The 57,671-nt window shown below is 37.4% G+C and carries 58 protein-coding genes, 1 pseudogene and 1 riboswitch (1 of these 60 running past the window's edge); of the genes and pseudogenes, 34 read left to right on the top strand and 25 right to left on the bottom strand.

Going from position 1 to position 57,671, the window contains the following annotated elements:
• Positions 1-249: the 3' portion of a peptide chain release factor H gene (gene prfH / locus AC3WV0_RS11215; RefSeq protein WP_488846164.1), read on the top strand. It extends 456 nt beyond the left edge of the window; 249 of the gene's 705 nt are visible here — the last part of the coding sequence; its start codon lies beyond the left edge, outside the window; it ends in the stop codon at positions 247-249.
• Positions 230-745 (top strand): tetratricopeptide repeat protein, encoded by a 516-nt coding sequence (locus AC3WV0_RS11210; RefSeq protein ID WP_488846163.1) that lies wholly within the window; start codon positions 230-232, stop codon positions 743-745. The genes prfH and AC3WV0_RS11210 overlap by 20 nt, the downstream gene beginning before the upstream one ends.
• 35 nt (positions 746-780) lie before the next feature.
• Here the strand turns inward: AC3WV0_RS11210 and AC3WV0_RS11205 are convergent, their stop codons facing one another.
• A complete protein-coding gene (locus tag AC3WV0_RS11205) occupies positions 781-1,071 on the bottom strand; it encodes a cytochrome C (protein ID WP_488846162.1) in 291 nt (96 codons plus the stop codon).
• A 21-nt stretch (positions 1,072-1,092) separates the two neighbouring features.
• Complete coding sequence (locus tag AC3WV0_RS11200; RefSeq protein WP_488846161.1) at positions 1,093-1,383, bottom strand: c-type cytochrome; 291 nt, start codon at positions 1,381-1,383, stop codon at positions 1,093-1,095.
• 407 nt (positions 1,384-1,790) lie between these two features.
• Here AC3WV0_RS11200 and meaB point away from each other — a divergent pair, with 407 nt between their 5' ends.
• Entirely contained in the window at positions 1,791-2,774 is a 984-nt protein-coding gene (meaB, locus tag AC3WV0_RS11195) for a methylmalonyl Co-A mutase-associated GTPase MeaB (protein ID WP_488846160.1), read from the top strand.
• A 4-nt stretch (positions 2,775-2,778) separates the two neighbouring features.
• On the opposite strand, the gene AC3WV0_RS11190 is transcribed toward meaB, so the two are convergent.
• Positions 2,779-3,324, bottom strand: a complete 546-nt coding sequence (locus AC3WV0_RS11190; protein WP_488846159.1) for a DUF4251 domain-containing protein — start codon at positions 3,322-3,324, stop codon at positions 2,779-2,781.
• Between the two features lie 106 nt (positions 3,325-3,430).
• Between AC3WV0_RS11190 and AC3WV0_RS11185 the strand changes: the two genes are divergently transcribed.
• Positions 3,431-4,237, top strand: coding sequence for a M48 family metallopeptidase (locus AC3WV0_RS11185; RefSeq protein WP_488846158.1), 807 nt, complete (start codon positions 3,431-3,433; stop codon positions 4,235-4,237).
• Positions 4,238-4,328: 91 nt separating this feature from the next.
• Entirely contained in the window at positions 4,329-4,643 is a 315-nt protein-coding gene (locus tag AC3WV0_RS11180) for a hypothetical protein (RefSeq protein WP_090000590.1), read from the top strand.
• A gap of 35 nt (positions 4,644-4,678) precedes the next feature.
• Here AC3WV0_RS11180 and AC3WV0_RS11175 read toward each other — a convergent pair whose 3' ends face one another.
• From AC3WV0_RS11175 to pgi, 9 genes are all read right to left on the bottom strand, one after another.
• Positions 4,679-5,293: an outer membrane beta-barrel protein gene (locus AC3WV0_RS11175; protein ID WP_488846157.1), complete on the bottom strand. Its 615-nt coding sequence runs from the start codon at positions 5,291-5,293 to the stop codon at positions 4,679-4,681.
• Complete coding sequence (locus tag AC3WV0_RS11170; protein ID WP_090000591.1) at positions 5,277-6,092, bottom strand: ABC transporter ATP-binding protein; 816 nt, start codon at positions 6,090-6,092, stop codon at positions 5,277-5,279. Before AC3WV0_RS11170 ends, AC3WV0_RS11175 begins: the two co-directional genes overlap by 17 nt.
• Positions 6,092-6,844, bottom strand: a complete 753-nt coding sequence (locus AC3WV0_RS11165; protein WP_488846156.1) for an MlaE family ABC transporter permease — start codon at positions 6,842-6,844, stop codon at positions 6,092-6,094. The genes AC3WV0_RS11170 and AC3WV0_RS11165 overlap by 1 nt, the downstream gene beginning before the upstream one ends.
• A 104-nt stretch (positions 6,845-6,948) precedes the next feature.
• Entirely contained in the window at positions 6,949-8,319 is a 1,371-nt protein-coding gene (locus tag AC3WV0_RS11160; protein ID WP_488846155.1) for an exopolysaccharide biosynthesis polyprenyl glycosylphosphotransferase, read from the bottom strand.
• Positions 8,320-8,360: 41 nt separating this feature from the next.
• Positions 8,361-8,990, bottom strand: coding sequence for a 7-carboxy-7-deazaguanine synthase QueE (locus AC3WV0_RS11155; protein WP_488846154.1), 630 nt, complete (start codon positions 8,988-8,990; stop codon positions 8,361-8,363).
• Between the two features lie 7 nt (positions 8,991-8,997).
• Positions 8,998-9,882 carry a bifunctional 5,10-methylenetetrahydrofolate dehydrogenase/5,10-methenyltetrahydrofolate cyclohydrolase gene (locus AC3WV0_RS11150; RefSeq protein WP_488846153.1) on the bottom strand — a complete coding sequence of 295 codons (885 nt, stop codon included), beginning with the start codon at positions 9,880-9,882 and terminating at the stop codon, positions 8,998-9,000.
• Between the two features lie 31 nt (positions 9,883-9,913).
• Complete coding sequence (locus AC3WV0_RS11145; RefSeq protein ID WP_090000595.1) at positions 9,914-10,204, bottom strand: type II toxin-antitoxin system RelE/ParE family toxin; 291 nt, start codon at positions 10,202-10,204, stop codon at positions 9,914-9,916.
• The gene (locus AC3WV0_RS11140) at positions 10,194-10,412 is read right to left on the bottom strand and encodes a hypothetical protein (protein ID WP_488846152.1); all 219 of its coding nucleotides are present in this window, start codon (positions 10,410-10,412) and stop codon (positions 10,194-10,196) included. Before AC3WV0_RS11140 ends, AC3WV0_RS11145 begins: the two co-directional genes overlap by 11 nt.
• 43 nt (positions 10,413-10,455) lie before the next feature.
• Positions 10,456-12,096, bottom strand: coding sequence for a glucose-6-phosphate isomerase (gene pgi / locus AC3WV0_RS11135; RefSeq protein ID WP_488846151.1), 1,641 nt, complete (start codon positions 12,094-12,096; stop codon positions 10,456-10,458).
• A 184-nt stretch (positions 12,097-12,280) separates the two neighbouring features.
• Here pgi and AC3WV0_RS11130 point away from each other — a divergent pair, with 184 nt between their 5' ends.
• Entirely contained in the window at positions 12,281-13,711 is a 1,431-nt protein-coding gene (locus AC3WV0_RS11130; RefSeq protein ID WP_488846150.1) for a glycoside hydrolase family 125 protein, read from the top strand.
• Positions 13,712-13,782: 71 nt separating this feature from the next.
• Here the strand turns inward: AC3WV0_RS11130 and AC3WV0_RS11125 are convergent, their stop codons facing one another.
• The gene (locus tag AC3WV0_RS11125) at positions 13,783-14,691 is read right to left on the bottom strand and encodes a DUF4349 domain-containing protein (RefSeq protein ID WP_488846149.1); all 909 of its coding nucleotides are present in this window, start codon (positions 14,689-14,691) and stop codon (positions 13,783-13,785) included.
• A 203-nt stretch (positions 14,692-14,894) separates the two neighbouring features.
• Here AC3WV0_RS11125 and AC3WV0_RS11120 point away from each other — a divergent pair, with 203 nt between their 5' ends.
• Positions 14,895-16,253, top strand: a complete 1,359-nt coding sequence (locus AC3WV0_RS11120; RefSeq protein ID WP_488846148.1) for an acyl-CoA dehydrogenase family protein — start codon at positions 14,895-14,897, stop codon at positions 16,251-16,253.
• 98 nt (positions 16,254-16,351) lie between these two features.
• Here AC3WV0_RS11120 and AC3WV0_RS11115 read toward each other — a convergent pair whose 3' ends face one another.
• The 3 genes from AC3WV0_RS11115 to lon form a co-directional block, all read right to left on the bottom strand.
• A complete protein-coding gene (locus AC3WV0_RS11115) occupies positions 16,352-16,729 on the bottom strand; it encodes a DoxX family protein (RefSeq protein WP_312900960.1) in 378 nt (125 codons plus the stop codon).
• Positions 16,730-16,846: 117 nt separating this feature from the next.
• A complete protein-coding gene (locus tag AC3WV0_RS11110; protein WP_488846147.1) occupies positions 16,847-17,959 on the bottom strand; it encodes an AI-2E family transporter in 1,113 nt (370 codons plus the stop codon).
• 180 nt (positions 17,960-18,139) lie between these two features.
• Positions 18,140-20,545, bottom strand: coding sequence for an endopeptidase La (gene lon, locus AC3WV0_RS11105; protein WP_488846146.1), 2,406 nt, complete (start codon positions 20,543-20,545; stop codon positions 18,140-18,142).
• 259 nt (positions 20,546-20,804) lie between these two features.
• On the opposite strand from lon, the gene AC3WV0_RS11100 reads away from it, so the two are divergent.
• From AC3WV0_RS11100 to AC3WV0_RS11050, 11 genes are all read left to right on the top strand, one after another.
• Positions 20,805-22,952 (top strand): peptidylprolyl isomerase, encoded by a 2,148-nt coding sequence (locus AC3WV0_RS11100; RefSeq protein ID WP_488846145.1) that lies wholly within the window; start codon positions 20,805-20,807, stop codon positions 22,950-22,952.
• Positions 22,953-23,076: 124 nt separating this feature from the next.
• A complete protein-coding gene (locus AC3WV0_RS11095; RefSeq protein ID WP_488846144.1) occupies positions 23,077-24,027 on the top strand; it encodes an MlaD family protein in 951 nt (316 codons plus the stop codon).
• Between the two features lie 10 nt (positions 24,028-24,037).
• Positions 24,038-25,375, top strand: a complete 1,338-nt coding sequence (locus AC3WV0_RS11090) for a 4Fe-4S dicluster domain-containing protein (RefSeq protein WP_488846143.1) — start codon at positions 24,038-24,040, stop codon at positions 25,373-25,375.
• Positions 25,376-25,460: 85 nt separating this feature from the next.
• Positions 25,461-26,246: a (Fe-S)-binding protein gene (locus tag AC3WV0_RS11085; protein WP_488846142.1), complete on the top strand. Its 786-nt coding sequence runs from the start codon at positions 25,461-25,463 to the stop codon at positions 26,244-26,246.
• Positions 26,247-26,270: 24 nt separating this feature from the next.
• Positions 26,271-27,410, top strand: coding sequence for a hypothetical protein (locus AC3WV0_RS11080; RefSeq protein ID WP_488846141.1), 1,140 nt, complete (start codon positions 26,271-26,273; stop codon positions 27,408-27,410).
• A gap of 24 nt (positions 27,411-27,434) precedes the next feature.
• A complete protein-coding gene (locus AC3WV0_RS11075; RefSeq protein WP_090000607.1) occupies positions 27,435-27,923 on the top strand; it encodes a hypothetical protein in 489 nt (162 codons plus the stop codon).
• 100 nt (positions 27,924-28,023) lie between these two features.
• Entirely contained in the window at positions 28,024-29,160 is a 1,137-nt protein-coding gene (locus AC3WV0_RS11070; protein ID WP_488846140.1) for a glycosyltransferase, read from the top strand.
• A gap of 1 nt (position 29,161) precedes the next feature.
• The gene (locus tag AC3WV0_RS11065; protein WP_488846139.1) at positions 29,162-30,415 is read left to right on the top strand and encodes an MATE family efflux transporter; all 1,254 of its coding nucleotides are present in this window, start codon (positions 29,162-29,164) and stop codon (positions 30,413-30,415) included.
• A gap of 120 nt (positions 30,416-30,535) precedes the next feature.
• On the top strand, positions 30,536-31,042 hold the full coding sequence (locus AC3WV0_RS11060) for a hypothetical protein (RefSeq protein ID WP_488846138.1): 507 nt from the start codon (positions 30,536-30,538) through the stop codon (positions 31,040-31,042).
• A 67-nt stretch (positions 31,043-31,109) separates the two neighbouring features.
• Positions 31,110-32,378 (top strand): serine--tRNA ligase, encoded by a 1,269-nt coding sequence (serS, locus tag AC3WV0_RS11055; protein WP_488846137.1) that lies wholly within the window; start codon positions 31,110-31,112, stop codon positions 32,376-32,378.
• A gap of 71 nt (positions 32,379-32,449) precedes the next feature.
• The gene (locus AC3WV0_RS11050; protein ID WP_488846136.1) at positions 32,450-32,638 is read left to right on the top strand and encodes a hypothetical protein; all 189 of its coding nucleotides are present in this window, start codon (positions 32,450-32,452) and stop codon (positions 32,636-32,638) included.
• 67 nt (positions 32,639-32,705) lie between these two features.
• Here AC3WV0_RS11050 and AC3WV0_RS11045 read toward each other — a convergent pair whose 3' ends face one another.
• The 8 genes from AC3WV0_RS11045 to AC3WV0_RS11010 all read right to left on the bottom strand — a co-directional run bounded on the left by AC3WV0_RS11045 (position 32,706) and on the right by AC3WV0_RS11010 (position 41,627).
• The gene (locus tag AC3WV0_RS11045) at positions 32,706-33,473 is read right to left on the bottom strand and encodes a sulfite exporter TauE/SafE family protein (protein ID WP_488846135.1); all 768 of its coding nucleotides are present in this window, start codon (positions 33,471-33,473) and stop codon (positions 32,706-32,708) included.
• Positions 33,464-33,916 carry a FixH family protein gene (locus AC3WV0_RS11040; protein ID WP_488846134.1) on the bottom strand — a complete coding sequence of 151 codons (453 nt, stop codon included), beginning with the start codon at positions 33,914-33,916 and terminating at the stop codon, positions 33,464-33,466. The genes AC3WV0_RS11045 and AC3WV0_RS11040 overlap by 10 nt, the downstream gene beginning before the upstream one ends.
• Positions 33,917-33,989: 73 nt before the next feature.
• A complete protein-coding gene (gene ccoG, locus AC3WV0_RS11035; RefSeq protein WP_488846133.1) occupies positions 33,990-35,444 on the bottom strand; it encodes a cytochrome c oxidase accessory protein CcoG in 1,455 nt (484 codons plus the stop codon).
• Positions 35,445-35,542: 98 nt separating this feature from the next.
• The gene (locus AC3WV0_RS11030; RefSeq protein ID WP_488846132.1) at positions 35,543-36,424 is read right to left on the bottom strand and encodes a cbb3-type cytochrome c oxidase N-terminal domain-containing protein; all 882 of its coding nucleotides are present in this window, start codon (positions 36,422-36,424) and stop codon (positions 35,543-35,545) included.
• A 19-nt stretch (positions 36,425-36,443) separates the two neighbouring features.
• On the bottom strand, positions 36,444-36,635 hold the full coding sequence (locus AC3WV0_RS11025; protein ID WP_488846131.1) for a cbb3-type cytochrome oxidase subunit 3: 192 nt from the start codon (positions 36,633-36,635) through the stop codon (positions 36,444-36,446).
• Between the two features lie 18 nt (positions 36,636-36,653).
• Positions 36,654-38,912 (bottom strand): cytochrome-c oxidase, cbb3-type subunit I, encoded by a 2,259-nt coding sequence (ccoN, locus tag AC3WV0_RS11020; protein ID WP_488846130.1) that lies wholly within the window; start codon positions 38,910-38,912, stop codon positions 36,654-36,656.
• 5 nt (positions 38,913-38,917) lie between these two features.
• Positions 38,918-39,142: a cbb3-type cytochrome oxidase assembly protein CcoS gene (ccoS, locus tag AC3WV0_RS11015; protein WP_488846129.1), complete on the bottom strand. Its 225-nt coding sequence runs from the start codon at positions 39,140-39,142 to the stop codon at positions 38,918-38,920.
• 109 nt (positions 39,143-39,251) lie between these two features.
• Positions 39,252-41,627, bottom strand: a complete 2,376-nt coding sequence (locus AC3WV0_RS11010) for a heavy metal translocating P-type ATPase (RefSeq protein WP_488846128.1) — start codon at positions 41,625-41,627, stop codon at positions 39,252-39,254.
• Between the two features lie 89 nt (positions 41,628-41,716).
• On the opposite strand from AC3WV0_RS11010, the gene AC3WV0_RS11005 reads away from it, so the two are divergent.
• From AC3WV0_RS11005 to AC3WV0_RS10930, 16 genes are all read left to right on the top strand, one after another.
• Entirely contained in the window at positions 41,717-42,430 is a 714-nt protein-coding gene (locus AC3WV0_RS11005; protein ID WP_089856448.1) for a Crp/Fnr family transcriptional regulator, read from the top strand.
• Positions 42,431-42,493: 63 nt separating this feature from the next.
• A complete protein-coding gene (gene panB / locus AC3WV0_RS11000) occupies positions 42,494-43,309 on the top strand; it encodes a 3-methyl-2-oxobutanoate hydroxymethyltransferase (protein ID WP_488846127.1) in 816 nt (271 codons plus the stop codon).
• Positions 43,310-43,324: 15 nt separating this feature from the next.
• The gene (locus AC3WV0_RS10995; RefSeq protein ID WP_488846126.1) at positions 43,325-43,648 is read left to right on the top strand and encodes a hypothetical protein; all 324 of its coding nucleotides are present in this window, start codon (positions 43,325-43,327) and stop codon (positions 43,646-43,648) included.
• A complete protein-coding gene (locus AC3WV0_RS10990) occupies positions 43,649-44,326 on the top strand; it encodes an RluA family pseudouridine synthase (protein WP_488846231.1) in 678 nt (225 codons plus the stop codon).
• A gap of 123 nt (positions 44,327-44,449) precedes the next feature.
• A complete protein-coding gene (locus tag AC3WV0_RS10985) occupies positions 44,450-45,037 on the top strand; it encodes a glycoside hydrolase family 19 protein (RefSeq protein WP_488846125.1) in 588 nt (195 codons plus the stop codon).
• A gap of 113 nt (positions 45,038-45,150) precedes the next feature.
• Positions 45,151-45,252, top strand: a riboswitch (TPP riboswitch).
• 58 nt (positions 45,253-45,310) lie between these two features.
• Positions 45,311-45,517: a sulfur carrier protein ThiS gene (gene thiS, locus AC3WV0_RS10980; RefSeq protein ID WP_488846124.1), complete on the top strand. Its 207-nt coding sequence runs from the start codon at positions 45,311-45,313 to the stop codon at positions 45,515-45,517.
• 22 nt (positions 45,518-45,539) lie between these two features.
• Positions 45,540-47,351, top strand: coding sequence for a phosphomethylpyrimidine synthase ThiC (gene thiC / locus AC3WV0_RS10975; protein ID WP_488846123.1), 1,812 nt, complete (start codon positions 45,540-45,542; stop codon positions 47,349-47,351).
• A complete protein-coding gene (locus tag AC3WV0_RS10970) occupies positions 47,348-47,932 on the top strand; it encodes a thiamine phosphate synthase (protein WP_488846122.1) in 585 nt (194 codons plus the stop codon). Before thiC ends, AC3WV0_RS10970 begins: the two co-directional genes overlap by 4 nt.
• Positions 47,908-48,651 (top strand): hydroxymethylpyrimidine/phosphomethylpyrimidine kinase, encoded by a 744-nt coding sequence (locus AC3WV0_RS10965; RefSeq protein WP_488846121.1) that lies wholly within the window; start codon positions 47,908-47,910, stop codon positions 48,649-48,651. Before AC3WV0_RS10970 ends, AC3WV0_RS10965 begins: the two co-directional genes overlap by 25 nt.
• A gap of 108 nt (positions 48,652-48,759) precedes the next feature.
• Positions 48,760-49,374, top strand: a complete 615-nt coding sequence (gene thiE, locus AC3WV0_RS10960) for a thiamine phosphate synthase (protein WP_488846120.1) — start codon at positions 48,760-48,762, stop codon at positions 49,372-49,374.
• A complete protein-coding gene (locus tag AC3WV0_RS10955; protein ID WP_488846119.1) occupies positions 49,371-50,147 on the top strand; it encodes a thiazole synthase in 777 nt (258 codons plus the stop codon). Before thiE ends, AC3WV0_RS10955 begins: the two co-directional genes overlap by 4 nt.
• 110 nt (positions 50,148-50,257) lie before the next feature.
• Positions 50,258-51,370, top strand: a complete 1,113-nt coding sequence (thiH, locus tag AC3WV0_RS10950) for a 2-iminoacetate synthase ThiH (protein WP_488846118.1) — start codon at positions 50,258-50,260, stop codon at positions 51,368-51,370.
• A gap of 973 nt (positions 51,371-52,343) precedes the next feature.
• The gene (locus AC3WV0_RS10945; RefSeq protein WP_488846117.1) at positions 52,344-53,054 is read left to right on the top strand and encodes a HesA/MoeB/ThiF family protein; all 711 of its coding nucleotides are present in this window, start codon (positions 52,344-52,346) and stop codon (positions 53,052-53,054) included.
• Between the two features lie 500 nt (positions 53,055-53,554).
• A complete protein-coding gene (locus AC3WV0_RS10940) occupies positions 53,555-54,187 on the top strand; it encodes a hypothetical protein (RefSeq protein ID WP_488846116.1) in 633 nt (210 codons plus the stop codon).
• A gap of 16 nt (positions 54,188-54,203) precedes the next feature.
• Entirely contained in the window at positions 54,204-55,280 is a 1,077-nt protein-coding gene (locus tag AC3WV0_RS10935; protein ID WP_488846115.1) for a hypothetical protein, read from the top strand.
• Positions 55,281-55,367: 87 nt separating this feature from the next.
• The gene (locus AC3WV0_RS10930) at positions 55,368-56,603 is read left to right on the top strand and encodes a fibrobacter succinogenes major paralogous domain-containing protein (protein ID WP_488846114.1); all 1,236 of its coding nucleotides are present in this window, start codon (positions 55,368-55,370) and stop codon (positions 56,601-56,603) included.
• Between the two features lie 790 nt (positions 56,604-57,393).
• Here the strand turns inward: AC3WV0_RS10930 and AC3WV0_RS10925 are convergent.
• Positions 57,394-57,671 (bottom strand): annotated as a pseudogene (locus AC3WV0_RS10925) (hypothetical protein); the annotation flags it as partial.

The raw sequence follows: 57,671 nt of genomic DNA, 5'->3' as shown, positions 1-57,671 counted from the left end.
CAGCTGGAAAATAAGAAACTTTCCATTATCCGGCTGAAAGAAAAAGTATTGGAGCAGAATATCATTCAGCTTCAGAAAAGAATGCAGGATACCTGGAACAATCATCTGCAGGTGCAAAGAGGGAATCCGGTTCGTACATTTTCCGGAATAGATTTTAAAAAGAATTACCAGGAAAAATCTTTCAAGAAACAAAGAAATCAACTGAAGAAAGAATTAAAAACTTACAAAAATGACCTTAACGAAAAATAAATATTATTTTGAGGCTTTAGACAATTATCCATACAGCTTGCCGGATTGCCTGGAAGCATTGAATTATGCATTGTCATACGATCCAGAGGATGCTGACAGCCTTTGCCTGATGGGAAGGATCTACAGTGAGATGCTGAATGATTATGAAAAGGCAAAACTGTATTTCGAAGAGGCTATGCAGTGCGATGTGGCCAATCTGAATACACCGCAATATTACATTAAATGCCTCCTGGATAATGAAGATTTTCACGAAGCCGAAAAGCTGATCGCCTATTCATTAAAAATCAAAGGGATTGATAAAGCAACATTATGGTTACACAGATCGCTGCTTTCCGAGAAAAGAGGAAGTTTTGCCAATGCCATTAAGTTTCTGAATGAAGCTGAAAAATACTGCTTTACCGAGTACAGCCTGAATCTGGTAAAAGACCGCAAGAAGTTTATTAAATCAAAAATGCCCAAGAAAAGCAAGCTTAAAAAGAAGAAGGAGGCCCAGTGAGGTCTCCTTTTTGTATAAGAATCTTCTGAAGAAACTTATTTTTTATTTACTGAAATCAGATAGTCATAAACCATTTGGTGCTGATCTTCGTTTAGTTTAGCCTTAGGAGCCATTCTGCTAAGCGTTTTCAGCCAGCCCTGATCGTCGTGTTTCGCGGGGTCCGGAAGCTTGTGACATCTGTTGCATGAGTTTTCGAAGATTGTTTTTCCCTGTGCCAGCTGTTCAGACGAAGTATACTTCGGCCCTGTTACCGCCATGCTTTTTGGTCCGCACGATACTACCAATGATGCAGAACCGAGAATCATACCCAACATCAATTTTTTCATAATAATATTTTTTTGAGGTGATTATTTTTTCACAGATACGATGTAATCGTATACCCACTGGTGCTGCTCATCGGTAAGTTTTGCTTTAGGAGCCATCCTGTTCATAATTCCCACCCAGTCAACAGAGGTATGGGAAGTCGGGTCCGGAAGTTTATGACATCTTCCACATGCATTTTCGAAGATTGTTTTTCCCTGTGCGATCTGTTCGGCAGTAGAAGTGGCAGCTGCAGGCGCTGTTGCTGTAGAAGCTTTTGGTGTACAGGATGCCAGTAAAACGGCAGTAAAGGATGCTACAGCGATTATTTTTTTCATGTTTTACATTATTTGATTAAAACAAATGTAGCAAATTCCACTTCTTATTGATGAAACGGCGGATAATTTAGAAATAATAAAAATTAGGGGTGTGCAGGGATGTTTGTGAGAGTAGCGCAAAACGTCGAGACGTTTTGCCTGAAACGTCGAAACGTTTTACCTAAAACCTCGAGACGTTTTGTATAAAACGACGGGACGTTTTCCAGTGGCGAATAGGACGTTTAAAATCAACATGTTAATCTGTGGTAATTTTAATTGATAAACTCATTCAACATTAACCCATTTAATGAAAATATATTAAAGAAACCTGAACGTATTTAGGATGAACTGAAAGATTATGGATAAAAATATCAGGTGAAGCCAATTGTCTATTGATCATTCACGCTTTAATCCTTATTTTTGAATCAATGAAATTTTCTACAGAAGAGCTAATCGATGGGATACGGTCAGGGAACAAACGCCTGATTGCAAAAGCCATTACCTTAGTAGAAAGTAAAAAGGCCGAGCACCGCCAGCAAGCCGAAGAATTGTTGAAAGGGATTATGCCATTTACGGGAAATTCTATCCGTGTGGGTGTAACGGGCGTTCCGGGTGCAGGGAAATCAACTTTTATTGAGAATTTCGGCAGGCTTGCTATTGCCAATGGTAAAAAGGTAGCCGTTCTCGCTATTGACCCAAGTTCGGCTATTAACAAAGGAAGTATTCTGGGCGATAAAACGAGAATGGAAGAACTGGCCAAAGAAGAAAATGCTTTTATCCGTCCTTCCCCAAGTTCAGGATTTCTGGGTGGTGTTGCCAATACGACCTTTGAAACCATGATGATCTGTGAAGCTGCGGGATATGATTATATTTTAATCGAAACTGTTGGTGTAGGACAGTCTGAAGTTCTCGTGGCAGATATTACAGACGTTTTCCTGTTTTTAAAAATCATTGGTGGAGGCGACGAGCTCCAGGGAATCAAACGTGGAATCATGGAAATGGTGGATGTGATCTTCATTAATAAAGTTGATAAAGAGAATCTTCAGAAAGCGAAGAATACCAGACTCGAATTAAAAAGAGCGTTAGATTTTATTCCTCCTAAAGAAAATGGTTGGAAAGTTCCGGTTTTACTGGGATCTGCCTTAAGTAATGAAGGTCTTGATGAAGTTTTTGAAAAGATAGATGAATTCATCTCCCTGAAAAAGAAAGCCAACCGGTTTTCTGAAGTCAGGAACCAGCAGGCTGAAAAACGTTTTGAATACTGGGTGCAGGAATATATTTTATCAGCAATGAAGAAGAGTAATTCGTTGGAGGAAGCTTATATTCTTCATAAAAAAAATGCTTCAGCACTGGTTTCCAATCCAAGCACCGAAGCAAAATTATTCGTTGAAAAGTTTTTGTCTAAAGACTAATACTTTAAGGCTGCACTTTCTGCTCTTCATTTTTTGTGATGTATCCGTCGTAAGAAATAGGCTGCCTGTCATTACTTCTAATGGATGTAAAAGCTCTTCCTGATTTTGTAATTTCCAGAATGATCTCATCAACCCTGTTTGTATCATTGGGTTTTATTCTTACAACCCATGTCCCTTTTTTGTTCTGACTTTTGTTTACCGTAAAATCTTTTGATGTAAATCTGTAACTGTTTTGTGAAGAGTCACCGTAAGAAGGATTGAAAACTCTTCCGAAATAAGGCAATACCACTTCCAGTTTATCGGGTCTTACATCTACACTGTAATTGCTTCCTGACAGGTCGAGTATTCTTGTTGCAGGCGCATTAGGCATTGAGGTCATCACATTAATGACGTCATAATTCGTAGGGTTTGCTCTTTGCGCATGGAAAGAAAAGTCCTGGGAATTGATCAGTGCAGTTACTGCCTGAGGATCCATATTAATCTGGGATGAACAGTTTTCAAAGAACATCAGAAAACTGAGCATGCATATGATTGAAATTAACTTTTTCATAATTAAATATATATTGCTAAATTAAACATCAAATTGTATGCAAATATAGGATCTGAAATTTATTTTGGAATAAAAATTGTAAAGGTTGAATAATAACACTCGAACTATGAAATTTACACATTTATTAGGAATAGGAGCGATGGCTCTTACCGTTGCAGCGTGTACTACCAACCCGATCACGGGAAGGTCTTCTTTACAGCTGGCAAACAATTCGGAAATCCTGACGATGTCTGCTCAGGAATATAAATCAACGTTAAATAAATCAAAAGTAATCACAGGAACGGCAGATGCAAAAAAGGTGGTAAATGTAGGATCGAGAATAAAATCTGCAGCTGAAAGATACTACCAGTCTATTGGTCGTTCTTCAGACCTTGCCAATTACAGCTGGGAATTTAATCTTATTCAAAGCAATGAACTCAACGCATGGTGTATGCCAGGCGGAAAAGTAGCCGTTTATACTGGAATTTTACCAATTACAAAAAATGAAAACGGACTAGCCGTTGTGCTGGGGCACGAGGTGTCTCATGCTTTGGCGGGTCATGGTAATGAAAGAATTTCTCAGGCCATGGTAGCACAATACGGCGGAGCAATCTTAGGAGGGACTATATCAAATGCTCAATGGGCAAACGTATTTGAAGCAGTATATCCTATCGGTTCTCAAGTCGCGTTGTTGAAATATGGAAGAAATCAGGAATCTGAAGCTGACAAAATGGGACTTTACCTGATGGGAATGGCAGGATATGATCCGAGAGAAGCAATTCCTTTCTGGGGAAGAATGGAAGCTGCATCTAAAGGAGCGAGACAGCCTGAATTTTTATCTACCCACCCAAATCCTGAAACCAGAATTTCAGACATTAATAAAGATTTACCTAAAGCTTTAGAATATTATAAGGCTGCAGGTGGTAAAATATAATCACTAAAGAAATTTAATCTTGTAAGGCCTTATTGAATTTTTATTAAATTTGGTAAGGCCATTTAGTTTTATTAATCTTAAGCACAGCACTATGAAAAATTTAACAATAATAGGACTTATTCTTTTAGCGTTATCTATACTTCTGTTTTATCTAACGGCTAATAATTTTACAATTAATGACTTGGGAATGCCTCATATCATGGGAATTTTAGGAGGTATCGGCATTGGTTTAATCATCGGCGGAATGGTGGGGTATGTAAGCAAAGGAAGCGCTATAAAAGCTGAGCAGAAAAGAAAAGAATTTCAAAAGCTTCAGCAGGAAAAAGAAGAACTGGAGAAAAGAGCGGCAGATATCGCCAGACGTGAAGCCGAGCTCAATCTTAGAAATGAAAATCCTCAGGTCTGAAGAACTGAGGATTTATATTATTATTTAAGTTTAATCTAAAACTTATACCCAACGCCTACCATGAAAAGGTTTGGCCTGTTGTCATATCGGATCTCTTCACCCATAATTTTGGTATTAATGAATTCTCTGGTGTCTTTACTGAATGCGCCTTCATATCTTGCATTCAGAATTAGCTTTGAGATTTCTACCTGAGCACCAAACTGATATCCTACGGTAAAATTATCTCTTGCATTTTCTTTAAAATCGTTGAATGTGTCTTCTTTAGCTAAGTTGTAACTTGCCACCGGACCTATGAAAACACCCAATGTGTTTCCTAAAATATTATACCCTAAAAGTACAGGTAAGTCAATCCTGCTACTTTTGATGTCAAAAGTTGTAGGACCAACCGTAAAATCATTTTTAAAGTTGGTATAATATAATTCCGGCATTAGATAAAATGAAGTAGGTAATCCTACTTTTAAAGACAAACCTACGTTGAAGCCGGCATTGTTTTTTCCTTCTCCTTCAATCGCCTGGTTTACTGTTCCTTTAATATTCTGCCATGAAGGTGATCCTGTAGGAAATATTATATTTGCTTTACCTGCCAGAGAAATCTGTGCGGAAGCGAATATAGAAAAACCTATTAACGCTATACTAAGAATCTTTTTCATTATCTTCTATTTTTGTAATTGTATTATCAATGGTTTTGTTATTTTCAAGCAAATATTCTCTCAGTTCTTTAAATAATTCTGATGAATAAACGAAATCAATAAGATTTTTATTGCCTGCTGTAATCAGAATGTCTTTGTTGCCTTCCCATTCTTTGATTCCTAATCTGAGGTATACAATTTTCTCGCCAATCGTCATTACAGAATTCATGTCGTGTGTATTGATGATGGTCGTGGTATTATACTCTTTTGTAATTTCCAGCAGCAGATCGTCGATTACATTGGAAGTGTAAGGATCCAGTCCGGAATTTGGCTCATCACAGAAAAGATATTTAGGATTGTTGACAATCGCTCTGGCAATCGCTACCCGTTTCTGCATTCCCCCGGAAATCTCAGAGGGAAATTTCTTATTGGCTTTATCAAGATGTACCCTTCCGATTACTTCAAAAACACGTCTTTTCTTTTCCCTGAATGTTAAATTGGTAAACATATCCAGCGGGAACATAATGTTTTCTTCAACCGTTAAAGAATCAAACAATGCGCTTCCCTGGAAAACCGTTCCGATCTCGGAACGAAGATGCTGCTTCTCGTCCCTTGACATGACATTGATGTCTTTGCCATCAAAAAGGATCTCTCCCGAAGTGGGTTGATAAACATTCAACAGACTTTTTAGGAATACGGTTTTTCCGGAACCACTTTGCCCAATAATCAGATTTACTTTTCCTTTATCAAAAGTTGTTGAAATTCCTTTAAGTACTTCAACTTCATCAAAACTTTTCTTAAGATCTTTTACCTCAATCATTAGCTTAATATTAATTGGGTTAATAGTAATTCTGAAAGGATAATGAATACCATTGTCCAAACCACTGCCTGCGTACTGGCTCTACCTACTTCCAGTGAACCCCCTTTTACATTGTATCCGTAATAAGAAGGTACTGTTGCTATAATGAAAGCAAAAACAATTGTTTTCGTAAATGCATAATAAATAAACAGATTCGGCATATACATCTGAATTCCTACAATATAATCATTAGTTGTCCAGTTTCCGGTTAAAATACCCGCCACATAACCTCCGCCGATACCAAATACAATACTTATGGCAATAAGTAAAGGATTAAAGATGACACAGGCGACAATTTTTGGTAAAATTAAAAAGTTAGGAGAGTTTACACCCATAATATCAAGAGCGTCGATTTGCTCCGAAACCCTCATTGTTCCTATACTTGAAGCGATATAAGATCCTACTTTACCTGCAAGAATAAGACTGATAATGGTTGGAGAAAATTCCAAAACCAAAACGGCTTTTGTAGCGTATCCTACAAATGAAGGAGGAATGGGAAACGAAGAAGCATCAAAATTATTGAACATCTGAATGGCTACAACAGCTCCTACGAATATAGAAGTAAAAATCACAAGGCCAAAAGAATTAACGCCCAGGTCATTGATCTCTCTCATAAGGAGCTTCCAGAAAACTTTCATTTTCTGCGGCTTCTGCATAGATTTGCCAAGAAGGATGATGTATTCTCCGACTGCTGTAAAAAACTTTTTTAACATTCTGCTAAATTAGACTTTTTTTTATTTAATTAATTAAAGATTGAGATCAGATACAGGCTCTGTTCAATATTCTTTTTAGTATATCATAATGTAGACCAAAATTTTTATTTTGCATTTTTATCTCCGCCAATAACCAGGAGAATGGTCTTTAAAACAATAACCAGATCGAGCATAAAACTCCAGTTTCTTACATAGAAAGAATCTGCCAAAACTCTTTTATTCATTTCCACTTCTACATTTCCGGCATCACCGCGTAAGCCATTTACCTGGGCAAGGCCTGTAATTCCGGGTGTTACCATGCTTCTGAGGCTGTATCTTCCGATCTTCGGTTTGTAATAATTATCTACTGCAAGCATGTGCGGTCGTGGTCCTACAATTGACATGTCTCCTTTAAGGACATTAATAAACTGTGGCATCTCGTCAAGGCTGGTTTTTCTCAGAAATTTACCGAATGGGGTGATTCTTATATCATTTTCTGATGTTGTTTTTGTAGTAGAGTGGTCATTCACCACCATTGTCCTGAATTTGATACATTTAAAAACTTCTTCATGAAAACCATATCTTTCCTGTATAAAAAAAACGGGGCCTTTTGATGTCATTTTAATCAGAATGGCAATAACAGGAAATAGCCAGGAACAGATTCCAAGCAATATGATCACGGAAAATACAATATCAAAAGTTCTCTTCAATAAGAAATTAGAATAGAACTCAAGTGGATATTTTGTCTGATTAAGAACCGGCTGTGTCTGAATATATCCCATGTCATACAAAAAGAAATCACTCTGCGTTATACTGGGAACCAGTGAGATGTGCACTTTGTTAGCTTCTGCAAGCCTGAAGATTTCTTTTTCTGTAGTTGGGGTATAAGTATTCTCCAGCGGAATAAATAAGGTATGAATGCCGTTTTTTTTCCAGAATTCTATCAGCTCTTCTGTTTTTATTTCATCCTTACTATATTCGAAAATCTTGTAGCCGTAATCTTTTCTTTCTTTTAATATATTTTTTAAAACATCTGTCGAGCTGTTTTCATGAAGAAACATGATATTCCGGTGATTGATACCAAGACTTCGCAAGTATTTTATGCAGAAGAAGATCATTGACCTGACTAAAAAAATAAAAAAGAAAAGATAAAATGAAAGCCAGTAAATGTCCGAATTAAAAAAGACGTTATAACTTACTTTTCCAATTAATAATACTCCAAGGATGAACAACAGGAAATGAATGAGAATCCTTTCCAGAAATAGGGTATACGTAAGATTTCTCGGAATATTGTAGATTCTTGTTCTGCTACTCAGAAGCATCCAGAACAAAAACAGCAATATCAAAGAAAAGGAATTCTGATACCAGGTTTCCTCGTTATATTTCAGATTTTGATTTCTTGTTACAAAAAAGAATATAAAAATAGATGCAATAACCAAAAGGTCAAGCAAAATAATGATTGATTTCAGGTATCTGGAATATCGTATTCTCTGCATCTATCTGAATTAACGGATACGAAAAGCTAATTTACATAAATTTACGGGATATTGAGATATTTATGTGTCTGGACTGATGCTCTCCATTTCGGATGTTCCAAAATAAAATCTGTAATTTTTGGGTACATCTCGTCACGTTTGCTCCATTCGCTCTGAAGATAGAGTGTGCAATTTTCCGAAACTTTTGAAGCTTGTTCCTGGGCAAATTTAAAGTCATTGTTATTGAAAATAATCACCTTAAGCTCGTGTGCTTTTTGGTAGATTTCTTCTTTTGGTAATCCTGTTTTTTTAGGAGAAAGTGTAATCCAGTCGATTTGTCCGCTCATCGGGTAGGCTCCCGAAGTTTCAATATGAACGGAGCATCCCAGCTCTTTTAATTTTGATGTTAAGATATCAAGATTCCACATTAAAGGTTCTCCACCTGTTAAAACTATTGTTTTACAGTGTCTTGCAGCGGTTTCTGCTATTTCTTCCGCATTCATTAATGGGTGTAAATTCGGATCCCAGCTTTCTTTTACGTCACACCAGTGGCATCCGACATCGCAACCTCCTAATCTGATGAAATAGGCTGCTTTTCCGGTGTGCGCTCCCTCTCCCTGAAGAGTGTAAAAATGCTCCATTACAGGGAGCATTTTACCTTCTTTTAATAATATATCTTCTACTAAATCCATTTTAAAATTAGTCGTTATAGACTGAAGTCTTATACGCAATGATGGTATTTTTCATCAACATTGCTCTTGTCATAGGTCCGACACCTCCGGGAACAGGCGTGATCCAGCTGGCTTTTGCTGCACAGCTTTCAAAATCTACATCACCTGCAAGATAATATCCTTTCGGAGAGTCATCGTCTACTCTTGTAATACCTACGTCAATAATTACCGCCCCGTCTTTGATCATATCCCCTTTTAAGAAATGAGGATCTCCTAAAGCTGTGATAACGATATCTGCTTTTTTAGTATATTCTTCAATATCTTTTGTGTATGAATGTGTCAATGTCACTGTAGAATTTCCAGGGAAATCTTTTCTTCCCATCAGGATACTCATCGGTCTTCCTACAATTTTACTTCTTCCGATGATAACACAGTCTTTACCTTTTGTTTCAATATTGTATCTTTCCAGTAATGTTAAAATACCGAACGGTGTAGCTGGCAGGAAAGTATCCATTTCCAACGCCATTCTTCCGAAGTTTTCCGGGTGGAAACCATCAACATCTTTTCTTGGATCAATAGCATTAATAATTTTTTCCTGATCGATCTGATCCGGTAAAGGCAACTGAACGATGAATCCGTCCACCGCTTTGGATTTATTTAATTCATCAATTTTTTCCAATAATTCAGATTCAGAAACCGTACTTGGAAATTTAACTAAGCTTGATTGAAAACCAACTTCTTCGCAGTCTTTTACTTTTGAATTGACATAGGCTTTGCTTGCCCCATTGTTTCCTACAAGAATGGCTACCAAATGTGGAGCTCTTCTTTTTCCAGCAACAATTTTTTCAACTTCAGCCTTAATTTCCTGTTTTATTTCTTTGGATATTTTTAATCCGTCAAGAATTTCTGCCATTTTTACTTTTATTACTTTTTACTATTAGACTTTAGGGATATTTTTCCGGATTCTGATGAGTGCAGAAAACGGAAATTACATAAACGAATTTTTTAATTTCGTCAATATGAAATAAAATGATGTAAGGAAACTTTTTAAGAGGAAGTGCTCTCACATCATCATATCGAATTTGAAAAAAAGGATTTCTTTCTAATTGATCATAGGCTTTTGAAATTTGTTTTTCAAAGTTAGATGCAATGGTGTTTGAAATTTCTTTATAATAATTTACAGCTTCCAAAATATCCTCATCTGCCTCGGGATATTGGAAAATTTCAAATGCCATGATTGTTTTTCAATTTTTTTAAAAAGTCTCTTGCCGGAGTAAACTCTTTGTGATTTTTGGCTTTTCTTTCATCAATCACCCTTTTCATTTCATCCGTAAGCTCAAAATCATCCTCATTTTTTTCAAAGCTGATTTTCATTTTTTTCAAAAGATTTTCCATTAAAGTTTCTTCTTCCTTATCTTTAAGATGTATCGTAATGGTACTCATGTGTTTTTATTTTTAATCAAAATTAATGAAAATCAGCAATAATTTATTTGTTTGCTTTATAATAATTAATCAGTCCGTTGGTTGAAGAATCATGTGAGCTAACCGTCTCATTGCTTTCAAGTTCCGGAAGGATTTTATTGGCTAAAACTTTTCCTAATTCCACGCCGAACTGGTCGAAACTGAAAATATTCCAGATGACACCCTGAACAAATATTTTATGCTCGTACAAAGCAATCAGCTGCCCTAATGAAAAAGGAGTTAATTCATTGAATAATATAGAGTTGGTAGGTGTATTTCCGTGAAAGACCTTATAGTTTAATAAAAACTCAATTTCCTCGTCAGATTTTCCTGAAGCTTTTAATTCTGCTTCAACTTCTTCTTCTGTTTTTCCAAAGGCAAGTGCCTCAGTCTGAGCAAAAAAGTTCGCTAATAATTTATCCTGATGATCCGAAACTTTATTCGGACTTGTAGCATAAGCAATAAAATCTGCAGGAATCAATTCTGTTCCCTGGTGAATCAGCTGATAGAAAGCATGTTGGCCGTTTGTTCCGGGTTCTCCCCAGATAATTGGCCCGGTTTCATATTCTACAAATTCACCGTTTCTGTCAACACATTTTCCATTACTTTCCATATCTCCCTGTTGGAAATATGCAGGGAACCTGTCTAAATATTGAGAGTAAGGAAGAATTGCATATGTGGTCGCCGCATAGAAGTTACGGTACCAAATTCCGATCAATCCCATTAAAACAGGAATATTTTCAGCAAAATCGGCTGTCTGAAAATGCTGGTCTGTATCATATGCTCCTCTAAGCAGCTGTTCGAAGTTTTCATAACCCACTGCCAAAACGATACTTAAGCCAATTGCACTCCACAATGAGTATCTTCCGCCAACCCAGTCCCAGAATTCGAAGATGTTCTCTTCTGCAATTCCGAAGTCTTTAACAGCTTGAACGTTAGTTGATAAAGCCACGAAATGTTTTGCTACATCTTCCTGTTTTCCTGCTTTTAAGAACCAGTCTCTTGCAGAATGAGCATTCGTCATCGTTTCCTGAGTCGTGAATGTTTTAGAAGCAATGATGAATAAAGTGGTTTCAGGATTTAAATTTTTTACAACTTCTGCAATATGATTACCATCTACATTAGAAACAAAATGAACATTGAGTCTGGTTTTAAAATGTTTTAAAGCCGAAACTACCATCACAGGCCCCAAATCTGAACCGCCGATTCCAATATTTACAACATCCGTAATTTCTTTTCCGCTGAAACCTTTGTGAGCGCCTGAAATAATGCTTTCGGAAAAAGATTTCATATGATCAAGCACTCTTTTGATCTGAGGTTTGATATTTTGTCCGTCCACTACAATTTCTTTGTCGGAGAAATCTCTCAAAGCTGTATGCAGAACCGCTCTTCCTTCCGTTTCATTGATTTTATCACCGGAAAACATCTTGGAGATTGCATCTTTCAGCTCACATTCTTCAGCAAGATTCAGCAAAAGGCCTTTTACTTTAGAATCAATCAGATTTTTAGAATAATCAAACAAAAAGTTGGTTCTTTTGATGGAAAATTCATTAAAACGATTCGGATTGTCGTTAAAAAGACTTCTTAAATCAAAATCATTGTTAGCAAATTGATCATCAAGCGCTTTCCAGCTGTTGGTTTGGGTAGGATTTATTTTTGATAGCATATATTTAGAAATTAGATTGTGACTTGGGAATTAGGATGGTTGAATGCCAAATCCCTATACAAAATTACTGATTGCAAATTTACGCAATTTTAATCCAATGATGTTAATGGATGATTAAAAATCAGTCCGCGATTTGGTGTTAATTCTAAAATCATTATTTTTAAAATCAAATATTATAGGCACAATGATCAACAGACGTAATTTTATCAAGAAATCATCATTAGGGCTTGGCTTTTTTGCACTGCCTGCATCTGCAAAATTTATTTATTCAGAAGATTATGTCTCAAAAAGGCCCGCAATTTCTCAGAGGAAATTTATCTCAGAAGCCGTTGAAAGAACCATTAAAGATATCAAAAAATCAATTGCTGACCGGGAGCTGGCCTGGATGTTCGAAAATTGTTTCCCTAATACTTTAGATACAACGGTAAAATTTTATCATAAAAATAATAAACCTTACACATACGTTATCACGGGAGATATCGATGCGATGTGGCTCAGAGATTCTTCGGCGCAGGTTTATCCATATTTAAATCTGGCAAATGAAGATGAAAAGCTTAAAAATCTGCTTAAAGGGGTAATCAATAAACAGGTTGCGTGTGTTCTTCTTGATCCTTATGCCAATGCATTTTTTGATGATGCCAACAAAATAAGCGAGTGGAAAGATGATTCCACACAAATGAAACCCGGAATTCATGAGCGAAAATGGGAAATTGATTCTTTATGTTATGTGATGCGGTTGTCTTATAATTATTGGAAAATAACCGGAGATTATTCTGTTTTTGATGAAGATTGGAAAAAAGCAATGTTTTTGATTTTGCAAACCTTTACAGAGCAGCAGCGAAAAGATTCAAAAGGGCCATATTATTTTCAAAGGTCTAACGGAAACCCTTTGGACACACAGTTTGCAGGCGGATTCGGGAATCCTACGAAAAAAGTCGGACTAATTCATTCGATGTTCAGGCCTTCGGATGATGCTACTTTTTATCCGTTTTTGATTTCTTCCAATATGTTTGCTGTGGTCTCTTTAAGGCAGACAGCTGAGATTTTTTCAACAGTTTTAAAAGATGAAACATCTTCGGATCAATTTAAAGGTTTAGCGAAAGAAGTGGATGAAGCGATTCAGAAATATGCTGTTTTAAATCATCCTGAAGCCGGAAAAATTTATGCTCTGGAGATTGATGGTTTCGGAAATGCTTTATTTATGGATGATGCGAATGTCCCAAACTTATTGTCGATTCCGTATTTAGGATATGCCTCAAAGGATGATGCAGTCTATCAGAATACAAGAAAATTTTCTTTAAGTAAAGCAAATCCGTGGTTCAGTGAAGGAAAATTTGCCAAAGGAATCGGTGGACCTCACATCGGAGAACATAAGATCTGGCCACTCGGGTTGATTATGCAGGCTCTAACAACTGATGACAATGAGGAAATTATTTCATGCCTGAAAATGCTTAAAGCCACTCACGCCGGAACGGGATTTATACATGAGTCTTTTGACGTCGACAATCCTAAAGATTTTACTAGATCATGGTTTGCATGGGCTAATACATTGTTTGGCGAACTGATTCTTCATCTTCATAAAACAAAACCTGAAATTTTAAAGTGGAAATTTTAAGCATAAAACCTCCGGACTTTTCCAGAGGTTTTTAAGTTGAATATATGTTGATAACCGAAGGTTAGGATAGCTTATATTTCAGTGGTCGGCTGTTGCTTTTTGGAAGGTTTTCTTTTTCTCACAACATAAACGATTCCAGCTCCGATTAATATAATTGGCCAAATAGTAATCAATCCTACTACAATTTTTTGTATTAAATAAAATCCTTCCACGAAAGCGGATTTTACACCATATACAAAGTCAAACTTATATTGATCATCAATACTTTTGGTATTGGTAATAGCAATTGTAGCAACTCTTAATTTAGGTTCTTTAATGTAAATATCGACAGTACTGTATTTTAAATTATCAGTTACGTCCATGTTTGCCAATTGCTGATGATTGGCTTCTGCCATATTTTCATTACTCATATTGACTTTATCTTTATTGGTCTTCAGTTTGTCAATATTTTCTTCGGTTTTTTTGATTCTTTTTGCTTCCAGTTCAGCATATTTTATCCCTGAAGTCACATCTTCTGCATTAATGGATCTTGAATTAAGAAATAGTTTCTTGTTATTTATTAAGGTAAGTAATTCACCAAGCTTAGCAGTCGGAACTCTTACCTGCATCGTATTCTCTGATTGATATTTTTTAATCAGCATTGCTTCCTGATCCGATGTGTTATAGGTATCTTCCGAAATAACATTGCTTTTCAGATCACTGTGTGTTACAAATCCTCCAAGTTCCTGAACAGATTTTTCAATGGAAATGGTGGCATCATAAACATCTTTTACTTCCATATTCACATTAGCGGTTTTAATGAACTGTTTGTCTTTTACACTCATCGTTGCTGCAGATGAGATACTGTCTGAAATAATCGTTGTCGCAGAATCTGCTTCTGCACCGGCATTATAATCTGCCGTAGCTTCTCCTTTTTTACATGAATAAATTCCCAGTAAAAGGGCACTTGCTAATGATAGTCTGATGTACGTTGTTTTCATAGATTTATTTTTTAATGTTTTGCTTAATCCAAAGTTCAGGCTGAATCATTTGTAATATTTGAAAATCACACGTAAAAGTTTTGTAAATAATATATAGTGGATTAAATATCTTGAAGTCAGTAATTTGTAAATTGTTCTGTCTGCATGGATACCATATTCGGATTGATTTTTGCTGATGTTTTACAAATTAAATTTCAAATAATATGTCTAATACTTTTTCCAAAATCAGAAACGCGATAGAGTTATTCAGATCCATTGACTTTGATCAGCTGAGTGCTATTTCCCAAAAAGTAAATCTTCCTAAATTAATGGAGAACTTCTCTAAGCTGGATGATAAGCAATTGAAAGGCATGATGAAAATGCTGGATCCCAACAAGAAAAAGAAAGATCTTCCGCCGATCGACGGAGATTTTTACGATATCTACCATACTTTAAGCCCGGAGCAAAGGGAAATTCAGCTTAAAGTAAGAGATTTTATGGAAAAAGAAGTAAAACCTTTGGTGAATCATTATTGGCTGCGGGACGAATTTCCACATGAATTGATTCCTAAATTCCAGAAGCTGAATATTTGTGGCGTCACTTATGAAGGATACGGCTGTCCCGGATTACCTTTTTTAATGGAAGGAGTGCTGGCCATGGAAATGGCTAGGGTAGATGCTTCTATTGCGACTTTCTTTGGGGTACAGTCTGGCTTGTCAATGGGTTCGATTTATATCTGCGGTTCTGAAGAACAAAAACAAAAATGGCTTCCTCAGATGCAGAAATTTGAAAAAATCGGAGCATTTGGATTAACGGAGCCTGAAGTCGGTTCCGGAGCGGCAGGCGGTTTAACGGTAACCTGCAAAAAAACTCCCGAGGGATGGGTTTTAAACGGACAAAAAAAGTGGATCGGAAATGCAACATTTGCTGATATCATTATCATTTGGGCAAGAGATCTTGATGATGGCGAAGTGAAAGGTTTCATTGTTGAAAAAGATAATCCCGGATATGCTGTCGAAAAAATAAAAGGAAAGATGGCGTTGAGAATCGTACAGAACGGATTGATTACACTTAAAGATTGCCTTATTACTGAAGAAAACCGTTTGCAAAATGCTAATTCATTTAAAGATACGGCAAAAGTTCTCCGGATGACCAGGGCAGGAGTGGCCTGGATGGCTACTGGTTGCGCCAGAGGAGCGTATGAAAGTGCTTTAGATTACACCAGAAAAAGAGAACAATTTGGAAAACCAATCGCTTCTTTCCAGATGATTCAGGGACATTTGGTGGAAATGCTTTCTAATCTTACGGCAATGCAGACAATGGTTTTCAGGCTTTCCGAAATGCAGGATGAAGGAATTTTAAAAGATGAACATGCTTCTCTTGCAAAAGTTTTCTGCACGATGAGAACCCGCGATATTGTTTCCAGAGCCCGCGAGGTTATGGGCGGAAACGGAATCTTGCTGGAGTATGACGTCGCAAGATTCGTCGCCGATGCCGAAGCCATCTATTCTTATGAAGGAACAAAAGAGATAAACTCCTTGATTGTAGGAAGATCGATTACAGGCTTCAGTGCATTCGTTTAATGTCAATGGTCAATGGTCAATGGTCAATTTTGCTTCGCAAGTGAATTTTTTTAAATTAACAAGCATAGCGAATTGACCATTGACCATTCACCTATTAATCAGCTTACAAGATGTTTATATTTTTCTCTGTTGTCGATGATCATCCATAGATTAATCAGAAACATTACGCCGGCAATTGCCATTCCCATTTCTGATTTATCCAGTGTAAATACGTGGGCAACAATGCCAACCATTACAGGCAAAATGACAATAGCTCCCAGCGCTCTCGTTTTTGGAAAAATGAACAGCAGTCCGCCAATGATTTCCACAGCTCCCACAAGTGGCATCAGCCAGCCGATTTCGCCAAAAGCACTGAAGATTTTCATTTGCTCTGGTGTGGGTTTTTCCATGGGCATGTAGTTTAGAAACTTATTTAATCCGGCATTAATAAACATTAATCCGAAAAGAAGGGACAGAATAAATTTTACAGCTTTCATAAAAAAGATATTTTATTAAAGTTAAATAAAATTATAATCCGTTGATTAAAAAGCAGATAAATTTTAAATTTATTGTGAAATTTTCATTATTTATCGCTTGTTTCCATTGCTTATGAATTAATCCATTTCCTTCAAAGTAATATTTTTAGAAATTTTGTAAGTTTTTTTCTTTTTATTAATTTTTTCTTCCTCACCGAGCAATTTTCCCCAAGGTTTTAATCCTTCAACTCTTTCAAAAATAATTTTAATAATGGCAATGGCCGGAATACACAAAAACATTCCTGAAATACCCCAAAGATGTTCCCCGACCAATATTCCGATAAAAGAAAACAAAGCATTAATTTTTACTTTAGAGCCTACAACAAAAGGAAGAATGATATTTCCGTCAATAGCATGCACGATAACATATCCTATAGCAACATAGATACATGTGGATGGAGTGTTGGTCGCAAATGCAATAAAACAGGAAATAAGAAGCGAAATAAAAATACCTATGTAAGGAATTACATTTAATAAACCCGTCAGAACACCCAGTAGCATAGCATATTTTACTCCTAAAATAGTAAGAACAGCCGTTGTAAGAATCGAAACAATAATAACCTGAAGGCAAAGTCCTATAATGTATCTTTTTGTCATTATTCTGACTTCTGAAACTACTTCCTGAACGCTGCTTTTGTGTTTTTCTGTAAAAACATTGACGATAAAATTATTTAAAATTCTTCTGTAATTTAATATAAATATAAAAAAGAGAATAAAAAAGGCTAAGAATCCCAGGCCAGTAGAAAAAATGCCGAGAGTAAATCCTAAGATGATTCCTGTAGAAGATAATAGCTTTTTTAAACCTTCATCTAAATAGGCAAACTGCTCATCAATTTTTACATTAAATGTTCTGGAAACCCACCGTTGGAGGTCATGAAAAACATGCGTTGCCTGCTCGGTAAGCTGCGGAATGTCTTTGCTGAAGCTGGAAATCTGTGAGCCAAAGAAGAAGATGAGCCCGGTAATAACGATCAGCAAAATCATAACTGAAAAAATGGTAGAAAATGATCTCGGGAATTTTAATTTCTGTTCCAGAAAATTAGCAAACGGTAAAAATATCATGGCCATAAGAAACGCCAAAAAGAATGGCGCTAAAATACTTTCGCCTAAAGCCAGAAGATATCCAATGCCAATAATGGAAACTACAACCAGCGTAAGCTTAACAAGAAAAGGAAGTCGGAGAAAATTCATAACTGCAAACTGTTGTATAAAAATAATAAAACCCTTCGAATTGAAGAGTTTTAAAATTTAAATTATTTTGAATTCTTTAAGTTAGAAAATTCCATGCCACATTCATAGCTTTCATTTAAGTTTCACTATCAAAAAACACATCCCGATCTGAGATGTGTTTTATTATTAAATGAATGTTTATTATTTTTCAATAGCAAGCTCCAGAACTTCATTCATCCAGCTTACATAATGAACTTTCAGATTTTTAAGATAATCTTTTTTGATTTCTTCTACATCTTTCCTGTTGGCTTCGCAAAGAATTACTTCTTGTATCCCGGCTCTTGTTGCTGCCAAAAGTTTTTCCTTAATTCCTCCTACTGGCAGAACCTTTCCTCTTAAGGTGATTTCACCGGTCATGGCAAGATGAGGTTTTACTTTTTTATTTTTAAATGATGATACCATGGAGGTAAGCATGGCAATACCTGCAGAAGGTCCGTCCTTAGGAGTTGCTCCTTCAGGAACGTGAACGTGGATGTTTTTCTTTTCGATGTCATCCTGTGAAATTCCAAGGACATCATGTTTTGCCTTAATATATTCCAATGCAATGGTAGCCGATTCTTTCATTACCGTTCCCAGGTTTCCGGTCATGGTCAATGAGCCTTTTCCGTTACTGATAATGCTTTCGATAAAAAGGATATCGCCCCCTACGCTTGTCCAGGCAAGACCTGTGACTACTCCGGGCACGTCTGTAAGTTCCGACAGACTTTTAGGCCTTGGAACTCCCAGGATTTCATCGATCTTTTCAACAGAGATTTTCGGATCATATTCTTTCACCAAAGCAGTTTGCAGCGCTACCCAGCGTGCTATTGCGGCAAGTCTTTTTTCTAACGTTCTTACGCCGCTTTCTGAAGTGTGCGCTTCAATGATATGCTTCAGCTCATTATTTCCCAGCTTGAATGATTTGGAATCCAGACCGTTTTCTTCCTGTTGTTTTTTGATTAAATGTCTTTTGGCAATCTCAATTTTTTCTTCCAGCGTATATCCCGCAATCTGAATAATTTCCATTCTGTCCAACAAAGGCGTCTGAATGGTTGAAAGTGAATTTGCCGTGGCAATAAACATTACTTTAGACAAATCATACCCCATTTCCAGGAAGTTGTCATAGAATGATTTATTCTGTTCAGGATCAAGTACTTCCAAAAGTGCTGAGCTTGGATCCCCATGCATGCCTTTTCCTACTTTATCAATTTCATCGAGAACTATTACAGGGTTAGATGTTCCTGATTTCTTAATCGATTGCAGGATTCTTCCCGCCATCGCACCGATATAGGTTTTTCTGTGACCGCGGATTTCGCTTTCATCATGAAGTCCGCCCAAAGAAACACGTACGTATTTTCTTCCTAAAGCGTCAGCCACTGATTTTCCAAGAGACGTTTTTCCGACTCCCGGAGGCCCTACCAAAAGAAGAATAGGAGATTTCATGTTGTTCTTTAGCTTTAAAACAGCCATGTGTTCCAATATTCTTTTTTTGATGTCTTCCAGTCCGAAATGAGCTTTATCTAAAATTTTCTGAGCCTTTTCGATGTCAAAAGTATCTTTTGTAAAAGTTTCCCACGGAAGATCTGTAAAGAAATCAAGATAATTTCTCTGCACATTATAATCCGGCGAATTAGGATTCTGGCGCTGCAGGCGGTTGATTTCTTTTTGGAAATGCTCTTCAACCTCTTTGTTCCATGTTTTCTTTCTCGCTTTCGCGATAAGTTCTTCTACGTCACTTTCCGGTCCGCCACCAAGCTCTTCCTGAATGGTTCTGATCTGCTGATTGAGAAAATATTCTCTCTGCTGTTTGTCGAGATCTTTTGAAGTTTTCTGATGAATCTGATTTCTCAATTCCAATTTTCTGAAATCTTCATGCATCATTTCATAGCATTTATTGGCTCTTTCCATAAGATTTTTCTCTTCAAGCAGTTTTTGCTTTTCAGAGGACGGAAAGTTGGCATTGGTGCAGATGAAATTCAGCAGATCATCATTATTGTTGATGTTTTTAATAGCGAAATTCGCAGCATTGGGAATATTGGGATCAAGCTCAATGATTTTTAATGCAAGATCTTTTACATTCTCAAGCAGCGCTTCGTATTCTTCTTTATTCTTTGGTTTAGCATCTTTTAATTTTGAAATTTCAGCTTTAAAATAAGGTTGAGTCTCAACAATCTTTTTAACCTTAAAGCGGTGAAATCCTTTAGTGATCGCCGTAATATTCCCTTCAGGCAATTTGATGATTTTAATGATCTTTGCCAGTGTTCCTACCTGATAAATATCTTTTTCAGAAGGCTGATCAAGGTCGGAATTCTTCTGGCTTACAATCCCTATAAAGTCACCGTTTTTCTGAGCTTCCTCCAATAGCTGTATGGATGTTTTTCTTCCAGCAGTAATAGGAATGACAACGTTGGGAAACATTACCATATTTCTTACCGGAAGAATGGGAAATATTTTCTGTCCGGAATTTTTCTCAGTCTCAGAAAGATCGGAAAGGTTGATCTCTTCGGCTACGATATCAAATCCGTCGCTTATCATTTCTTCTAAACTTATATCTTCAAATTCTGTCATAGTAAATCGAATGACAAATTGTCATTGCCGTTTTAATTCGTTAAAGTAAAATACACAAAACATATTACAAATCACGTAATATATTAGGTGTGCTTTTATGAGACAAGAGGTATGCCATTTGTTTTTTGCTAAAAAATACGGTCAAAATTTCCTTTTTTGTAAAATTTAAATTTTAAAAACTAAAATAAAGAACTTGGATTTCCGTAATTTCTTAAAAATGTGTATTTTCGCAACCTGATAAAAAACTATAATTTATATAATGGCAATTTTAGGACAAATTAGGAGTAAACCTTGGCTTTTGATGGGAGTAATCGCACTGGCGCTTTTGGCGTTCCTTGTAAACCCCGATAGTATTGATAAGGTTTTTGGTAAAAATCCTGATGTTTTAGGAAAAGTAAATGGTGAGAAAATTACCCGTGAAGAGTTTAATGACCAGCTTTTTGTGTTACAGCAGCAGGCAGAACAACAAGGGCAGCCTAAAACTGGCCTTGAAGAACAGGCCTGGCAATTGCTGATACAGTCTAAGCTAATCAAGCAGCAATTCGAAAAAATGGGCTTCGAAATGACGGAAGATTATTTCTGGAATCAGCTTCAGTATGATCAGATGTTTGCTCAGCAGAAGCAGTTTTTCGATGAGAAAGGTAATTTCAAAACCCAGGAGCTTAAAAAACAGATCGAAGATATGAAAGCGACATCGCCGGAAGGTTACAACCAATGGCTGAAAACCAGAAAGTCTGTTGAGTACAGATTGATGGCAAGACAGGTGTTTGCTAACATTTCACAAGGTATCACGACAGGTAAAAAAGAGGCTGAAGAATTGATGAAACAGAGAGACCAGCTGGCTGATATCGACTTTGTAAAAATTGATTATACAACTTATCTTCAGAAAAATAACATCAAAGTTACGACTGAAGATCTTGCAAACTATATCAAGCAGCATCCTGTAATGTTCAAAGCTGAAGAAAGCAGAAACCTTGGTGTTGTTTATTTTCCTTCTCAACCGAGTGCGGCAGACGATGCAGCAGCTCAGAAAGAAATCACGAAGTTATTCTCAGGAGGAACTGATGCAAGTGGCGGTACGGAAAATTTCCAGAATACAAAGAACGACTCAATGTTTGTTATGGCAAATTCTGATATGCCTTACAATCCTCAGTATGTAAAGCCGAATCAATTGCCACAGACCATTCAGGCGCAGATCCCTTCTGCTGCTATCGGACAGACTTTCGGCCCTTACAAAGAACAGAATTTCTATGTAGTCTCTAAACTTTTAGATAAAAAGACTTCAGATTCTACACTATCAAGACACATTCTTATTGCTTTCAAAGGAAGTCCTGCGGGAGAAGGTGTTACAAGATCTAAAGAACAGGCTAAAAAACTGGCCGATTCTATCGGAGCTATTGTGAAAGCTAATCCTGGTAAATTTACAGAATTCCTTAAGCTTTCAAATGATCCTAATTCTGCAGCTCAGGGCGGAAGCTTAGGCTGGACGACTCCTGAAACACCATTTGTTCCTGAATTCCTGACGTATTTAGCAAACAATCCTAAAGGCGCAACAGGTGTGGTAGAAACTCAGTTTGGGTATCATATCATCAATATTGAAGATAAAAAGCCTGGAGCAATGAGTTATAAGGTGGCTAATCTGGTAAAAGCAGTTAAACCATCTGACGCTACAGAAGCGGAGGTAAACAAGAAAGCCAGCAGATTCATTCAGCAGGTTCAGGGGAAATCTTTCAACGATTTTGTGAATATTGCTAAAAAAGGAAATTATCAGTTCTCTAATCCGAAGCAGGCAAAAAGATTTGACGGTCAGCTTCAGGGCTTAGGTACGGAGAAAGATGCTGAAATCCTTGCGTGGGCTTTTGATAAGAAGAGAGAAAAAGGAGATACTGAATTATTTACAGTAGACGGGACGGGTGATAAAATTGTAGTTTACTTAAATGGTAAGCAGGCAAAAGGTACCGCAGATCCTGAATCTGTAAGAGATCAGATTGAGGTAATCGTGAGAAACAAGCTTGCTGCAAAACAGATTTCTGAGAAAATTGGTAAAGCAGGAAATCTTGACCAGATTGCAAAACAGTTTGGAACAACAAAACAGTCTGCACAGGTTAATTTATTGAATCCTTCAGTAGCAGGAGCCATGGAGCCAAAAGTTGCCGGAGCTGCATTCGGAGTAGCAAAAGGTAAGATTTCCAATCCGGTTGAAGGAGGAACAGGGGTTTATGTTTTAATTAAGAAAAATGAAACCGTAAACAAACAGCCTGGAGATCTTAAGCAGTTTACAGAATCTGTAACTCAGAGAAATGGCGGAATGTTCGGACAGGCTTGGTTAAAGAGCTTGCAGGACAATGCTGATATTGATGACTACAGAATTGAAATCTGGAACAAATTAGGTTCTCAGCAACAATAATTTATTTTTCATAAAGATAAAAAGCGGCAAAGTTTTTGCCGCTTCTTTTGTGTTTAACGCAGAGCAATAAAGAAAAACATTCATTTAAATGTATTATATTTGCTCATTAGAAAAAATTTAGCAAGTGAAGTTCAGTAAAGAATTAAAAGCTGGTATAATTGCACTTATAGCCATCGTTGGCTTTGTCGTGCTTTTCCAATTTATGAAAGGCAGAAGCCTTTTTACTACCGACAATATATTTTACGCAAAATATGAAAATGTAGAAGGATTGGCTCAATCTGCACCCGTTTCCATTAATGGATTAAAAGTAGGGCAGGTCGACAAGATTATTCCAAATACATCCAAGGATGGGAAAATTGATTTTCTTGTCAAAATCACTGTTGATAACAATTTCGAATTCTCAAAAAATTCAACCCTGGAGATTTTTGAACCCGGATTGATGTCCGGAAAAGAAATGAGAATTAATCTTATGTACGGAGGTCCAACGGCTAAGGATGGAGATACTTTAAAAGGAGCTTTTAAATTGGGTACTTTAGGAAGCCTTTCTTCTCAGGTAGGTCCTGTGAAAGATCAGCTACAAACTGTTTTGTATAGAGTAGATTCTCTGATGTCTAATGCAAACCAGGTGGTTAATGCTCAGAACAGGGAAGAAATCAGATTATTACTGGCCAATCTCAATAAAACAGTAGGAGCTTTACAAACAACAGCAGGAAGTGTAAACAGCCTTGTAGGGCATAATGATCCTAAGCTTCAGAAAGTGTTGGATGATGCGAGCCTTACCATGCAAAGTGGTAAAGTTACTTTAGATAAATATGGAAATTTAGCAGAAAGCATCGATACAAAGAGATTGAATGCCACAATTGCGAATCTTGATGCAACGGTCGGTAAGCTTAATGACGTTGTAGCCGGAATTAATAACGGGCAGGGAAGTTTAGGAAAACTGATGAAAGACGAACAGCTCTACAATAATCTGAATTCTGCATCTACAAACCTGAATTCTTTAATTGAAGATGTAAAGGCAAATCCTAAACGATATGTGAATTTCTCCGTATTTGGGAAAAACAGTAAAGATTAATTAATAATCCATGGAATATATCGCTCATATTATTTTTCTGATTTTATTAATTGTGGGTTTTGGCCTCTTCGCAAAAAGCTTGCAAAAGATTTATAGAAACATCAGATTAGGACGTGAAATCAACCGAAGCGACAGAAAAGCGGAACGCTGGGAAACCATGGCCAGGGTAGCGATGGGGCAAAGTAAAATGACAAAACGTCCCGTAGCCGGGATTTTACACCTTTTTGTCTATGTTGGTTTTGTCATTATTAATATTGAACTTATAGAAATTATTGTTGACGGAATTTTTGGAACCCACAGATTCCTGGCAACAATTTTCGGAAATACTTTCTACAGCTATTTTACGGCAACCCTTGAAATATTGGCACTTCTTGTAGTAATAGGCGTTGTTACATTCTTCATTCGAAGAAATTTTTATGGTGTAAAGAGGTTAACAATGAAAGAGCTTTTCGGATGGCCTAAAGAGGACGCCAACTGGATCCTTATCATTGAATTCGCCCTGATGATGGCTTTCTTTACGATGAATGCATCAGACTTTATTCTTCAGACAAGAGGTTATGGCCATTTTGCACAACTAGGATCTTTTCCTATCAGTGAACGAACTTTTGTACCTTTCCTGGAAATTTTCAGTTTCGACAACGGTTTTTTATTCGGAATAGAAAGAGCGGCCTGGTGGTTTCACTTTGTGGGAATTTTATTCTTTATGAATTACCTTTATTATTCAAAACATTTGCATATTATTTTAGCATTTCCAAGTACATGGTATGCTAACCTTGAAAAGAAAGGAAAATTCAATAACCTGGATTCTGTTACCAAAGAAATCAAATTAATGATGGATCCCAATGCTGATCCGTATGCAGCTCCGGCTGAAGGGCAGGCAGAAGCTCCTTCAAAATTCGGGGCAGAAGATATTTTTGATTTAAATCAGGTACAGCTGTTAAATGCTTATTCATGTACGGAATGCGGTCGTTGTACTGCCGTTTGTCCGGCTAATATTACAGGAAAAAAACTTTCGCCTAGATTGATTTTAATGAAAACCCGTGACCGCCTTGAAGAAGTCGGCCGGAACATTGATAAAAATGGAAAGTTTGAAGATGACGGCAAAAAGTTATTGAATGACTATATCACGAAAGAAGAGCTTTGGGCCTGTACAACCTGCAATGCTTGTACTGAAGCTTGTCCTGTATTGTTAGATCCGCTTTCTATCATTTTTGAAATGAGAAGATTCCTGGTGATGGAACAATCTGCAGCACCACAGGAACTGAATCTGATGATGACCAACGTGGAAAATAATGCCGCTCCATGGCAATACAACCAGGCAGACCGTCTGAATTGGACAAAAGATTAATTAATCAATTATGCAATTTGAAAATTTGAAAATTGATTAATGCATTTTCAAATTTCCAAATTCTCACATTTTCAAATTGAAAAAAATGGATTTCAACATAAAAACAATGGCAGAATATGCTGCCGAAGGAAAATCACCCGAAGTTCTGTTTTGGGTAGGTTGTGCGGGAAGTTTTGATGACCGCGCCAAAAAAATTACGAAAGCATTTTGCAAAATATTAAATAAAATCGGTGTTGAATTCGCCGTTTTAGGTCAGGAAGAAAGCTGTACGGGAGATCCTGCAAAACGGGCCGGAAATGAATTCGTCTTTCAGATGATGGCTTTAACGAACATTGAAGTTCTGAATGCTTATGAGGTGAAAAAAATTGTTACTGCTTGTCCGCACTGTTTCAATACGCTTAAAAATGAATATCCGGAACTGGGCGGAAATTATGAAGTTATTCATCATACACAGTTTCTTAGAAATTTAATGGAAGAAGGCAGATTGAAAATTGAAGGAGGAGCTTTCAAAGGAAAAAAAATTACCTTCCATGATCCTTGTTACTTAGGAAGAGCAAATGACGAGTATGAAGCGCCAAGAGTATTGCTGGAAAAGCTGGATGCAGAGCTTGTAGAAATGAAGCGTTGTAAATCAAACGGACTTTGCTGTGGAGCAGGAGGTGCACAGATGTTCAAGGAGCCAGAAAAAGGAAATAAAGATATCAATATCGAGCGAACTGAAGAAGCTTTATCTTTCGAACCTAAGGTAATCGCCACGGGTTGCCCATTCTGTAATACCATGATGACAGATGGTGTAAAGCACTTCAACAAAAATCACGAAGTTGCAGTAAAAGATATTGTGGAGCTGTTGGCTGAAGCTGAAGATTTATAAGTTAGTCTAAATGCTCAGAATTCCATGAAATCAAAATGGAGAATTTCCTTTTCTTTTATTGTTGTCATTATCGCAGCACTTAGTTTCTGGAATTATAATAACAGGATCTACGATTGGGATATGCCGGGATACATAGGTTGTCTGTATACATTGAAATATCCTGATTCTCCGGATAAGATTCGCAGATTTACGTATGAAGAGATACGGAAAAAAGCTCCTGAATATGAATTCAAAGACATTATAGGAACCCTAAAGCCTGCGAACAAAGCCCGACAGGCTTTTGCTAATAATACCAAAGCTTTTATGGAGCAACTACCTTATTATGATATTAAGGTAGGGTACAATTTCGGCATTCTCATTCTTTATGAATTGGGTTTTTCATCACCAGATTCGGTGACATTTTTAAGCATAATTTCCTATTTTATTTCAGGGTTGATTCTCTTTATTATTTTTAAAATTATTTTTCCCGGGAATTATATTTTAGCAATAGTTTTAACGGTCGGAATCATGCTTTTACCTCCCATGACCAATATGTCGAGAGTAGCAACACCCGATATGTTTGTCCTGCAGTTCTTACTTGTTTTTATGATTGGAATGCTTAAAAAGTGGAACAAATGGATTGTATTTTCTGTGCTTTTGGCTATTACAGTTTCAAGACCTGATTATGTGACTCTAACTTTAAGTTATCTGGCAGTAGCGGGAGTTTACGGATATATCCAGCAAAAGAGAGTAGATTTTGCTTTAGTATTTCAGGGAATTATTCTTTTGGCTTTATATGTTGCGATCATTAAAATTTATCATTATCCCGGATGGAAACATCTGTTTTATGACACCTTCATCCAAAGGCGCGAGTTTGTTTCAGGAACTTCACCTGATTTTAGCGTGAACGAATACTTACAAATCATTTATCATAAAATCATTTACTTTAAAAGAATTACCGTAACAGCTTTCGCGCTTCTTGGATTAATATTTTATTTTTCTAAAGATAGCTGGGTAAGAACGCTTGCAATTTTTGTTTTGGCAAATATTTATATTCGATTTGTTTTTTTTCCACATTCATCGGAACTGAGATTTTTCTTTGGATATATTGTTTTACTGATCGTCATTTTCCTATATGCATTAAGCAAAAAGTATAATGATTTCAAACTCAGGAAAATTGCGTAATTTTGAACTTTAAATAGCATTAAAATGAAGATTGAAGAATCAAATATAGTAGAAACCAACGATTACAGAGTCATTATATATCCGGCATCAAGACCTTTTGAAACAAAAGAGGCTAAAGCAATTACCGAAAAGCTTTTTGATTTTCTGGCTACCTGGGCGGCACATGGAAAGCCACTTTCATCATCTTTCAAGATTGAAAAGAATCAGTTTATTATCATTTGTGTAGATGAAGAAAAAGAAATGGCTTCCGGTTGTAGTATCGATGCGCTAGGTAAAGTAATGAGAGAAATAGACGAAGAATATCAGCTGGGTCTTTTCGACAGGATGAAAGCCAGCTTTATTGAAAACGGAGAAGTAAAAACCCTGAAGCTTATTGATTTTAAATCAAAAGTAAGAAGCGGAGAAATTTCTAAAGATATCCAGGTTTTCGACTTTTCAAAAAATACTTATCTGGAGTTTTTAGGGAATTTCCTGTTGCCTTTTGAAAGAAGTTGGGCGGCTGGGATTAAATAAAAATGAACTGGCAATCAATAAATTAAAAAGTGGAGTTTTCCACTTTTTTTGCTTTAGTTATATTTGTTAGAAATTCTGAAATAAGATTCAATTAATATTCATGAAAATATCTAAAATTCTTTTTTTAACGACCGCACACCGGCACGATGATGACAGAATATTTTATCATCAGGCCAAAGCGTTGAAAGAAGAAGGATATCATGTTAAAATATGCAGTCTTTCGTCAGAATTCAAGGGCACGGTTGACGGAATAGAAATAGAATCTTATGCCGTGCTTGAAAAAAGCATTGCAGACAAAACAAAGATTCTTGAGAATATGTGTGATGCTTATGAGCCGGACGTTATTATCTGTTCGGAACCTTTGGCAGTAATTTCTGCAAAAAAAATCAAAAAGAGAAAAAAAGTAAAAATCATCTATGATATTACTGAATGGTATCCATCGATGAGAATGGTAGAGGAGTTTTCTTTCCCTCTCAATATGATCCATGCTGTAAAGTTCTTTTTGGTTCAGTTGTATGCGGGTTTTATCAGCACTCACTACATTTTTGGTGAAAACACGAAGAAATTTCCGCTGGCTTATTTCTTTCCATTTAAAAAATCAATTGTTATACCCTATTATCCGGATGATGTTTATATTCATCAAAATATTAAACGCTTACAGCCGGGTGAAATTACACTTTGCTATACAGGACAGTTTTCAGAGGAAAAAGGGATAGATAACTTTTTTGCTGCTGCAGACAGCTTAAGAAGGAAAAGGCCGGACCTAAAAATTTCAATTCTTTTGATCGGTGGCTCAAGAAAACAAAAAGATGAAAAATACTTTTCTGAGCTGAAGAAAAAATACAATTTTGAAAACATTAAAATCGAAAAGCCGACTTCTTTTGAAACTTTTACAGAAGCTTATGCAGATGCAGATATTTGCTTTGATCTGAGAGCTCTGAATTATGAAAATCATCACTGCCTTCCGATCAAGATATTTTATTATGCAGCTTCAGGAAAACCTGTCATCTACACAGATTTAAAGGCAACCCGGAAACATGTAGACGTTTCAAAATTTGGATTTCTCGTAGATCCCCAAAATTCGGACAGCATTTCTGATCTTCTGATAAAATATATTGAAGATCCGAAACTGTATTCGGAACATGCTCAAAATGCAAGAAAAGTCTACGAAACAAAATACAACTGGAGTATGATCAGAAGTTCCTTCCTGAACTTTGTCAGAAAATCACTGAAATGATATGAAGCAAAATACTATTTTAAAGACTTTTGTTTCAAGATTTTTAATTCTGATATTAAATTTCGGACTGGTAATCTATTCTACCAACATGTGGGGAAGTGCCGGAAAAGGAGAGATTTCTATCATTATTGCAGATCTTACCATTATCAGCTTTTTCGCGAATATTTTTGTTGGAAGCAGCATGAGTTATTTTGCGACCAGGTTCAAAGTTGAGCAGATTTTACCTTTTGCTTATATTTGGGCGGTTATTGTAGGAGTTTTTGTTCCGATTGCTTTCAGTTACAATCACTCTGTAGGCTATTTATACTACCTGATCGGTCTGTCGGTAATGTCTTCACTTCTGGCTGCCAATGTTAATCTTTTTGTCGGACAGCAAAACATAAAGATGTTCAATCTTTACACCGTTTTACAACAAGCTATTCATATTTTATTTATTGTAATCATTGTTTATGTGGTCAAGATGACATCTGTTGGTTCTTATTTTATATCGCAGATAGGGTCTTATGTTGTATTATTTACAGCAAGTACAATACAGATTGCAAGAAATACGGAGACCAGAAGGATTTGTTTTACTAAAGAAATCGGCTCACAATTATTTAGCTACGGCTGGAAAATTCAATTAAGTGCCTCTCTTCAGTTTCTGAATAACAGGCTGTCATTTTATTTTCTGGAGTATTTCAAAGGAATTATGAGTGTTGGTATTTTTTCTGTAGGTGTAGCGTTTTCCGAAGCGGTCTGGACAGTCAGCCGGAGTCTTTCCGTAATACTTTATGCAGATGTTGTAAATAGTTCCAATTCTAACGACGCTATTGAAAAGACCAAAATATCGCTACGAATAAGTTTTTTAATTACGATGCTTTTTATCCTGATAATGCTTCTTGTTCCGGCTGAATTGTATGCCTTTATTTTTGGAAAAGATTTCAGCCAGACGAAGCAGATTGTTCTGTTTCTTTCGCCCGGAATACTGGCAATTGCCGTAAGCAATATTATCGGATATTATTTTGCCGGAATTAATAAGCTTAGGATTTTAAATGTAAAGTCGGTGATTGGTGTTATTTTCACTGTCATTGCTTCGTTTTATGTGATCCCAAGATGGGGAATCCCGGGAGCTTGCATCGTAAGTTCCGTTTCCTATTGCCTGTCATCAGGATTGTTGTTCTGGAGATTTTATCAGATTACGGAATTTCGTATGAAAGATTTTATTCTTACCAAAACGGAGGTTGATCTTTTATGGAGGAAAGTTTTGGGAAAATAACGTGCGGAAAACTTTGTCAAAGTTCTGAACTTTGACAAAGTTATTCAACACCGGAATATTCACCGTTAAATAATCCTCACCGTCAAATATATCAGAAGAAAATTTTTATCTTTGCTGAACATGAAGAAGAATATTTTTTTCGGAAGTCTGGTTATCTTTTTTGCCTTTCTGAGCTGCAGAACGGATGAAGATGAGTTGCAGAGAATCGACCAGATTCTAAATATTTATATGAAAAATAAAGCGGGAAGAGATCTTTTCCATAATAGAAAAGACCTGACCTATTTCACCTATTCCTTTAATGATGTAAACGGAGTGGCAGACCTTGCACCTGTTAACAGTACACTGAGAGCGACGGCAGATTCTACGCTTTTTATCGAATATATTGCCGGAGCAAAAAGAGTAGGGGTCGATTCACTGGATCCCAATAATAAAATATACCGTTCTGATATTACGGTCTCACTGATCAAGAGACTCAACAATACAATTCTGGATACGATTGAAGAAAATCTCAGGATAGAATACAGAATGACACCTTCGGTATTCGAAGTCTCAAAAGTGTATTATAATGATACTTTACGATTCACTAAACAGGAGGGCGCCCCGAATGTAGTTACAATCGTAAAATAATTTTATACATTTGCAAAACTGTTGACATTCCGGTGTTCAACATTCTAATAACTAACATCTAAATAAAATGTTACAAGTCAATTTTTTGCGCGACAACAAAGAGCGCGTTTTAGAAGGTCTTAAAAAAAGACAATTCAGAAATCTTGAGCTGGTAGACGAGGCAATCGCTACTGACGACGAAAGAAAAAGAATTCAGTTTGAACTGGATTCCCAACTTTCCGAAAGTAACAAAATTTCCAAAGAAATCGGACTTTTAATGAAGGAAGGAAAAAAAGAGGAAGCCGAATCTGCAAAATCTAAAACAGCACAGCTTAAAGAGTCGACGTCGGAATTGAAATCCCAGTTAGATGTCAAAGAAAAAGAGCTGATCAACATTCTTTATCAGCTTCCGAATATTCCTCATGAGAAGGTAAAAAGCGGAGCTTCTGCCGATGACAACGAGATCATCTATCAGTCTCACGACGTGGAAGGTCTTGGTGAAGGGGCGATTCCTCACTGGGAGCTGGCAAAGAAATATAACCTTATCGATTTTGAATTAGGGGTAAAGATTGCCGGTGCAGGTTTCCCGGTTTATCTTGGAAAAGGAGCAAGGCTTCAGAGAGCGTTGGTTCAGTATTTCCTTGACAAAAATGTTGAGAAAGGATATGTGGAAGTGAATCCTCCTCACGTGGTGAATGAAGCTTCAGGATATGGAACGGGCCAGTTACCCGATAAAGAAGGGCAGATGTATTTTATCAATGAAGATAATCTTTATTTGATTCCTACAGCCGAAGTGCCTGTTACGAACCTGTATCGTGATGTTTTGCTTGAAGAAAGAGATTTACCGATTAAAAATACGGCTTTCTCACAATGCTACAGAAGAGAAGCGGGAAGTTACGGAGCTCATGTAAGAGGTCTGAACCGTCTTCACCAGTTTGAAAAAGTAGAAATTGTAAGAATTGAAAAGCCTGAAAATTCTTATGCTGTTTTAGAAGAAATGGTAGAACACATCAAAGAAATTTTGAGTGACCTTGAATTGCCTTACCGTGTATTGAGACTTTGCGGCGGAGATACCGGTTTTGCATCTGCCATGACCTACGATTTCGAAGTATGGAGCGCTGCTCAGGAAAAATGGCTGGAAGTAAGCTCTGTTTCCAATTTTGAAACGTTCCAGGCAAACAGATTGAAGTGCCGTTATAAAACAGACGGGAAATCTCAGCTTGTTCATACCTTAAACGGTTCCGCAATGGCATTGCCTAGAATTATGGCTGCTTTGCTTGAAAACAATCAGACGGAAGAAGGAATTAGGCTTCCGAAGAAGATTGCTGAATATGCGAGATTTGAGGTAATTAATTAAATATTTAATTTTATATAAAATGCCACCGGAGTTTTTCGGTGGTTTTTTCTTTACTTAAATTTTTTCCGGGAATGTTTGTCGCAAGGGTGCAACAAGGTTTCCCGCTTCCGGGAAAGTTTGTTACTAGGGTGCAACAGCCTTTCCCGGTTCCCGGAAAAGTCATTGCAAGGGTGCAGGACGGTTTCTTGCTTCCCGGAAAGTTCGCCGCAGGCTGCAGGAAGTTTTCCGGAAACATATTCTTTAAAAATACCATTGTTTAAATAAAAGCTAAAAACCCTTCGAATGATCGTCCGAAGGGTTCTAATATGTTTAAAAATTACTTAAAATTTAATGACAGTTTGTATTGGTATGATTATGCGTATTGTGATCTCCCGGCAGGTGGCAGTCACCCTGGTTATCTTTAGATATGGTCATGGCTTCGGCTCTAGGGGAGATATATGGGATTCCCAATTCTAGGCCTCTTACAATGAATAATCCGCCCAGGATAATCATGACAACAGGCATTACCTTTAAAACCTTTATTCTGAAAGCCTGATTCATGAGGTTTCCGACCAGAACTACTGCAAACATGAACGGAAGGGTGCCTAATCCAAATAAGGACATATAAAGCGCTCCCTGCCATATTCCGCCGCTCGCAAGACTTGCCGTCAATGCCATATACACCATTCCGCAGGGAAGGAATCCATTTAATACTCCCGTCGTGAATCTTGAGCGGTAATCTGCCTTCTGGAGTAATCTTCCCAGGTTTGATTTAACCTTAAATAAAAATCTTGAAAAAAAAGGAATTTTTGAAGCAAAATCCTTTCCTCCGAAAGAAAATACGGCCATAATGATCAGGAGTATTCCCACTGCGATAGTGAGATATTGCTGAATGCCTGCCATCTCAAAGCCTTCTCCTATGATTCCTAAGATTGCTCCCAAAAGGGAATAGGTGAAAATCCTTCCGAACTGGTAAGTAAGGTTCTGGAGATAATAATTCGTAGCCTGTTTTTTGGTTAGTCCCATTGACAGGGCTATAGGGCCACACATTCCGACACAGTGAAAGCCGGACGCGAATCCTAACCCAATGGCCGATATTATAAGTGCTATTTCCATATCACATCATAATCCAGTCGATAGTCTGTTTTGTCCCTGGTCCAGCTTAATCGTAAGGTATAATTTCCTATTTTCAATACCTGAGCCGGAATTAAAAAAGATTTGCTGGCATCAAGCTGTACAGATTTGTGTATATCTAAATTCTGATCGTCGGTTCTGTTTAAAACAAATTTTACCGTTGTATTGGAATTGTTGTAGTCTTTCGGAAAAGTAATTTTTATTCCGTTTTTATCCTGGCTGTAAACCGGTTTTTCCTGTAAATCATCTGCTCTTTTTTTGGCATCAATAACATCCTGGTATTTAAGTTCTTCTTCGTAGTAATTATCCGTTACCATCTCAGAATTCTTCTGTCCGTTCGGGAAGAGAAACAACATAGAAAGTATAAAGATCATAAAGGCTGCTAATGCGATTACAACACCGTGTCCCCAACTGAATTTTTTCATTTCTTCGAAATTAATATGTTTAAAAAAACCTCAATATCCAAATCGGATGTCTGCTGATATTGAGGTTTCTGAATTAAAATTGTAATTTAAATGGCCCCTCAAAATAGGTTTGGTATGAGTCTACCAGTTTTCCATTCATATCATAAACCCCTATGGTAATATTCTGTTTGGAAAGATTCATTTCACTTTCCGGAAAGCTGATATTCACTGTACCTTTTGTAATTTTATCGCGCTCTACAGTGATTTTGCTTGAAGCACTGTAAATAACTTCTCCGTGTTTTGGTTCAATTACCTTGATGGTTACAATTTTCTTTTCATTGGTTTTATTCAAGAACGTGTAATTGTAGGTATTGGTAATTTTTCCGTCTCTTACAAAGAATGTACTTCCTGCTGGCTTAATGAATTTAGCTTCCATTTCTCCTCTGTTATAAAGGAGATATCCGAGAAATGCTGTCAACAGTACAAGAATTAAGGCAAAGCCTTTCATTCTTCCTGTAAATTTAAACTTGGTTTCTTTTTCGATCTCATTCTCTGTAGCATACCGGATAAGGCCTTTTGGAAGACCCACTTTTTCCATCACTTCATCACAGGCATCAATACATGCGGTACAATTTACACATTCCAGCTGTTGGCCATCCCGGATGTCAATTCCCGTAGGACATACTACCACGCACTGGTGACAATCGATACAGTCCCCTTTTCCGGCAGCTTTCCTGTCTTCCCCTTTTCTCCATTTTGCTCTGTTTTCTCCTCTTTTAAAATCGTAGAAAACATTTACCGTATCTTTATCAATGAGTACTCCCTGCAATCTTCCGTAAGGACATACCAACGTACAAACCTGCTCTCTGAACCATGCAAATACAAAATAAAATGCTGCTGTAAAGAGAATCATTACTATAAAATTGGTAGGATGGGCAAATGGCCCTTCAGAAACAATGGCAAATACTTCTTTATATCCAACAATATACATGAACATAAAGTGGGTGATGATGATTGAAATGATAATATAAATCGTCCATTTCAGTCCTCTTTTCCAGATCTTTTCCGTATTCCATTCCTGACGGTCGAGTTTCATCTGCTTATTCCTGTCTCCCTCAATTGCATATTCTATTTTACGGAAAATCATTTCTAGGAAAATTGTCTGAGGGCATATCCAACCGCAGAAAATTCTACCGAAAGCAATCGTAAACACAATAATGAAAATAAGGGAAGCAATCGCTCCAAGGGTAAGTATGAAAAAATCCTGAGGATAGAAAGGCTGTCCGAAAATGAAGAACTCCCTGTCGATCACGTTGAATAAAATAAGTGGATTACCATTAATCTTAATAAACGGAACCGAAAAATAAATCAACAATAAAATACAGCTTACGATATACCTGTAATTGGTATACTTTCCTTTAGGCTTTCTGGGATAGACCCATTTCCTTTTCCCGGACTGATCCATGGTGCCTATAGAATCTCTGTAAGTCTCAGGGTCCAGAACCTGGCCCTGTCCGCCGCGTGCTTCTATTTCTTCTATATCTGACATTGTAATATATTTAAAAAAAGAAAAACATAATTCGTTACTATTTTTTAATGTAATAACAAATTATGTTTTTTCATATGTTTCTAATTTTTTAGTTAAAATTATTCTTTTTCCCAATGCGCTTCAGTTCCCTGAGGAGCTGCTCCACCCTGAGCTGGCGTTACCGGAGGCAATTCCTGGTTGATATGATATACATACGCTGCAATTTTTTCAATTTCAGCACCGGAAACTTCCCCGTTTTTACCAAATGGTCTCATCGATGGGTTGGTAGGAGATCCATTCCAGTCCATATGGAATACATTTTTGAATAATGTTTTTTCCGGCTGGTTGATCCAGTAATTATCCGTAAGGTTCGGACCGATACCACCACTACCATCTTCTTTGTGACAAGACGCACAGTTTGTTTTGAAAAGCTCTTTACCTTCTGCAATATTATCAGCTGAATATTTAGCTGTTTCAATTGTTACAGGCGGCTGGGTTTTCTGATATTCTTCAATACTTGCTAACTGCTCTTTGTATTCTTTTTCATATTCGTTTAGCGGGTGAGCAAAATCGGTGAACGAGAATGCTGCAACATAAACAATACAAAAAACGGTCCCAAAATAGAACAAACCTACCCACCATTTTGGTAATTGGTTGTCTAATTCCATAATTCCGTCAAACCCGTGGTCGATAAGGATATCTTTCTCTTCAGCAGCAGATTGTTTTTTAAATGCTGCATTGTACAACCTTGTGAAATAAGGTACTTTTTTCTCTGCTAAATAAGCTGCTTTCTCATCAGCAGACAGCTTCTTGAATTTATTGTTTTCAATAAGATCCCCGATAGCACTGTGAATATATGCCAAAATACCAGCAATGACTACAGTACCCCAGAAATAAGGTGATCCCAGAAACTCATAACTTTGTACAAACAGATAATAAAAAACTATTAAAAGTCCGATTATTATTAAGATGTTTACAAAAACCGGTGTTCTTTGTTTCATAATAAAGTAGATTAATTTTTTACATTAAATCGTCATCCTGATCATCATTCAGAGGAGCTTCTTCTTCTTCCTTGTAAAACTTTTTAGGCCTGCTAAAAACGTATATTACCAATGCTACGAAGAACAGCATAAAGAAAATCAGAGCCAGGGTCTGGTAAAAACCAGCGTTATCGGTATTGGATAATATATCTTTAAAGTTCTGAGGTATCATGATGGGAACTTTTTAATGTTAGTTATTACTTGCTGTTTTAATTTCAGTTGTTTTGATATCGGTTCCTAATCTCTGCAGATAAGAAATAAGGGCCACGATCTCTTTTTTCTCCAGTTCACCTTTAGGTCTTTTTGCATAAGCATCTTTAAGATCTGGTGCTTCTGACAATATATCTCTTACGATCTTTGTTGCCTGATTGTCTGCCCATGAATTTGCAGAGTCAATTTCTGCCTTTGTATAAGGTACTTCAAATGCACTCTTCATAAGCTTCATTTTATCAACCATTTTAGATCTGTCCAGATTCGTAGCGATCAGCCATGGGTAACGAGGCATGATAGAACCTGCGGAGGTAGATCTTGGGTTATACATGTGCTTATAATGCCATGAACTTGGGTTTTTACCCCCTTCTCTGTGCAAATCCGGTCCGGTTCTTTTTGATCCCCAAAGGAAAGGTCTGTCGTATACGAATTCCCCTGCTTTTGAGTATTGCCCATTTTTACCGTTAAATCTTACAATCTCATCTCTGAATGGTCTTACCATCTGTGAGTGACACGCATTACACCCTTCTCTGATATAGATATCTCTACCTTCTAATTCCAGTGGAGAATAAGGCTTCACTGCTGAAATGGTAGGTACACTTTTCTTAAGGGAGAGGGTAGGAATAATTTCTACCATACTACCGATTGAGATCGTAAGTAAAGATAGAATACCCATCAATACAGGCGTTCTTTCCAGCCAAAGGTGAGTTCCTTCTCCTTCTTTACGTTTTGCATTGATGTTTGCCAAAGCAGGAGCTTCTGCAGGCACATCTTTCTGGAATGATCCTTTTCTTACTGTAGCAATAAGGTTTACCACCATTAAAAGAGCTCCTGAAAGGTATAATAATCCTCCGAAGAATCTCATTTTAAAGTAAGGGATAATAGCAGTTACCGTATCCAGCCAGTTTTTCCAAACCAACGTTCCGTCTGGGTTAAACTGTTTCCACATTAATCCTTGTGTGAAACCTGAAATATACATAGGAACTGCATAGAAAATAATTCCTAATGTTCCCAGCCAGAAATGCCAGTTAGCAAGTTTTGTTGAGTATAATTTCGTTCTCCACATGATTGGGATCAGATAATAGATCACCCCGAATGCCATGAAACCATTCCATCCAAGTGCACCTAAATGTACGTGACCGATTACCCAGTCTGTAAAGTGACCGATTTTATTGATGTTTTTTGTAGCCAAAAGTGGACCTTCAAATGTTGCCATACCATAGCAGGTAACAGCTACAACAAAGAATTTTAATATCGGATTTTCTCTTACTTTATCCCAAGCACCTCTTAATGTAAGAAGTCCGTTCAGCATTCCTCCCCAAGATGGTGCGATAAGCATGATAGAGAAACCAGTTCCTACTGCCTGTGCCCAAGCCGGTAAAGCAGTATATTGAAGGTGGTGAGGACCAGCCCAGATATAAACGAAAATTAATGACCAGAAGTGAATAATAGACAGTTTATAAGAGAAAACCGGTCTGTCAGCAGCTTTTGGTAAGAAATAATACATCAATCCTAATACCGGAGTTGTCAATACGAATGCAACGGCATTATGACCGTACCACCATTGTACGATAGCATCTTTTACCCCTGCATACGCTGAATAAGATTTCCAGCCTGTGAAAGATAAAGGAACCTCAAGGTTGTTAAAAATATGAAGCATTGCTACGGCAATCCATGTTCCGATATAGAACCAGATGGCTACATATAAATGTCTTACTCTTCTCTTAGCAATGGTTAAGAACATATTTGCCCCGAAAATCACCCATGAAATGGTAATTAAAATATCGATTGGCCATTCGTGTTCTGCGTACTCTTTGGAAGTATTAATTCCCATAAAGAATGTAACGTAAGTCACTAAGATCATGATCTGCCATGTCCAGAAATGGATCCATGACAATGTGTCACTGTACATTCTTGTTTTTAACAGTCGCTGCAAAGAATAATATACTCCTACATAAACGACATTCATTACGAATGCAAAAATAACAGTACTTGTGTGCAACATCCTGATTCTTCCAAATCCAAATGCACCGTGTGTGTTTATCAAGCCCTGTATACCACCACCTAAACTATTAATGGTTGTATCATCTGTTCCGAAAAAGAATTCCGGAAGCTCAGGGTAGAAAAGCATTAATGCAGCTGTAAGCCCAAACAAAAACCCTATGATCCCGAAAACTACGGTCGCATAAAGGAATGCCCGGACAATACTGTTGTCATAACTAAACTTTTGTGTTTCCATATCAACTATTCACTTTTTTCTTCAATTTTTTTACTTTCTCCTTTTTCATCATCGTGTTCTCTGTTGCCTGTATCTTCTTTTTTCTTGATTTCATCAGAGTCAAAAAGAATTCTTACAGCAGGGGATTCGTCATCCTCAAACTGTCCTTTTCGGGCATACACTATAAACACGATCAGGAAAACCGCAGCCAAAGAAACGCTGCAAAGGATCATTAAATATAGAATATCCATTAGACAACAAAATTAACCTATTTTCGGGGTTCAAATTTAGTGAAAAATAATGACATTCGTCACGAAATACGGCGTTCAGCTAATTTAAAATCAGTCTAAATAAGGGCGGTTACGAGTGGTTTTTGAAATATTTTCTTCCCAGGATCCAGGTCGAAAGTGTTGTGAATGAAACGACCGTGATGGAACTTGCCGGCATAATTAAAGCTGCAAAAAGTGGATGCATATGTCCTGTGACTGCATAACTTAAACCAACAACATTGTAAAGAAAACTTATTATAAATGTCATTTTGACAATTGTCATGGAGCCTTTGCAGACATTCAGGTATTTATCAAGCAGAACTACTTTTTCTCCATTCATGATGACATCGGAAGAGGGAGTAAAGCTGTTGGTGTCATCTGCAATTGCTATTCCTACATTGCTTTGCTTCAAAGCTCCTGCATCATTTAATCCGTCTCCCAGCATGGCAACTTTAAGGTTTTGATCCTGAAGGTTTTTGATGTAATTAAGCTTATCTTCCGGGTTTTGGTTAAAAGCCATTCCCTTGTATGCGGGAATTAGTTCTTTGAGTTGATTTTCCTCTGAAGAATTGTCGCCACTCAATATGAAAACGTTGTATCCTATAAGTTTTTTAAATAAATTTTTAAGATTTTCTCGATATTCATTTTTAAAAATAAATTTTCCTAAAAACTCATCGTTTTTACTGATATAAACCGCCGTTTCAAGATTTTTGGATTCCTGATTATTGTATCTTGCGGAGCCGATCTTGTAGGTGTTTCCTCTCACGCTTGCTTCATAGCCTTTTCCTGAAATTTCCCTGAAACTTTCCACCGGGAAATATTCATCATTTACTTCAATAAATTCATACAGAGATTTTGAAAGTGGATGATTAGAATTCTTTAATAGAGTTTTAATATTCAGTAAATCAAATTCTTTAATCTCAACGCCTTCGTATTTTATATTTGATTTTTTTCTATGGGTGATCGTTCCTGTCTTATCAAAAACAATCGTATCTAGTTTGGCGATTTTTTCTATCGTTAAAGTATCTTTTACATAAAATTTGTTCCGTCCTAAAATCCTCATAATATGACCAAAGGTAAAAGGAGCAGACAACGCAAGCGCACATGGGCAAGCAATAATTAAGATCGCAGAAATGACCTGAAACATTTTATCTAAATCAATAAAATACCAGTAGATTCCGGATGCTAAAGCAATACCTAAAATAATGAATGTGAAATATTTGCTAACGTTGTTCGTTAAGGTGTCTAATCCGGTCTCGTGTTTTTTAAATGCCTCCTTATTCCAAAGCTGTGTTAAATAACTTTGGTCGACATTTTTAATGACTTCCAGTTCAAGAGAAGATCCTATTTGTTTTCCTCCTGCAAAAATTTTATCTCCCGGCTGCTTGCTGATCGTTGCGCTTTCACCGGTAATAAAACTGTTGTCTATATTTCCTTCGCCGTTAATCAAAATGGCATCAACCGGAATGATTTCCTGATTTCTTACTAAAATACGGTCTCCGATTTTAATTTCCGAAAGGAGAATATTGTCCTGTTTTCCTTCAAAATCAACCTTCGTAACGGCAATAGGATAGAAAGATTTGTAATCCCTGTCGTATGAAAGTGCATTATAAGTTCTTTTCTGAAAAATTTTACCTAAAAGCATGAAAAACAGTAATCCGCATAAAGTGTCAAAATACCCCGGTCCGTAATCGGTAGCAACCTCGTAAAGACTGCGGCCGAAAAGAACGATAATTCCCAACACAATAGGAACATCAATATTTACAATTTTATTTTTTAGTCCGTACCATGCCGATTTATAATAATCAGATGCCGAATATACCACTACAGGAATGGCAAGCACGCACATTAAAGCTCTGAAAAGACCTTTGTAATGATCCATCCAGTAATCTTCGCCACCGATATATTCCGGGAAAGAAAGAAACATTCCGTTTCCAAAGGCAAAAGCAGCGATAGCAAATTTTACCAATAAGGATTTATCTAAATGTTCAACATTTTTATCGGCTGTTTCAAGACTGATTATAGGTTTGTATCCCAGATTTGTAAGGAAATTGGCTAATTCACTTAATTTTAAATCATTATGATTAAACGAAATCTGTAAAGTTTTTCTTGTAAAGTTTACCTGAGAATAATTAATATGATTATTCAAAGTATGAAGGCTCTCCAACAACCAAATGCATGAAGAGCAGTGGATTACAGGGATTTTAAAAGTTACCAGGCTGGTGTTTCCCTCGGAAAAGTCAGTTACTTTCTCAAAAATTTCAGGTGTATCAAGATAATCGAATTGCGATGAGCTTTCATCAGGACGGATTCCGGCCCGCTTATTTAGTTCGTAAAAGTTACTTAAATTATTGGTGTTCAGGATCTCATAGACCGATTTACAACCGTTGCAACAGAAAGTTTTTTCATCAAATAAGATTCTTTCCTTTTCGATCCCCTGACCACAATGAAAACAGTTCTCGCTCACCTTCATAAATTATTGAACTACAAAATTATAACAATTTTTTTTGTTTATCGAGTTAAAAAGTTCTATTTTTGTGATAAATGTCATATAAAATGTCGCAGGAACAACAGATTGCAATCGAAGATAGGTTCGCCAGAGTTTTTAATGATAAATCATTTAAAGAACGACTTTCCAGTGCTGATTTTGAGAAGTACATCAATGCCAAAAAAAAGCTGAGTTTTCAGAAGCATGATACAATTTTTGAAGATGGCGAAAGTCCGAAAGGAGTGTTCGTTCTGGAAAAAGGAGCGGCTAAACTTTCAAAGTCCGGAGCATTTGGGAAAGACCAGATTCTAAGATTCATTAAAGAAGGTGATATCATCGGGTATCGTTCTCTGCTTTGCGGAGAAAATTTCCAGGCAAAAGCGGAAGCCATGACAGATATTGAGGCTACTTTTCTGCCGGCAGATATATTTATGTATCTTCTGGAGGTAGATCCACAGCTTTCTTTTGTTATGCTTCAGAAAATTTCTTACGAACTGGGCGAATCTTCCAATACTATTACTTTCCTTGCACAAAAGACGGTGAGAGAAAGACTTGCGGAAATTCTATTGCTTTTGGAGCAGAAATTAGGTGTCGATCCGGAAGGTTTCATTAAAATCTCTTTAACGAGGGAAGAGATTGCCAACATCATCGGAACGGCTACGGAAAGCGCCATTCGTCTCATTTCCGAATTCAAGGGAGATAATCTCATTGAAGTAGACGGAAGAAATATCAAAATTCTCAACCACGACAAATTAATGAAACTCGGTCACGTTGTTTTATAAAATCATACAAAAATTCAAGTCGGCCCAGCGCCGACTTTTTAACGTTTAAAAAATAGATACATTATGTCTGTTCATTCTGAAATTAAAAAAGTTACAACTGAAACCTTGCGCAAAATGAAATTTGACAAGGAAAAAATAACGATGCTTACGGCATACGATTTTACCACTGCTAAAATGGTGGATGCGGGAGGAATTGATGCGGTTTTGATCGGTGATTCTGCGGCTAACGTAATGGCGGGTTTTGAAACAACGCTGCCGATTACTTTAGACCAGATGATCTACCATTCTCAAAGTGTAGTCAGAGGAACCGACAGAGCTTTGGTTGTAGCCGATTTACCTTTCGGAACTTATCAGAGTAATCCTGAAAAGGCTCTGGAATCAGCAGTTAGGATGATGAAAGAAGGAGGTGCTCATGCCGTGAAAATTGAAGGTGGAAAGGAAATTTCAAAATCGATAAAAAAAATCATCAATGCCGGAATTCCTGTGATGGGACATTTAGGGTTAACGCCTCAGTCTATTTACAAATTCGGAACTTATAAAGTACGAGCAAAAGAAGAAGCAGAAGCCGAAAAATTAATTGCTGATGCACAACTTTTGGAAGAATTAGGTTGTTTTGCAGTTGTTTTAGAGAAAATTCCTGCAGATTTAGCCAAAAAAGTGACGGAAGCAATTTCAATTCCAACCATTGGAATCGGAGCCGGAGCACATTGTGACGGACAGGTTTTGGTATATCACGATATGGTAGGAATGAACAAAGGTTTCAGTCCTAAATTTTTAAGAAGATATCTTGATCTTTATACAGAAATCACAGGAGCCGTGGCGCAATATGTAAAAGATGTAAAAAATCAGGATTTTCCAAACGAAACCGAAAGCTACTAATTTTTATATTCAATAATGAAAAATCAACAATCTATTCAGGGAATTTTATCCATCGTTGCATTGCTTTGTCTTGCTGCGGGGTGGTTTAATTTCTTTTCCGAAGACATAAATCTGTTACTTTCAAGGAAAGTATTTTATGTACTGATCGGGATCAGTTTTTTCCTGCAGGCTCCTTTTTTAAATAATAAAAATTTCGTGTACGCCATGTATGGTGCTGCTGCATTATGTATTGTGGGCGCATTGTTTCCTATAGAGTGGAAAATTTCAGGAATAAAAACAATTGGCCTCTTAGCGGGAATTATCCTTTCATTTACAAACAGACCCACTTACCGTCAGTAGATCATGGAGGAACAGATTGTTTATGAAGACAACCATCTTTTAGTGATTAATAAAAAAGTCGGACAGCTCGTTCAGGGTGATAAAACCGGCGATGAATCATTATTGGATTCCATTAAAAACTTCATAAAAAAACGAGATAATAAACCGGGAAATGTTTTTCTTGGTCTGGTTCACCGTATCGACAGGCCTACTTCGGGTTTGGTGATTTATGCTAAAACTTCCAAAGCACTGTCCCGTTTGACGCAAATGGTTAAAAACCGTGAGATCACAAAAACGTATTGGGCAGTTGTAGCGAAAGAAATGATTCCTGAAACCCAAAGACTCGTTCATTATTTAAAGAAAAACGAAAAGAACAATAAAGCTATTGTTTTCCCGAAAGCGACGGACGGTGCCAAAGAGGCCATTCTTACGTATAACATTATTAAAACATTAGACAATTACCTTTTGCTGGAAATTGATCTTGAAACCGGGAGACATCACCAGATCAGAGCGCAGTTATCTAAAATAGGAGTTCCGATTAAAGGTGATTTGAAATACGGTTCTCCACGCTCCAATCCGGACGGAGGCATTAATCTACATGCCAGAAAACTGGAATTTATTCATCCGGTTACCAAAGAAAATATTGAAATTACGGCTCAGGTTCCACAGAATGATGCAATCTGGAGAGCTTGTGAATAATGATTATTTTAAGTTTACAAATTAAAATTACGTAGAAACCCCTATCATAAAATAGTAGATTCCCTGTAATGATATTTGTTTTTTAGAAATAAATTTACATGAATAATGTAAAGAATAATAATCATGCTTACCCTTGGACAACTTAAAGAAGCTACTTGCGCCAAATCAGCGGATGCTTCAAAATTCTTACCGTATGTGATAACAACCTGTGATATGTTTTCTATAAATACTTCCACAAGAATACTTAATTTTTTGGCTCAGGTGGGTCATGAAAGCGGAGGCTTGTTTTATACTGAAGAACTTGCAAGCGGAAGTGCCTATGAAGGAAGAAAAGATTTGGGAAATACTCAAGAAGGGGATGGCGTAAAATACAAAGGTCGCGGATTGATTCAGATAACAGGAAGAAATAATTATGGAGCAGTTTCAAAAGCATTAGGCACAGATTTTATCTTGAAACCAACACTTTTGGGTGGGAAAAATGTGAATAAATGTAGTGAAACCCAGTTAAAAAATGCTGCAGAAAGTGCAGGCTGGTTCTGGAATAGCAGGAAATTAAATGCTTTGGCTGATCAGATTGATATCACCAAAAGTATTGATGTAGGAGATAATTTGGCTGCTTTCAAAAAAATTACAAAAGCTATCAATGGAGGTTACAACGGCTTGCCAGACAGACTTAATCGTTATAAAGCTGGACTTAGCTATTTTCTATAAATTTTAAAAAAAACATTTAGCTGAAAACCTAAAGATTATCTCAATTGATGAGATGATCTTTTTTTATTATCAAAATTAAAATTTTGTCCATTCCAAAAAAAACTCTACCTTCGTTTCAACTTTAGGGGTGTCTGTTGACAAAAACGGGCTGAGATTTTACCCTTTGAACCTGATTTCTAGATCATACTAGCGTAGGGAAAAGTGAAATGACTTTGCTGTACATTCTATTGTACAATCATGGGCATTCCTAAAGTATATGTAAAAATTTTAGGAATGGAACTCACAATCAACCACACATTAAGGACATTCGATATACTTCCTGAAACATTGGAAGCATTATTGGCTATGGAAATTTCTCAAAAGAGAAAAGGTATTGCCGTAGCGCTCAATAACCGTATTATTCCGCAGGCATTCTGGGCGGAAACATTCCTCAACGATAAAGATTCAATTTTAATCATCACTGCCACTCAGGGCGGTTAATTCCACATAAAAACAAAATTGTATGGCTCATCACATCACCCGTTCGCCGTTTCCGAACTCAAAGAAAATCCATGTTGAAGGGAAAATACATCGCATTCACGTAGCAATGCGCGAAATAACACTCAGTCCAACAAAATTATCCAACGGATCTTTAGAGCATAATCCACCGATTACCGTTTACGATACTTCAGGACCTTACACCGACGAAAATTCTGAAATTAATATTGAAAAAGGGCTCCCAAGAATCCGTGAACAATGGATTTTAGACCGAAATGATGTAGAAATTCTTGACGGAATCACTTCAGAATACGGAAAGGCACGTCTTGCAGATTCAAAGCTTGATGATTTGCGCTTTTCTTACAATCACAAACCAAAAGTTGCCAGAGAAGGAAAAGAAGTAACCCAGCTGTACTATGCAAAGCAGGGCATCATAACTCCCGAAATGGAATATATTGCCATCAGAGAAAACCAAAGAATCGAGCAGCTGGATTCCGTTTCCAAAGAAATGGCTTTTCAGCATGAGGGAAACAGTTTTGGCGCAAGAACTCCAAAAAATAAAATCACTCCCGAATTCGTAAGAGATGAAATTGCTGCAGGAAGAGCCATTATTCCCAACAATATCAATCATCCTGAAAGCGAGCCGATGATTATCGGCCGGAATTTTTTAGTTAAAATTAATGCCAATATTGGAAACAGTGCCGTTTCCTCGAGTATTGAAGAAGAAGTGGAAAAAGCAGTCTGGGCTTGTCGTTGGGGAGCAGACACGATCATGGATTTATCCACCGGGAAAAACATCCATGAAACCAGGGAATGGATCATCAGAAACAGTCCGGTTCCGATTGGGACGGTTCCGATCTACCAAGCATTGGAAAAAGTAAACGGAGTTGCTGAAGATTTAACATGGGAAATTTTTAAAGATACCTTGATTGAACAAGCGGAGCAGGGCGTGTCTTACTTCACGATTCACGCCGGTGTTTTGTTGAGATATATTCATTTAACGGCAAAAAGAGTGACAGGAATTGTCTCCAGAGGAGGCTCCATTATGGCTAAATGGTGTCTTTTTCATCACAAGGAAAACTTTTTATATACTCATTTCGAGGAAATCTGTGAGATCATGAAAAAATATGATGTGGCTTTTTCTCTCGGTGACGGCCTTCGTCCGGGTTCCATTGCTGATGCCAATGATGAAGCACAATTTGCGGAGCTTGAAACATTGGGAGAATTAACGAAAATCGCTTGGAAGCATAATGTTCAGGTCATGATTGAAGGACCGGGACACGTTCCGATGCATATGATTAAAGAAAATATGGATAAGCAATTGGAAGTATGCCAAGAAGCGCCTTTTTACACATTAGGTCCATTAACGACTGATATTGCACCGGGTTACGATCACATCACTTCAGGAATCGGAGCGGCAATGATCGGCTGGTTCGGTTGTGCGATGCTGTGCTACGTTACACCGAAAGAACATTTGGGACTTCCCAATAAAGAAGATGTAAAAGTTGGAGTGATTACTTATAAACTGGCTGCCCATGCTGCAGATTTGGCAAAAGGTCATCCCGGAGCGCAGTACAGAGATAATGCATTGAGCAAGGCAAGATTTGAATTCCGTTGGGAAGATCAATTCAATCTTTCATTAGATCCGGAAACGGCAAGATCTTACCATGATGAAACGCTTCCTGCTGACGGAGCGAAGATTGCGCATTTCTGTTCGATGTGCGGACCAAAATTCTGTTCGATGAAAATCACCCAGGAAATCCGTGAATCTGCAGAAAAAGGCATGCTCGACAAATCTCAGGAATTCATTGAAAAAGGAAAAGAAATTTACATATGATTATTGTAATCACTCCGGAAGAACGTATCCAGAGAGAAACTGAGATCATTAATGAATTGTTTCAAGAAGGACTGGATTTAATTCATCTCAGAAAACCGTTTGTCAGTCAGGAAGAAATGGGAGACTTTATTCAGGAAATAGATTTACAATTTCATCATCAGTTGGTTTTGCACAGTCATTATGATTTGGCGAAAGATTTTAATATCTCAAGATTTCATTTCAGGGAAACTGACAGACAAAATGGATTGTTTAAACCTTTTAAAGATAAATTCATTTCAACTTCGGTTCATGACATCGAAACTTTTAATGAATTACATGAAGAATGGGATTATGCCTTTATCAGTCCTGTTTTTCCGAGTATTTCTAAAAAAGGATATGGAAAAGATTCTACGATTTTGAATGATATGAAAAAAAGAAGCAATTCAACAGTAAAACTGATTGCGTTAGGAGGAATTAATGAAAATAATATTCATGAAGTATTCAACAGTGGAGCTGACGGCGTAGCTTTATTAGGTGTGATTTGGGAAAGTAATGAACCGTTAAAAGTTTTCAGAAAATGCAGACAGAACGTCCTTTCGTGATGAGTATCGCAGGCTATGACCCAAGTGGCGGAGCAGGCTTACTGGCGGATATCAAAACTTTTGAACAGCTGACGGTTCAGGGATTGGGAATCTGTACGGCAATGACGGTTCAGACAGAATCACAATTTTTCAGTATAGAATGGCAGCCTTTGGAAACAATTCTTTCATCAATTGATATTTTGATGAAGAACTATCCGATAAAAGCAATAAAAATAGGCGTAGTAAAAGATGCAGAATTTTTAATTGAAATTATTAAAACCATAAAGTTAAATAATTCTGAAGCCATCATAATTTGGGATCCGGTGTTAAAAAGCACATCCGAGTTCTCTTTTTTTGATCTGAACACTATTTCTAAGCTGAAAAATATATTGTCACAAATTGATTTACTCACACCAAATTACAATGAATACAGGATTTTACAAGAAAATCGTCTTTTGGGTAATGCAGAACATTCATGCTCTGTGTTAATAAAAGGAGGCCATCGCGAAGATAGACAGGGAACGGATATTTTATGGAAAAATGGAATAGAAATTTTAATTGAACCTAACGATAAAAATCAAGTTTTCTACCCAAAACACGGTTCAGGTTGCGTACTTTCTTCAGCGATTGTAGGTTATTTGGCAAAAGGAGAAAACCTGGAAACTGCATGCCGAAAAGGGAAATCATATATAGAGAAATTTTTAACAAGCAACCCGACTTTATTGGGATTTCATTCTTAAAAATTGAGATTTAACATTGGTCTTTGCTGAGTGTTAACGCCTTCGCGAACTTAAAAACAGTTAGTAGTTAAAAAAATCTTTGTGCTCTTTGCGCTCAAAAAAATAAAAATGGAAAAATTACAATATATCTCTCAGGGCTTCACCATAGAAGATCAGGAACTCAATATCCGGAAAGCCCTTGACAACGGAGTAAAATGGATACAGGTTCGTTGGAAAAATGCCCCTGAAAGCCAATTCATCCGGCTTTGCGAAACTTCAAAAGAACTTTGCTCAAAATATCAGGCTGCTTGTATCATTAACGATCACGTTCATGTCGCAAAAGAAATTGATGCACACGGAGTACATATCGGGTTACAGGATATGCCGGTAGAAGCGGCAAGATTTATTTTAGGTGAGGATAAGCTCATTGGTGGAACGGCTAATACATTTCAGGATGTACTTCAGAGAATGGCAGAATCCTGTGATTACATTGGGCTGGGTCCTTTACGGTTTACACAGACCAAAGAAAAACTGAGTCCTGTTTTGGGTTTTAACGGATATCAGGACATCATACAGGAATTAAAGCAGATATCACTGGAAGTTCCCAAAATATTCGCCATTGGAGGCGTTGTCCTTGATGACATCGAATTATTACAACAGATCGGAATTTATGGCGTGGCGGTTTCTGGACAAATTACGGGTCAGCCTTCCATTATCAACAAATTTAAAACAGCATTACAATGAATAATCAACCATTAACAATAGCAGACAGAACCTTCGAATCAAGATTATTCTTAGGAACAGGAAAATTCGGAAACCTTTCAGAAATGACGGATTCTATCATTGCTTCAGGAAGCGAGTTGGTAACGATGGCATTGAAACGTATCGATGCATATTCTTCAGAAGATGATATTTTAAATGCCTTAAAACCAACAAAAGCTCACCTTTTGCCCAATACATCCGGTGCGAGAACTGCAAAAGAAGCGGTACTGGCAGCCCAGCTGGCGAGGGAAGCCTTGGAGACCAACTGGGTCAAACTGGAAATTCATCCCGATCCGAAATATTTACTGCCCGATCCTGTTGAAACCCTTTATGCAACAGAAGAATTAGCCAGATTAGGATTTGTGGTGATGCCTTACATTCATGCCGATCCGGTATTGTGCAAACGTCTGGAAGATGCAGGAACATCTGTAGTAATGCCGCTAGGCGCACCAATCGGAACCAATAAAGGACTGAAGACCTTGGATTTTTTAGAAATCATCATCAGCCAGTCTAATGTTCCTGTGGTGGTAGATGCCGGAATCGGAGCACCTTCCGATGCGGCAAAAGCCATGGAGATGGGTGCAGATGCCGTACTGGTAAACACTGCGATTGCCGTAGCCAGGAATCCTGTGAATATGGCATTGGCCTTTAAAGAAGGCGTAATTGCCGGCCGAAGAGCATTTGAATCAGGCCTCGGGGCTATAGCTCAGCACGCAGAAGCCTCAAGCCCGCTGACTGCTTTTTTGTTCGATTAACGAAAATCCTGCAGTAACACATTGAAGAGTCCCGAAGGGACGACCTAATAAAAGGATAGGATGTAGTCCTATCTAAAGAATAACATTTACACATAAATTGGATAAGCGGTATGAAGAGTTTTAAAAACCTTTTTGAACAACACCAATGGGATGAAATAAAAACAAGACTAGACAACGTCACGTTGTCCGATGTTGAAAGAAGTCTTTATAAAAAGAACAAGACCATAGAAGATTTTCTGAATTTTCTTTCGCCTGTTGCTGCTCAAAAGTTAGAGGTAATGGCAAAAATGACACAGCAGCTTACCCAAAAGAGGTTCGGGAAAACGATCCAGTTGTATGCACCGCTCTATCTCAGCAATGAATGCCAGAACATCTGTACATATTGCGGATTTAGTTTAGATAATTCCATAAAAAGGAAAACACTTACCGATACCGAATTAATGACCGAGGCTTCAGTATTAAAATCAATGGGCGTAAATCATGTCTTGCTGGTGAGCGGAGAAGCGAATAAAACTGTGGGAATTGATTATTTTTTGAATGCGGTAAAACTATTAAAACCGCATTTCGCCAATATTTCCATAGAGGTTCAGCCTTTGTCGGAAGAAGAGTACCAAATGCTTCAGCATGTAGGTGTACATGCGGTCTTGGTCTATCAGGAAACCTATCATCAGGAAGTGTATAAAAAATATCATCCGAAGGGAAAAAAATCCAACTTTGGGTTTCGGCTGGAAACTCCCGACAGAATTGGGAATGCGGGAATCCATAAAATCGGGCTTGGTGTTTTACTGGGACTGGAAGACTGGCGTGTAGACAGTTTCTTTAATGCGCTTCATATCGATTATCTTCAAAAGCAGTATTGGAAAAGCAGGTTTTCCGTCTCATTTCCCAGGCTGCGTCCTGCTGAAGGAATTATAGAACCAAATTTCATTATGGAAGACAAAGATTTGTTACAATTAATCTGTGCTTACCGAATCTGGAATGAAGATCTGGAAATTTCAATTTCAACAAGAGAGAATGACAAGTTCAGGAATAATATCATTTCCTTGGGAGCAACCGCGATGAGTGCTGCTTCAAAAACCAATCCCGGTGGTTATGCGGTAGATAAAGAATCCCTGGAACAGTTTGAGACCAGCGACGAAAGAAGCATGGATGAAATCAAAGACATCATTAAAAAAGCCGGCTATGATCCTGTAATGAAAGATTGGGATGCCATTTATAGTTGAATTAAAAATTAAAAAGAATTTCAACCATTAAGATTTTATTTGAAGACTTAATCATTTAAGTGAGCAAAGAAGAATCAACAAGTTAATTTGATAAAGCTGTGTTTTCAAGCTTCGCGAAGCAAATTTTATTTGCCTTTGCTTTCTAAAATAATAGGTAAAGTTGAATTAAAAACTTTGCGTTCCTTTAGTTTGTAATTAAACGAAACAGGTTAAATTAAATACACATGATAAAAGAATATCCATTGTTATCATTTGCTGAGTGTTAACGCCTTAGAGACCGAAAATAGAAATGATTATTTAAACTAAAAACCTAGCGACCCTTGCGTTAAATCAAAACCAAACTAATCAAATGAAAAAAGAAGCAACATTTACCTCCGTGTTCTCTTTTAAGTCAAACGGCTTTGTGAAAATAAATAGTATACATCCAAAAACTTAGTGCCCTTAGTGTCAAAAGAATATCCATTGTTATCATTTGCTGAGTGTTAACGCCTTAGCGACCGAAAAATATACGTAATCATTAAACTAAAAGCTTGCGATCCTTGCGTTAAAAACCAAAACAAAACTAATCAAATGAAAAAAGAAGCAACATTTACCTCCGTGTTCTCTTCTAAGTCAAACGGCTTTGTGAAAATAAATAGTATACATCCAAAAACTTAGTTCACTTAGTGTTCAAAGAATATCCATTGTTATCATTGCTGAGTGTTAACTCCTTAGCGACCGAAAATAGAAATGATCATTAAACTAAAAGCTTGCGACCCTTGCGTTAATCCAAAACCAAACTAATCAATGAAAAAAGAAGCTTTGTGAAACTAAATAAATAGTATACATCCAAAAACTTAGTTCACTTAGTGTTCAAAGAATATCCATTGTTATCATTTGCTGAGTGTTAACGCCTTAGCGACCGAAAATAGAAATGATCATTAAACTAAAAGCTTGCGACCCTTGCGTTAAAAACCAAAACAAAGCTAATCAAATGAAAAAAGAAGACACCTTTGCACGCTACAGCCGACAGATCTTTATTGAAGAAATAGGTCTTGAAGGTCAGCGGAAAATACTAAATGCTAAAGTACTCGTAGTAGGAGCGGGTGGTCTGGGCAGTCCGGTAATTCAATATCTCGCCGGAGCCGGGGTCGGAACTTTAGGGGTTGCAGATTTAGATGAGGTTGAGCTTCATAATCTCAACCGCCAGGTAATACACCATGAAGGCTCGGTAGGAAAATCAAAAGTAGAAAGTGCAGAAAATTTTGTTAAGAAATTGAACCATCAGGTAAACTTTATCGGGATCGACAAGAAAATCGATCATTCCAATGCAGTGGAAATCATTTCACAATTCGATATCATTGTCGATGGCTCGGATAATTTTGCGACCAGATATTTGATTAATGATATCTGCTCAGATTTGCAGAAGCCGCTTGTGTATGGAAGTATTTTGGGGTTTCAAGGACAGGTTGCCATCTTCAGCTGTAAAGGAAGTAAGGAGCTTAGAGCTGTTTTTCCTGAGCCACCCTCCGAAGATCATATTCCTGATTGCGATAGCTTAGGAGTATTAGGCCCACTGCCTGGAATGGTAGGAAGCATGATGGCTGGCCAGGTTCTGAAGATCATTGCTGATCTGCCTTTGCAGCTTAACCAGATGATATTGATTGATATGCTGAATTGGCAATTTCATACCATTGATTTTTAGATGATTGTATTAGATTTATTATTAATGCAATGTATTTCTCGATCTAATTTATAGGCTTTCATTTGGAAATAACAATAATTTGTTTACATTTGCGACGGAAAAATAGTCTGATACAGGCAATTTTTAACACAAATGAAAACCCTATGATGAAAAAAATTCGTCTTTATACCTTTTTGCATCCCTATGCAAAGCTGCTAAGCTTGCATGTAACGATCCTGCAAAACTCAATACATTTATCGAATTACTTTTTACATCATTCTATTTTCAGAAGATTTTTTCCGTGTTCATTAGGTGCTAGAAATAATTTGAAAGCTTCGAATATCACGTCAGATTTTTTCTTCGGCCGCCCTCCGCCATGATACCAGCTGGTAATTCAGTTCTTAATTAATTTTCTTTTTGCTATCGGAAGCTTGCAACTTTAGCAATAATACAATAATAAATGATAGAGTGCAACCAAATCTTAACAAACATTTATCAATCTTATATAACATAAATAAGCAATGAAAAAAATAATAACATTGGCAATTTCACTAATCGGCATTAATATTTTTAGTCAAGTAGGAATTAATAATACAAACCCCAAAGCCACCCTTGATGTTACGGCTGGAACTACGGATGACAGTAAACCAGAAGGTTTAATAGCACCAAGATTAAATGGGGACGATATTCAAAGAAAAGATAATATTTATGGTATTGATCAGAAAGGAACTATTGTCTATGCTAAATCACCGGTTACTGTTCAAAGTCCTAAAACGGCTAATATTACCACAGAAGGATATTATTATTTTGATGGTAATGTGTGGCAGAAATTTACCATAGGAAATTCTGCTTCGGTTTCAAACAATGTGATAAGAAAATCAGGGGCTACATATGTGTCTCTGGCAGCTTCTGACATTACAGGTCTATTTACTACACTATCCCTTATTTCATCGGCACCTTCAGGCGGATTTTTGCTGACCTCTCTTGCAGCTTCAGATATAGGAAAGACTCTTTATATCCAGAATAATACGGGAAGCAATTTCCTGGTGAATTATACAGATGATCTTTCTTCGGCAACAAATTATACGCTACAAAATACCCGTGGGGCTGTTTTTGTATGGAGTGGCAACGGATGGATAAGAGGTTCATATTAATTTAAAATAACAAATAATGAAAAAAAATTATATAATTACAGCTATTCTTCTTGGAGTTCTATCAGAAGCCCAGATACTTACCAATAGTATACCCGTTGTAGGTATTACCGGATCTAATGTGATCCTTGATGCCAGTACCAATTACAGTGCCGAGGCGGGAGAAGCCAACAACAAACACAAAGGAATCGTAATTCCGAGTGTAGATTTGGTCAACTTTGAGTTTGATCTTACGTTAGCTGATGGAGCTACATTTCCCACTTATTTTGATGGAATGATCGTGTATAATCGCTCAACAGGGGTTACACTGACAACAGGCCGCCGCCCGGCTGTTGCTACGGAAGTCTCACCTGGATTTTATTACTTTTATAATCCTAAAGGTGCTATAAATGGTAGCATAGTCGGGGGGCAATGGCGTCCGATGGGTAATGCTTACACAGGATCTTCTTCTGTTGTACTTAATGGTAATAGTTTTGAAAGGGCAGCGTTAACAGGCGATGTAATGGCAGCCGCAAACAGCAATATTACCACAATATCTGCTGATGCTATCAATTCCGGAAAAATTTTGGACGAAACAGTGGCTAATGCTGATCTTGCATCAGGAACCGGCGGAATTTATAAAGGAAGCGGTTCATTGTCCGGTAATACAATAGTAAATCAGGGAAGCAGCACACTTGCGTTTACTTCTACAGCAACCAATGCTTTTTCAGTAGACGGAACCACATTGTCTGTCGATGCAGCTAATAACAGAATAGGAATAGGAACAGCTGCACCGGCTACAACTCTTGAAGTAAACGGGGCGGCAACGAATAGCACTTCTTATACTACTACAGGAACTAATATAGACTTTTCAGGAAGTAATATTGCGACAACATCTAATACCGGAACTTCTATCACCCTCACAGGTATAAAAGATGGTGGTGCCTACACGCTGGTGCTAACAAGTACTGCCGCTACAGGGACACTTGCTTTCACTGCTCCCGGATTTACTTTTAAATATATGGGAACTTCATCAAGAACTTCAGGAAAAACTCATATATACTCTTTTATAGTAGTTGGTAAGGTGGTGTTTGTTACCATGGCAACAGAAAATTAATGTTGATCTTTAGATATATATTTTATGATTAAAAAAATTAACGTTTGTTTACTATTGTGGTTTTGCTGTTTCATTTTTCAAAATAAAATGAGTGCTCAGCTATTCGGGGGACAGATAAAGACGAAAACAAAAGTAGCGATCCCTTCAAGTATCGTCATAGGAACAAGCATGTATTTTGTGGCATCGGTATATGATCAGGATTATCTTCCTTATACGCTTCCGGGAGCTCCGGCTAGTTACAACAGGCCGGTACCTGCTAATGGAATTAATGAACCGGTAACCGCTGACTATCAGGGTACCATAACACCGTCTGGTATTACAGTTTCCATACCGGTTACCTGTGTGGGTAGCGGGACTTTACCAGCATACAGTACTACGGCCAATGTCCCGGCGGCTTATACAGAAGACGGAATAAGCCGGGATCTTGAGTTTTCATGGGCATCACAGACTTATACTGCATCTACTAAAAGTATAGCAGTAAAAATTTCTTCTCCAACAGGTACTCTTAATGCTAAAAAGCTTGATATTAATGCAGGTATCGGAAATGATTTTATTGGTGTTCTGCTTTGCAGTTTCAGTTATCCTTATAATAGTGCAGGGGCAGTTACCGCTTTTCAGGTAAGAGATATTGCCGGAATACCCGATAGAATGTTTGGTATAGCAGATAATTCAGGCTCTAATACCACGCATCTCCTGCTTTATCTACCTGTAGTAGGAGAGGACGGAAAGATTTGGCTCAATAATAATTTAGGGGCAGATTATAGTAATATTACAAAACCAAGCTTTAACCTTACCCAACAAGCTACGTCTGCTACTGATTATAAGGCATATGGTAGTTCATTTCAGTGGGGAAGAAAACCTGATGGCCATGAAAGAATCAACTGGAATGGGCCAACATCTGGGTCTCCTGTTTATGGTACTGTTTTCCCACTGAGTTATAGTAATACTCCTTCAACAACACGTTTCATTGTAGCATGGGGAGAATGGCGGGCATCAGCCGATAACACCATGTGGTTGAATGAATCTTCACAGTATAATCCATGTCCCAGAGGTTTCAGAGTGCCAACCAACGGGGAAATGAATAATCTTATTGCAGTTGCAGGGATAGGTAATATTTCACAAGCTGCTAGTTCTAAACTTAAACTTCCTGGTGCAGGCTTTAGGGCTCCCCGGGATGGAAATATGTGGATCGTTGGATACGGATATTACTGGACAAGCTCATCGGGAGGTAGCAATGCCACGAGTCGTAGATTGTTTAGCAGCACTGATACGGGAAACTTTTCTGTAGAAAATGGTAATTCTGTAAGGTGTATCAAAGATTAGTAGCAATATATAAATAAATCCTTTATCGCCCGACGAAGCACTCTCATCGGGCGGGATAAGGATCTTATCTCGGGCGTCATAAGAGATTCTCATCGGTCGATGAGACTGAATGCCCTTTAATTGATATTGTTATTCTTGTGATTGATTTCGGCTTTGAAGTAAGTTATTGCTTACGTACCAAGCCGTAGTTTTCTGTAAAATTTTAAATTTGGTATAGAGATCTGCATAAAGAGTCTTTTCAGTCTCTTTTTTTGCTTCTGAAATAAGGGCAATTATACTTTAAAATAAAGAAAAAAGTAGTCTGAGTTAGACTACTTTTTCTGTGACAAATGTAAACAAATTATCTTTACTTCCAAATAATAATCACTTGTTTTATAATATGTTAAATAACCAAAACTATAAATCCCCCAGAAATGAGTCATTCCGGAGGGAAAAAAAATCAATCCCGCTGTTATTTTAAAAGAATTAAAAAAGCTTTTCATTTTACCCTTAGCCTCTTCTACCCGTTCTACTCAAAAAAGCTCAACAAAAAACTCCGGCTGGAAGTATTTCCAGGCCGGAGCACATAAACACAAATATAAAGATGCTGAGGATAAGGCTAAGGTTGAGGTTAGCGATTGAGAAGGAGCGGGATACAATAATGCATTGTTTTAAGAATTCCATATTGCCATAAACGCTAATACTCATATTCTCTCTCACTCAACGGTCCTCTCACTCAAAATATTGTCCTTATAAAAAACCGGCCGGGCCGTATGATACCCGGCCGATCATTAAAATACCCTCATGAAGATTACTTCGGTCCCCAGAAGCTCCATCCCTGACCATTGAAGACGGCGATCTGGTGGGCCGTGGTGTCGTACACCACCAATCCCGGAGCGGGATCTATAATATTCAGATGAGGGCTTGCCACTTTGGGAAGCACCATCGCTTTATCGGTATCAGAAAGTACCAACACTCCCTTAAGGTCTTTATTGTCGGTTTTCCCGATCCGCACCATAGCGGATGAAACTTCCGGCTTGGTCTCCTGAAGCGAAGTATCTACCGCAGCCGGTGTTCCGGCGTTGGGAT

Source organism: Chryseobacterium sp. 27AL, from assembly GCF_057815395.1.
Note: the sequence above shows the minus strand (reverse complement) of the source record. Positions and strands in the feature narration are given on the sequence as shown.

Coding starts and splice junctions, on each gene's coding strand:
- AC3WV0_RS11145 (WP_090000595.1), bottom strand. CDS start 10,204: ATGGCATTTGAAATTTTCCAATATCCCGAGGCAGATGAGGATATTTTG.
- lon (WP_488846146.1), bottom strand. CDS start 20,545: ATGACAGAATTTGAAGATATAAGTTTAGAAGAAATGATAAGCGACGGA.
- AC3WV0_RS11205 (WP_488846162.1), bottom strand. CDS start 1,071: ATGAAAAAATTGATGTTGGGTATGATTCTCGGTTCTGCATCATTGGTA.
- AC3WV0_RS11065 (WP_488846139.1), top strand. CDS start 29,162: ATGAAGCAAAATACTATTTTAAAGACTTTTGTTTCAAGATTTTTAATT.
- AC3WV0_RS11120 (WP_488846148.1), top strand. CDS start 14,895: ATGTCTAATACTTTTTCCAAAATCAGAAACGCGATAGAGTTATTCAGA.
- AC3WV0_RS11070 (WP_488846140.1), top strand. CDS start 28,024: ATGAAAATATCTAAAATTCTTTTTTTAACGACCGCACACCGGCACGAT.
- pgi (WP_488846151.1), bottom strand. CDS start 12,096: ATGCTATCAAAAATAAATCCTACCCAAACCAACAGCTGGAAAGCGCTT.
- AC3WV0_RS10985 (WP_488846125.1), top strand. CDS start 44,450: ATGCTTACCCTTGGACAACTTAAAGAAGCTACTTGCGCCAAATCAGCG.
- AC3WV0_RS11030 (WP_488846132.1), bottom strand. CDS start 36,424: ATGAAACAAAGAACACCGGTTTTTGTAAACATCTTAATAATAATCGGA.
- AC3WV0_RS11210 (WP_488846163.1), top strand. CDS start 230: ATGACCTTAACGAAAAATAAATATTATTTTGAGGCTTTAGACAATTAT.
- AC3WV0_RS11160 (WP_488846155.1), bottom strand. CDS start 8,319: ATGCAGAGAATACGATATTCCAGATACCTGAAATCAATCATTATTTTG.
- AC3WV0_RS11155 (WP_488846154.1), bottom strand. CDS start 8,990: ATGGATTTAGTAGAAGATATATTATTAAAAGAAGGTAAAATGCTCCCT.
- AC3WV0_RS11190 (WP_488846159.1), bottom strand. CDS start 3,324: ATGAAAAAGTTAATTTCAATCATATGCATGCTCAGTTTTCTGATGTTC.
- AC3WV0_RS11140 (WP_488846152.1), bottom strand. CDS start 10,412: ATGAGTACCATTACGATACATCTTAAAGATAAGGAAGAAGAAACTTTA.
- serS (WP_488846137.1), top strand. CDS start 31,110: ATGTTACAAGTCAATTTTTTGCGCGACAACAAAGAGCGCGTTTTAGAA.
- AC3WV0_RS10935 (WP_488846115.1), top strand. CDS start 54,204: ATGAAAAAAAATTATATAATTACAGCTATTCTTCTTGGAGTTCTATCA.
- AC3WV0_RS11175 (WP_488846157.1), bottom strand. CDS start 5,293: ATGAAAAAGATTCTTAGTATAGCGTTAATAGGTTTTTCTATATTCGCT.
- AC3WV0_RS10970 (WP_488846122.1), top strand. CDS start 47,348: ATGATTATTGTAATCACTCCGGAAGAACGTATCCAGAGAGAAACTGAG.
- AC3WV0_RS11170 (WP_090000591.1), bottom strand. CDS start 6,092: ATGATTGAGGTAAAAGATCTTAAGAAAAGTTTTGATGAAGTTGAAGTA.
- panB (WP_488846127.1), top strand. CDS start 42,494: ATGTCTGTTCATTCTGAAATTAAAAAAGTTACAACTGAAACCTTGCGC.
- ccoS (WP_488846129.1), bottom strand. CDS start 39,142: ATGGATATTCTATATTTAATGATCCTTTGCAGCGTTTCTTTGGCTGCG.
- AC3WV0_RS11045 (WP_488846135.1), bottom strand. CDS start 33,473: ATGGAAATAGCACTTATAATATCGGCCATTGGGTTAGGATTCGCGTCC.
- thiS (WP_488846124.1), top strand. CDS start 45,311: ATGGAACTCACAATCAACCACACATTAAGGACATTCGATATACTTCCT.
- ccoN (WP_488846130.1), bottom strand. CDS start 38,912: ATGGAAACACAAAAGTTTAGTTATGACAACAGTATTGTCCGGGCATTC.
- AC3WV0_RS11060 (WP_488846138.1), top strand. CDS start 30,536: ATGAAGAAGAATATTTTTTTCGGAAGTCTGGTTATCTTTTTTGCCTTT.
- AC3WV0_RS11150 (WP_488846153.1), bottom strand. CDS start 9,882: ATGGCAGAAATTCTTGACGGATTAAAAATATCCAAAGAAATAAAACAG.
- AC3WV0_RS10965 (WP_488846121.1), top strand. CDS start 47,908: ATGCAGACAGAACGTCCTTTCGTGATGAGTATCGCAGGCTATGACCCA.
- AC3WV0_RS11130 (WP_488846150.1), top strand. CDS start 12,281: ATGATCAACAGACGTAATTTTATCAAGAAATCATCATTAGGGCTTGGC.
- AC3WV0_RS11125 (WP_488846149.1), bottom strand. CDS start 14,691: ATGAAAACAACGTACATCAGACTATCATTAGCAAGTGCCCTTTTACTG.
- AC3WV0_RS11025 (WP_488846131.1), bottom strand. CDS start 36,635: ATGATACCTCAGAACTTTAAAGATATATTATCCAATACCGATAACGCT.
- AC3WV0_RS11040 (WP_488846134.1), bottom strand. CDS start 33,916: ATGAAAAAATTCAGTTGGGGACACGGTGTTGTAATCGCATTAGCAGCC.
- AC3WV0_RS11110 (WP_488846147.1), bottom strand. CDS start 17,959: ATGAATTTTCTCCGACTTCCTTTTCTTGTTAAGCTTACGCTGGTTGTA.
- AC3WV0_RS11005 (WP_089856448.1), top strand. CDS start 41,717: ATGTCGCAGGAACAACAGATTGCAATCGAAGATAGGTTCGCCAGAGTT.
- AC3WV0_RS11050 (WP_488846136.1), top strand. CDS start 32,450: ATGTTTGTCGCAAGGGTGCAACAAGGTTTCCCGCTTCCGGGAAAGTTT.
- thiC (WP_488846123.1), top strand. CDS start 45,540: ATGGCTCATCACATCACCCGTTCGCCGTTTCCGAACTCAAAGAAAATC.
- thiE (WP_488846120.1), top strand. CDS start 48,760: ATGGAAAAATTACAATATATCTCTCAGGGCTTCACCATAGAAGATCAG.
- AC3WV0_RS11180 (WP_090000590.1), top strand. CDS start 4,329: ATGAAAAATTTAACAATAATAGGACTTATTCTTTTAGCGTTATCTATA.
- AC3WV0_RS11115 (WP_312900960.1), bottom strand. CDS start 16,729: ATGAAAGCTGTAAAATTTATTCTGTCCCTTCTTTTCGGATTAATGTTT.
- AC3WV0_RS11165 (WP_488846156.1), bottom strand. CDS start 6,844: ATGTTAAAAAAGTTTTTTACAGCAGTCGGAGAATACATCATCCTTCTT.
- thiH (WP_488846118.1), top strand. CDS start 50,258: ATGAAGAGTTTTAAAAACCTTTTTGAACAACACCAATGGGATGAAATA.
- AC3WV0_RS11085 (WP_488846142.1), top strand. CDS start 25,461: ATGGATTTCAACATAAAAACAATGGCAGAATATGCTGCCGAAGGAAAA.
- AC3WV0_RS10945 (WP_488846117.1), top strand. CDS start 52,344: ATGAAAAAAGAAGACACCTTTGCACGCTACAGCCGACAGATCTTTATT.
- AC3WV0_RS10955 (WP_488846119.1), top strand. CDS start 49,371: ATGAATAATCAACCATTAACAATAGCAGACAGAACCTTCGAATCAAGA.
- AC3WV0_RS11075 (WP_090000607.1), top strand. CDS start 27,435: ATGAAGATTGAAGAATCAAATATAGTAGAAACCAACGATTACAGAGTC.
- ccoG (WP_488846133.1), bottom strand. CDS start 35,444: ATGTCAGATATAGAAGAAATAGAAGCACGCGGCGGACAGGGCCAGGTT.
- AC3WV0_RS11185 (WP_488846158.1), top strand. CDS start 3,431: ATGAAATTTACACATTTATTAGGAATAGGAGCGATGGCTCTTACCGTT.
- AC3WV0_RS11100 (WP_488846145.1), top strand. CDS start 20,805: ATGGCAATTTTAGGACAAATTAGGAGTAAACCTTGGCTTTTGATGGGA.
- AC3WV0_RS10930 (WP_488846114.1), top strand. CDS start 55,368: ATGAGTGCTCAGCTATTCGGGGGACAGATAAAGACGAAAACAAAAGTA.
- AC3WV0_RS11080 (WP_488846141.1), top strand. CDS start 26,271: ATGAAATCAAAATGGAGAATTTCCTTTTCTTTTATTGTTGTCATTATC.
- AC3WV0_RS10940 (WP_488846116.1), top strand. CDS start 53,555: ATGAAAAAAATAATAACATTGGCAATTTCACTAATCGGCATTAATATT.
- meaB (WP_488846160.1), top strand. CDS start 1,791: ATGAAATTTTCTACAGAAGAGCTAATCGATGGGATACGGTCAGGGAAC.
- AC3WV0_RS11090 (WP_488846143.1), top strand. CDS start 24,038: ATGGAATATATCGCTCATATTATTTTTCTGATTTTATTAATTGTGGGT.
- AC3WV0_RS11200 (WP_488846161.1), bottom strand. CDS start 1,383: ATGAAAAAAATAATCGCTGTAGCATCCTTTACTGCCGTTTTACTGGCA.
- AC3WV0_RS10995 (WP_488846126.1), top strand. CDS start 43,325: ATGAAAAATCAACAATCTATTCAGGGAATTTTATCCATCGTTGCATTG.